This is a genomic window from Brevundimonas diminuta ATCC 11568 (genome assembly GCF_000204035.1).
Taxonomy (GTDB): Bacteria; Pseudomonadota; Alphaproteobacteria; order Caulobacterales; family Caulobacteraceae; genus Brevundimonas; species Brevundimonas diminuta.
In genome coordinates this window covers 842,034-893,948 of sequence record NZ_GL883086.1, presented here as the reverse complement: position 1 = coordinate 893,948, position 51,915 = coordinate 842,034, and the positions used below count along the sequence as shown (strand labels likewise).

At 64.8% G+C, this 51,915-nt stretch carries 66 protein-coding genes (1 of these 66 cut by a window edge); 24 read left to right on the top strand and 42 right to left on the bottom strand.

Annotation, left to right across the window (positions count from 1 at the left end; genetic code table 11):
• The 6 genes from BDIM_RS08130 to BDIM_RS17185 all read right to left on the bottom strand — a co-directional run.
• On the bottom strand, nt 1-176 hold the beginning of the coding sequence (locus BDIM_RS08130) for a hypothetical protein (RefSeq protein WP_003165097.1). 193 nt of this gene lie to the left of the window's left edge; 176 of the gene's 369 nt are visible here — the first part of the coding sequence; the start codon lies at nt 174-176; its stop codon lies off the left edge, out of view.
• Nucleotides 176-457: a nucleoid-associated protein GapR gene (gene gapR, locus BDIM_RS08125; RefSeq protein ID WP_003165096.1), complete on the bottom strand. Its 282-nt coding sequence runs from the start codon at nt 455-457 to the stop codon at nt 176-178. Before gapR ends, BDIM_RS08130 begins: the two co-directional genes overlap by 1 nt.
• Complete coding sequence (locus BDIM_RS08120) at nt 457-642, bottom strand: hypothetical protein (RefSeq protein WP_003165095.1); 186 nt, start codon at nt 640-642, stop codon at nt 457-459. Before BDIM_RS08120 ends, gapR begins: the two co-directional genes overlap by 1 nt.
• Nucleotides 639-941, bottom strand: a complete 303-nt coding sequence (locus BDIM_RS08115; protein ID WP_003165094.1) for a hypothetical protein — start codon at nt 939-941, stop codon at nt 639-641. Before BDIM_RS08115 ends, BDIM_RS08120 begins: the two co-directional genes overlap by 4 nt.
• Complete coding sequence (locus BDIM_RS08110) at nt 938-1,147, bottom strand: hypothetical protein (protein WP_003165093.1); 210 nt, start codon at nt 1,145-1,147, stop codon at nt 938-940. The genes BDIM_RS08115 and BDIM_RS08110 overlap by 4 nt, the downstream gene beginning before the upstream one ends.
• A gap of 188 nt (nt 1,148-1,335) precedes the next feature.
• Nucleotides 1,336-1,659, bottom strand: a complete 324-nt coding sequence (locus BDIM_RS17185; protein ID WP_040345502.1) for a helix-turn-helix domain-containing protein — start codon at nt 1,657-1,659, stop codon at nt 1,336-1,338.
• A gap of 66 nt (nt 1,660-1,725) precedes the next feature.
• On the opposite strand from BDIM_RS17185, the gene BDIM_RS18700 reads away from it, so the two are divergent.
• On the top strand, nt 1,726-1,959 hold the full coding sequence (locus tag BDIM_RS18700; RefSeq protein WP_081461874.1) for a helix-turn-helix domain-containing protein: 234 nt from the start codon (nt 1,726-1,728) through the stop codon (nt 1,957-1,959).
• Between the two features lie 79 nt (nt 1,960-2,038).
• Here BDIM_RS18700 and BDIM_RS08100 read toward each other — a convergent pair whose 3' ends face one another.
• Nucleotides 2,039-2,569, bottom strand: coding sequence for a hypothetical protein (locus BDIM_RS08100; RefSeq protein WP_040345500.1), 531 nt, complete (start codon nt 2,567-2,569; stop codon nt 2,039-2,041).
• Between the two features lie 127 nt (nt 2,570-2,696).
• Between BDIM_RS08100 and BDIM_RS08095 the strand changes: the two genes are divergently transcribed.
• From BDIM_RS08095 to BDIM_RS08070, 5 genes are all read left to right on the top strand, one after another.
• Nucleotides 2,697-2,987 carry a hypothetical protein gene (locus BDIM_RS08095; RefSeq protein WP_169312136.1) on the top strand — a complete coding sequence of 97 codons (291 nt, stop codon included), beginning with the start codon at nt 2,697-2,699 and terminating at the stop codon, nt 2,985-2,987.
• Nucleotides 2,980-3,372: a hypothetical protein gene (locus tag BDIM_RS08090; RefSeq protein WP_040345496.1), complete on the top strand. Its 393-nt coding sequence runs from the start codon at nt 2,980-2,982 to the stop codon at nt 3,370-3,372. The genes BDIM_RS08095 and BDIM_RS08090 overlap by 8 nt, the downstream gene beginning before the upstream one ends.
• A gap of 879 nt (nt 3,373-4,251) precedes the next feature.
• Nucleotides 4,252-4,674: a hypothetical protein gene (locus BDIM_RS08080; protein ID WP_003165087.1), complete on the top strand. Its 423-nt coding sequence runs from the start codon at nt 4,252-4,254 to the stop codon at nt 4,672-4,674.
• On the top strand, nt 4,671-5,372 hold the full coding sequence (locus BDIM_RS08075; RefSeq protein ID WP_003165086.1) for a hypothetical protein: 702 nt from the start codon (nt 4,671-4,673) through the stop codon (nt 5,370-5,372). The genes BDIM_RS08080 and BDIM_RS08075 overlap by 4 nt, the downstream gene beginning before the upstream one ends.
• Nucleotides 5,373-5,698: 326 nt before the next feature.
• A complete protein-coding gene (locus BDIM_RS08070; protein ID WP_003165085.1) occupies nt 5,699-6,004 on the top strand; it encodes a hypothetical protein in 306 nt (101 codons plus the stop codon).
• Nucleotides 6,005-6,030: 26 nt separating this feature from the next.
• Here BDIM_RS08070 and BDIM_RS08065 read toward each other — a convergent pair whose 3' ends face one another.
• Together BDIM_RS08065 and BDIM_RS08060 are read right to left on the bottom strand one after the other, a co-directional pair.
• On the bottom strand, nt 6,031-6,408 hold the full coding sequence (locus BDIM_RS08065) for a helix-turn-helix domain-containing protein (protein WP_003165084.1): 378 nt from the start codon (nt 6,406-6,408) through the stop codon (nt 6,031-6,033).
• A gap of 62 nt (nt 6,409-6,470) precedes the next feature.
• Nucleotides 6,471-6,782, bottom strand: coding sequence for a type II toxin-antitoxin system HigB family toxin (locus BDIM_RS08060; RefSeq protein ID WP_040345492.1), 312 nt, complete (start codon nt 6,780-6,782; stop codon nt 6,471-6,473).
• 150 nt (nt 6,783-6,932) lie between these two features.
• Between BDIM_RS08060 and BDIM_RS08055 the strand changes: the two genes are divergently transcribed.
• Nucleotides 6,933-7,604: a ParA family protein gene (locus BDIM_RS08055; protein WP_003165081.1), complete on the top strand. Its 672-nt coding sequence runs from the start codon at nt 6,933-6,935 to the stop codon at nt 7,602-7,604.
• Nucleotides 7,601-7,924 (top strand): ribbon-helix-helix protein, CopG family, encoded by a 324-nt coding sequence (locus BDIM_RS08050; RefSeq protein ID WP_003165079.1) that lies wholly within the window; start codon nt 7,601-7,603, stop codon nt 7,922-7,924. Before BDIM_RS08055 ends, BDIM_RS08050 begins: the two co-directional genes overlap by 4 nt.
• On the opposite strand, the gene BDIM_RS18695 is transcribed toward BDIM_RS08050, so the two are convergent.
• The gene (locus tag BDIM_RS18695) at nt 7,921-8,229 is read right to left on the bottom strand and encodes an ogr/Delta-like zinc finger family protein (protein ID WP_003165078.1); all 309 of its coding nucleotides are present in this window, start codon (nt 8,227-8,229) and stop codon (nt 7,921-7,923) included. The genes BDIM_RS08050 and BDIM_RS18695 overlap by 4 nt on opposite strands.
• 75 nt (nt 8,230-8,304) lie before the next feature.
• Nucleotides 8,305-9,366, bottom strand: coding sequence for a contractile injection system protein, VgrG/Pvc8 family (locus BDIM_RS08040; protein WP_081461872.1), 1,062 nt, complete (start codon nt 9,364-9,366; stop codon nt 8,305-8,307).
• A gap of 29 nt (nt 9,367-9,395) precedes the next feature.
• Between BDIM_RS08040 and BDIM_RS17525 the strand changes: the two genes are divergently transcribed.
• Complete coding sequence (locus tag BDIM_RS17525) at nt 9,396-10,118, top strand: hypothetical protein (RefSeq protein WP_143276780.1); 723 nt, start codon at nt 9,396-9,398, stop codon at nt 10,116-10,118.
• On the opposite strand, the gene BDIM_RS08035 is transcribed toward BDIM_RS17525, so the two are convergent.
• The 24 genes from BDIM_RS08035 to BDIM_RS07925 all read right to left on the bottom strand — a co-directional run bounded on the left by BDIM_RS08035 (nt 10,115) and on the right by BDIM_RS07925 (nt 27,297).
• On the bottom strand, nt 10,115-10,489 hold the full coding sequence (locus BDIM_RS08035; protein WP_003165076.1) for a phage tail protein: 375 nt from the start codon (nt 10,487-10,489) through the stop codon (nt 10,115-10,117). The two genes, BDIM_RS17525 and BDIM_RS08035, sit on opposite strands and share 4 nt — an antisense overlap.
• 6 nt (nt 10,490-10,495) lie before the next feature.
• Complete coding sequence (locus BDIM_RS16865) at nt 10,496-10,996, bottom strand: hypothetical protein (RefSeq protein WP_003165075.1); 501 nt, start codon at nt 10,994-10,996, stop codon at nt 10,496-10,498.
• A 44-nt stretch (nt 10,997-11,040) separates the two neighbouring features.
• Nucleotides 11,041-13,095: a phage tail tape measure protein gene (locus tag BDIM_RS08030; RefSeq protein ID WP_050796673.1), complete on the bottom strand. Its 2,055-nt coding sequence runs from the start codon at nt 13,093-13,095 to the stop codon at nt 11,041-11,043.
• A 27-nt stretch (nt 13,096-13,122) separates the two neighbouring features.
• On the bottom strand, nt 13,123-13,245 hold the full coding sequence (locus BDIM_RS18690) for a GpE family phage tail protein (RefSeq protein WP_112999858.1): 123 nt from the start codon (nt 13,243-13,245) through the stop codon (nt 13,123-13,125).
• 17 nt (nt 13,246-13,262) lie between these two features.
• Nucleotides 13,263-13,613, bottom strand: a complete 351-nt coding sequence (locus BDIM_RS08025) for a phage tail assembly protein (RefSeq protein WP_003165073.1) — start codon at nt 13,611-13,613, stop codon at nt 13,263-13,265.
• A gap of 43 nt (nt 13,614-13,656) precedes the next feature.
• Entirely contained in the window at nt 13,657-14,163 is a 507-nt protein-coding gene (locus BDIM_RS08020; RefSeq protein WP_003165072.1) for a phage major tail tube protein, read from the bottom strand.
• A gap of 40 nt (nt 14,164-14,203) precedes the next feature.
• The gene (locus BDIM_RS08015; protein ID WP_003165071.1) at nt 14,204-15,355 is read right to left on the bottom strand and encodes a phage tail sheath subtilisin-like domain-containing protein; all 1,152 of its coding nucleotides are present in this window, start codon (nt 15,353-15,355) and stop codon (nt 14,204-14,206) included.
• A 2-nt stretch (nt 15,356-15,357) separates the two neighbouring features.
• Complete coding sequence (locus tag BDIM_RS08010; RefSeq protein ID WP_003165070.1) at nt 15,358-15,729, bottom strand: GPW/gp25 family protein; 372 nt, start codon at nt 15,727-15,729, stop codon at nt 15,358-15,360.
• Nucleotides 15,726-16,280 carry a phage baseplate assembly protein V gene (locus BDIM_RS08005; protein WP_003165069.1) on the bottom strand — a complete coding sequence of 185 codons (555 nt, stop codon included), beginning with the start codon at nt 16,278-16,280 and terminating at the stop codon, nt 15,726-15,728. Before BDIM_RS08005 ends, BDIM_RS08010 begins: the two co-directional genes overlap by 4 nt.
• 74 nt (nt 16,281-16,354) lie before the next feature.
• A complete protein-coding gene (locus BDIM_RS16860; RefSeq protein WP_003165068.1) occupies nt 16,355-16,789 on the bottom strand; it encodes a phage tail assembly chaperone in 435 nt (144 codons plus the stop codon).
• A gap of 2 nt (nt 16,790-16,791) precedes the next feature.
• A complete protein-coding gene (locus BDIM_RS17520; RefSeq protein ID WP_169312135.1) occupies nt 16,792-19,002 on the bottom strand; it encodes a gp53-like domain-containing protein in 2,211 nt (736 codons plus the stop codon).
• A 195-nt stretch (nt 19,003-19,197) separates the two neighbouring features.
• The gene (locus BDIM_RS07990; RefSeq protein ID WP_003165066.1) at nt 19,198-19,764 is read right to left on the bottom strand and encodes a phage tail protein I; all 567 of its coding nucleotides are present in this window, start codon (nt 19,762-19,764) and stop codon (nt 19,198-19,200) included.
• Nucleotides 19,761-20,678: a baseplate assembly protein gene (locus BDIM_RS07985; protein ID WP_003165065.1), complete on the bottom strand. Its 918-nt coding sequence runs from the start codon at nt 20,676-20,678 to the stop codon at nt 19,761-19,763. The genes BDIM_RS07990 and BDIM_RS07985 overlap by 4 nt, the downstream gene beginning before the upstream one ends.
• 97 nt (nt 20,679-20,775) lie before the next feature.
• The gene (locus tag BDIM_RS07980) at nt 20,776-21,468 is read right to left on the bottom strand and encodes a phage virion morphogenesis protein (protein WP_003165064.1); all 693 of its coding nucleotides are present in this window, start codon (nt 21,466-21,468) and stop codon (nt 20,776-20,778) included.
• A gap of 3 nt (nt 21,469-21,471) precedes the next feature.
• On the bottom strand, nt 21,472-21,978 hold the full coding sequence (locus BDIM_RS07975; protein WP_003165063.1) for a phage tail protein: 507 nt from the start codon (nt 21,976-21,978) through the stop codon (nt 21,472-21,474).
• A gap of 177 nt (nt 21,979-22,155) precedes the next feature.
• Nucleotides 22,156-22,620 (bottom strand): hypothetical protein, encoded by a 465-nt coding sequence (locus BDIM_RS07965; protein ID WP_040345489.1) that lies wholly within the window; start codon nt 22,618-22,620, stop codon nt 22,156-22,158.
• Nucleotides 22,620-23,078, bottom strand: coding sequence for an N-acetylmuramoyl-L-alanine amidase (locus BDIM_RS07960; RefSeq protein ID WP_003165060.1), 459 nt, complete (start codon nt 23,076-23,078; stop codon nt 22,620-22,622). The genes BDIM_RS07965 and BDIM_RS07960 overlap by 1 nt, the downstream gene beginning before the upstream one ends.
• Nucleotides 23,078-23,401: a hypothetical protein gene (locus tag BDIM_RS07955; protein WP_003165059.1), complete on the bottom strand. Its 324-nt coding sequence runs from the start codon at nt 23,399-23,401 to the stop codon at nt 23,078-23,080. Before BDIM_RS07955 ends, BDIM_RS07960 begins: the two co-directional genes overlap by 1 nt.
• The gene (locus tag BDIM_RS07950; RefSeq protein WP_003165058.1) at nt 23,398-23,628 is read right to left on the bottom strand and encodes a hypothetical protein; all 231 of its coding nucleotides are present in this window, start codon (nt 23,626-23,628) and stop codon (nt 23,398-23,400) included. Before BDIM_RS07950 ends, BDIM_RS07955 begins: the two co-directional genes overlap by 4 nt.
• 2 nt (nt 23,629-23,630) lie before the next feature.
• Nucleotides 23,631-23,846: a tail protein X gene (locus BDIM_RS07945; protein WP_003165057.1), complete on the bottom strand. Its 216-nt coding sequence runs from the start codon at nt 23,844-23,846 to the stop codon at nt 23,631-23,633.
• Entirely contained in the window at nt 23,846-24,334 is a 489-nt protein-coding gene (locus BDIM_RS07940) for a head completion/stabilization protein (protein ID WP_003165056.1), read from the bottom strand. The genes BDIM_RS07945 and BDIM_RS07940 overlap by 1 nt, the downstream gene beginning before the upstream one ends.
• Before the next feature lie 118 nt (nt 24,335-24,452).
• Nucleotides 24,453-25,274 (bottom strand): phage terminase small subunit, encoded by an 822-nt coding sequence (gpM, locus tag BDIM_RS07935; protein ID WP_003165055.1) that lies wholly within the window; start codon nt 25,272-25,274, stop codon nt 24,453-24,455.
• Between the two features lie 5 nt (nt 25,275-25,279).
• The gene (locus BDIM_RS07930) at nt 25,280-26,344 is read right to left on the bottom strand and encodes a phage major capsid protein, P2 family (RefSeq protein ID WP_003165054.1); all 1,065 of its coding nucleotides are present in this window, start codon (nt 26,342-26,344) and stop codon (nt 25,280-25,282) included.
• A 50-nt stretch (nt 26,345-26,394) separates the two neighbouring features.
• Nucleotides 26,395-27,297, bottom strand: a complete 903-nt coding sequence (locus BDIM_RS07925) for a GPO family capsid scaffolding protein (protein ID WP_003165053.1) — start codon at nt 27,295-27,297, stop codon at nt 26,395-26,397.
• A 168-nt stretch (nt 27,298-27,465) separates the two neighbouring features.
• Between BDIM_RS07925 and BDIM_RS07920 the strand changes: the two genes are divergently transcribed.
• Nucleotides 27,466-29,397: a terminase large subunit domain-containing protein gene (locus tag BDIM_RS07920; protein WP_003165052.1), complete on the top strand. Its 1,932-nt coding sequence runs from the start codon at nt 27,466-27,468 to the stop codon at nt 29,395-29,397.
• Nucleotides 29,387-30,373, top strand: coding sequence for a phage portal protein (locus BDIM_RS07915; protein ID WP_040345486.1), 987 nt, complete (start codon nt 29,387-29,389; stop codon nt 30,371-30,373). The genes BDIM_RS07920 and BDIM_RS07915 overlap by 11 nt, the downstream gene beginning before the upstream one ends.
• Here the strand turns inward: BDIM_RS07915 and BDIM_RS07910 are convergent.
• A complete protein-coding gene (locus BDIM_RS07910) occupies nt 30,359-30,904 on the bottom strand; it encodes a hypothetical protein (RefSeq protein WP_143276779.1) in 546 nt (181 codons plus the stop codon). The genes BDIM_RS07915 and BDIM_RS07910 overlap by 15 nt on opposite strands.
• 141 nt (nt 30,905-31,045) lie before the next feature.
• Between BDIM_RS07910 and BDIM_RS07905 the strand changes: the two genes are divergently transcribed.
• A complete protein-coding gene (locus BDIM_RS07905) occupies nt 31,046-31,417 on the top strand; it encodes a hypothetical protein (RefSeq protein ID WP_040345479.1) in 372 nt (123 codons plus the stop codon).
• Nucleotides 31,418-32,115: 698 nt separating this feature from the next.
• Here BDIM_RS07905 and BDIM_RS17515 read toward each other — a convergent pair.
• A complete protein-coding gene (locus BDIM_RS17515) occupies nt 32,116-32,436 on the bottom strand; it encodes a hypothetical protein (protein ID WP_143276778.1) in 321 nt (106 codons plus the stop codon).
• Between the two features lie 184 nt (nt 32,437-32,620).
• On the opposite strand from BDIM_RS17515, the gene BDIM_RS17510 reads away from it, so the two are divergent.
• From BDIM_RS17510 to BDIM_RS07885, 3 genes are all read left to right on the top strand, one after another.
• Nucleotides 32,621-32,857 (top strand): hypothetical protein, encoded by a 237-nt coding sequence (locus BDIM_RS17510; protein WP_143276777.1) that lies wholly within the window; start codon nt 32,621-32,623, stop codon nt 32,855-32,857.
• Nucleotides 32,858-33,118: 261 nt separating this feature from the next.
• Nucleotides 33,119-33,433, top strand: coding sequence for a hypothetical protein (locus BDIM_RS07890; protein WP_040345475.1), 315 nt, complete (start codon nt 33,119-33,121; stop codon nt 33,431-33,433).
• A 13-nt stretch (nt 33,434-33,446) separates the two neighbouring features.
• Nucleotides 33,447-34,013 carry an SOS response-associated peptidase family protein gene (locus BDIM_RS07885; RefSeq protein ID WP_040345473.1) on the top strand — a complete coding sequence of 189 codons (567 nt, stop codon included), beginning with the start codon at nt 33,447-33,449 and terminating at the stop codon, nt 34,011-34,013.
• A gap of 317 nt (nt 34,014-34,330) precedes the next feature.
• Here the strand turns inward: BDIM_RS07885 and BDIM_RS17505 are convergent, their stop codons facing one another.
• The gene (locus tag BDIM_RS17505; RefSeq protein WP_143276776.1) at nt 34,331-35,098 is read right to left on the bottom strand and encodes a hypothetical protein; all 768 of its coding nucleotides are present in this window, start codon (nt 35,096-35,098) and stop codon (nt 34,331-34,333) included.
• A gap of 84 nt (nt 35,099-35,182) precedes the next feature.
• Nucleotides 35,183-36,106 (bottom strand): DUF6602 domain-containing protein, encoded by a 924-nt coding sequence (locus BDIM_RS17170; protein WP_211205974.1) that lies wholly within the window; start codon nt 36,104-36,106, stop codon nt 35,183-35,185.
• A 571-nt stretch (nt 36,107-36,677) separates the two neighbouring features.
• On the opposite strand from BDIM_RS17170, the gene BDIM_RS07880 reads away from it, so the two are divergent.
• From BDIM_RS07880 to BDIM_RS07870, 3 genes are all read left to right on the top strand, one after another.
• The gene (locus BDIM_RS07880; protein WP_040345466.1) at nt 36,678-38,024 is read left to right on the top strand and encodes a metal-dependent hydrolase family protein; all 1,347 of its coding nucleotides are present in this window, start codon (nt 36,678-36,680) and stop codon (nt 38,022-38,024) included.
• Nucleotides 38,025-38,266: 242 nt separating this feature from the next.
• On the top strand, nt 38,267-40,510 hold the full coding sequence (locus BDIM_RS07875) for a TonB-dependent receptor (protein WP_040345463.1): 2,244 nt from the start codon (nt 38,267-38,269) through the stop codon (nt 40,508-40,510).
• Between the two features lie 98 nt (nt 40,511-40,608).
• On the top strand, nt 40,609-41,343 hold the full coding sequence (locus BDIM_RS07870) for a TetR/AcrR family transcriptional regulator (protein WP_003165040.1): 735 nt from the start codon (nt 40,609-40,611) through the stop codon (nt 41,341-41,343).
• Here BDIM_RS07870 and BDIM_RS07865 read toward each other — a convergent pair.
• From BDIM_RS07865 to BDIM_RS07855, 3 genes are read right to left on the bottom strand one after another with little or no spacing between them, the layout of a single operon-like run.
• Nucleotides 41,340-42,710: an MFS transporter gene (locus BDIM_RS07865; RefSeq protein WP_003165039.1), complete on the bottom strand. Its 1,371-nt coding sequence runs from the start codon at nt 42,708-42,710 to the stop codon at nt 41,340-41,342. The two genes, BDIM_RS07870 and BDIM_RS07865, sit on opposite strands and share 4 nt — an antisense overlap.
• A complete protein-coding gene (locus BDIM_RS07860; RefSeq protein WP_003165038.1) occupies nt 42,710-44,344 on the bottom strand; it encodes a class I adenylate-forming enzyme family protein in 1,635 nt (544 codons plus the stop codon). Before BDIM_RS07860 ends, BDIM_RS07865 begins: the two co-directional genes overlap by 1 nt.
• A complete protein-coding gene (locus BDIM_RS07855; protein WP_003165035.1) occupies nt 44,344-44,817 on the bottom strand; it encodes a MaoC/PaaZ C-terminal domain-containing protein in 474 nt (157 codons plus the stop codon). Before BDIM_RS07855 ends, BDIM_RS07860 begins: the two co-directional genes overlap by 1 nt.
• A gap of 309 nt (nt 44,818-45,126) precedes the next feature.
• Here BDIM_RS07855 and BDIM_RS17925 point away from each other — a divergent pair, with 309 nt between their 5' ends.
• The 6 genes from BDIM_RS17925 to BDIM_RS07830 all read left to right on the top strand — a co-directional run.
• On the top strand, nt 45,127-45,219 hold the full coding sequence (locus BDIM_RS17925) for a potassium-transporting ATPase subunit F (protein WP_157677928.1): 93 nt from the start codon (nt 45,127-45,129) through the stop codon (nt 45,217-45,219).
• Between the two features lie 16 nt (nt 45,220-45,235).
• Nucleotides 45,236-46,948 (top strand): potassium-transporting ATPase subunit KdpA, encoded by a 1,713-nt coding sequence (gene kdpA, locus BDIM_RS07850; protein WP_003165034.1) that lies wholly within the window; start codon nt 45,236-45,238, stop codon nt 46,946-46,948.
• Nucleotides 46,949-46,961: 13 nt separating this feature from the next.
• Nucleotides 46,962-49,028 carry a potassium-transporting ATPase subunit KdpB gene (gene kdpB / locus BDIM_RS07845; RefSeq protein WP_040345460.1) on the top strand — a complete coding sequence of 689 codons (2,067 nt, stop codon included), beginning with the start codon at nt 46,962-46,964 and terminating at the stop codon, nt 49,026-49,028.
• A gap of 30 nt (nt 49,029-49,058) precedes the next feature.
• Nucleotides 49,059-49,817 (top strand): TorF family putative porin, encoded by a 759-nt coding sequence (locus tag BDIM_RS07840; RefSeq protein ID WP_003165033.1) that lies wholly within the window; start codon nt 49,059-49,061, stop codon nt 49,815-49,817.
• Nucleotides 49,817-50,407, top strand: coding sequence for a potassium-transporting ATPase subunit KdpC (kdpC, locus tag BDIM_RS07835; protein WP_003165032.1), 591 nt, complete (start codon nt 49,817-49,819; stop codon nt 50,405-50,407). Before BDIM_RS07840 ends, kdpC begins: the two co-directional genes overlap by 1 nt.
• Nucleotides 50,404-51,915: DUF4118 domain-containing protein (locus tag BDIM_RS07830; protein WP_155818683.1), on the top strand; the 1,512-nt coding region annotated here is incomplete at its 3' end. The genes kdpC and BDIM_RS07830, both read left to right, overlap by 4 nt.

The following is a 51,915-nucleotide window of genomic DNA, read 5'->3' as shown; positions in this document are numbered from 1 at the left end:
GAAGGGAAGTGATCTCCGGCGATGACGGCCTGAACGGCGAGCGCCAGCACCTGCTTTGTGGACTCTGTCCCGGCTCTGTAGTTCGGGCTCGCCGTGACGACTTCGCGGGCGGTGTCGAGAAGCAAGGTCGCGGCGTCGGCCAGGCGGGCGGCGGTGGCGTGGTCGAGGACGGACATCAGACCTCCCCCAGCGCCGAGAGGTAGAGGTCCAGAATGGCCTCTTCTTCCTGGCGCTTCGCCTTGTCCTGCTTCCGGATCCGGATGACCTTGCGCAGGATCTTGACGTCGTAGCCCTCGCCTTTGGCCTCGGCGAAGACCTCCTTGATGTCGGACATGAGGTCCTGCTTGTCGCGCTCGAGGTTCTCGATACGCTCGACCAGGGAGCGCAGGCGGCCCTGGGCGGTGGCGGTCAGTGCGTCGGGGTCAAGATCGTTCGGCAGGTGGTGGCGATCGGTCATCAGAACCCGCCTTCCGTGACGATGGGTTCTTCCGTCAGGATCAGGCCGACCCAGCCAGCGCTGGGTTCGGTGTCCAACAGGCCCCCGCCGATCGCGCGGAGCCCGCCGCTCTCGTCGCTGAAGAAGACGTCGGCCTGGGGACAGGCCAGGGCCTCCATGGCGTTGATCAGTTCGAAGACCTTCATGCCGCGGCCTTTCGGCGGACGGCCGCGATCCAGTTGCGCAGGGCGCCCTCGACGCCCGTTGTGCTGCTGGCGGCCAGGCCGCCGATGCGCACGCGGCAGGCGTCATGTCGCGGATCGATGCGCGCCTGCAGGCGGTCCTGCAGTTCGGTGATCAGGGCGGCGTGGATCTGGTTCCGCCGCTCCCAATAGTCGGCCCTTGCGTGGTGCCCGATCGCCGCGTCGGCGATCCTGAGGGCCTCGGCGACCTGATCTGCGATCGCGGCCAGCTCGGCGAGCGTTTTCGCGGCAGCGCGGCTCACGAGGCGAGCGTCCACTTCGCGCCGTCGCCCAGGGTGAAGCCGGGGAGGGGGCGCGCGCCGAAACTGGCGGTGCGCCCGCCGTGGACGATGCTGACGTTGGTGAACTTACGCTGTCGGCCCTGGGCGTCCTTGCCGGTGACGACCAGGCCGCCGCCTGAACGACGGATCGACCAGTCCGTCAGGGTATTTGTTTCGGATACGGGCATTCGCTCCCCCTTCAATGTGGGAGCGAATGTGTCTGACAGACACGCGATTGGCAATGACAAAAAGTGCCTGTGTGGCACTTTTGCATTTCAGGGAGTTCGCTCCGGTCGAATCGGCGGGAGCTGCTTGGGAGGGTTCTGTTAGGCCGCTACGGCACCAATGCGGGTTCTTTTAGTCTGTGGGTCGCAGCTTAGGTGACTGGCGTCTCGGGTGTCGCCACGTCGCGCAGCGCTCGAGCTATTTCGGTTATCCGAACCAGATCGTCGGGGGATAGATCCCTAAGGATCGAGTTTAAATCTAACGTAAGAGCCGGATCGCGCGAGAGTAAATCTGCAGGACTGCAGCCGTGTTCTGCTGCCAGTTTTTCCAGGATCGCTTGATCGTAGCCACGCTTTCCGTTCTCGACGCGCGAGTAGTAGGAGCGCTCATAGCCAATGGCGTCCGCCATCTGCGCCTGGGTCAGTTTGGCGTGTTCACGCCATTTCCTGATGAGGTGTCTGGGCTCCGAGCTCATGGAGCATTGTCCCTGAGCGACTGAGGCGTCGGGAGGTCTGTGCAGACACAAATCGTTTGACTCGCAATGTGTCTGTCAGGCACATCACGGGTCGTGACGTTAGGTGAATTCATGCGAGCGGAAGGGCTCACCGACCTGCAGGCCGCTGATGCAGTCGGGGTGTCGCGTCCGTACCTAACCCGGCTACGTCTGGGTGAGCGCCGCCCATCCCTGCACGTAGCTCTTCGCATCCAGAGTTGGAGCAAAGGTCGGGTTCCGGCGTCAGCTCTCGGCAAGGCCCTGTTGGAGGACCGGCCGTGAGCGCTTGCACAGCATTCGCTGTCCTTGGGGCGGTGTGCGGAGTCCTCGCGCTGATCATTCAGGCATGGAGGCTGCGCGATTAATGGCGTGCCGGAGCCGCAATGCTGATGGTGTCGCGAAACACCCTGAACCGGCGACCTGTTTCGTAGATGGTCGCTCGTATTTTTACGACCTCGTGCGGGTCGATACCCATCAGGAGCAAGGTCGCTGCGCCGTCCGCATCCTCTTCCGCAAAGTAGGTGCTGGCGGTAGCGCCCGTCATCGTGCCCGGCACTTCGAATGGAAACCCTCGGCCGGAGACGGTGCTGGAGCAGAGATCCGTCGTGACGAAATAGATTCCTTCGGGCTCCGTCACTGTCGCCAGAAGCAGGTAGTTGGCGTGTTTGCGCCGCGCTGCGAATTGGAACCGGATTTCCAGAAGGCCGCCACCGTCCCAGCTGCGGGACACCTGAAGGCGAGCCAGTCGGGCCTGTCGTCCGACCCACAGGTCGCGCAGAACGGTGAAAGTCGCCGTCCCGATACCGATCAGCCCACCGACCGGGCCCAGCCATGTTTCGTCCAGCAATGCGCGGCCGACCGTCCCAGCCATGGCCGCCAAGCCCTCGATCATGTGAGTGTCTCGTGTTGAGCTGTTCCCCAACCACGGTAGGGGCATCAGCCTCTACGGCCAAGCTGCGCCCCGACCTCAACGACGTTCGCGTCATCCAGCCGGAGGCGCGGCCGTGAGCTATCTCCAGATGGCCGTCATCGCGCTGTGTGTGTGCAACGTCCTGCAGTTCGGCATCAACGTCCGCGTCCGCGCTCGGCTGAACCAGCTCGAAACGAAGGTGCCAACGCCGCAACAGCTGGCGCAGCGCGTGACCGAACAACTTTCTCGCAAAGCCGATGACACGCCCGAGACCGTCAATGGTCGCGCGGCCAAATACCTCTTCTCTGCGGGCTGGTCGGTGGACGATGTGGCCAAGGCGTTCGAAGTCGATCCGGCCGAGGTCGAGACCTGGCAGAACGAGGGCCGCGCCGATGCGTAGAGCTCTAGTCCACCGGCGTGATGAGGCTCTCCAGCTGGCCAAGAAGTCGCGCCAGAGCGATGGCGTAGGGGTCATCTTTGTCCGGCGCAGGCATCCGATTGGCCGCCATCTGAGGAAGGGCCGCTCGGAACAGGCCGACGCCAGCCGGAAGTTGAAAGCCCACGATGCTGAGGAGATCCATCGTGAAGTCGCGCAGGGCGCGATGTTCGGCATCGAGCAGAGCGAGTTTGGTCTCAAGCTCGATGAGACGGGACGTATCAGACAATCGAATCTCTCCTTCGGGTTTTTGACAGAAGCGAAGGTAGAGGCGCCCGCTGTTGCGGCCAAGCTTGGTCGCAGCGGCGGGATGCGCCTGACCGTCAACAACTTCCCGATGGCGACATAGCCATGGCTCCGGGGGAATCCAGCAACTGCCGAGACTGTGACGACTGTGGCTATCAGGAGTGCCTGAAGCTTGGCGTCTGCCTGAATGCTCATGCTCACTTGCTGGGCGTAGAAGCGGCCGACCTGGCTAACGCCGGTCCAATCTTCCTGGTCAGGCTCATATCGAGCGACGACCAGGACAACCGATCCGAGGGGGCGCGGCATGAGTAGCGCGCCCTTCTCGGCCCTTCCCCGCGTTGCACGGCGCGGCGGAAGTCCAGGACGCGCGGCGGCTATCCCGCCCCCAGCAGCGCCGTCGCGCGTCCGCCCAATTATCCACAGGCCGGGCGGACGCCCCCTGTCCAGTTCACCGACGCGCCGCATCTGCGTCGGTGTTTCCCGTCGGCGCGGCGGCTCCTCCTTGCTGACACGCCGCGTCGACGGGCTCTCATTCTCAGGGACCTGGTTCTGAGCCCCCTGTACGCCACTCCTGCTGACAGTCTGACTCCGTCCGCCGTCGTGCGCTTCTGCGCCCGGGGCCGGTTGTCCCTGTTGCTGCGCCAGCTCTTGGCGCGTCTCGCCCTGGACCGCGAGCGCGGGGAGGGCGCCAAGCGCGGGATGCGCCCCAACCACATCGGCAAGCCTAGCGTGAGCCTCGCCTGAAGGCGTCATCGCGCCCCGCCCGAGCAAAGCCGGGGACGGAATTCTGCGGTGCGGAGCGACGACGCCAGCGGCGGCGCGCGCGGCCCCCTTGCCCTCAATCAAGCCAACCATGGCCGCCTTACGAACGGTCATCGGGACGCCTTTTGCCAACGCCCGGCCCTGAACCGCCGGAGCGAATGCATGTCTGCGTCCTGCAACCGGCTTCGTCAGGCGGATTCGCAAAGGACGAATCCACCCCATGAACGCGACCCAGCACACCTTGCTGGCGCGGGCGCTTATCGACGCCAATGGCGGCGTCGACGCCTGCTGCTCGCCTGTTACGCGCGTTGAGCGCTCACAGCTCTACGCCTATCGCCAGTTCGACTCCGGCGTCTTCATGCCCGCCGATGTGATCGACGCTCTGGAAACCCGCTGCGGGAATCCGGTCTATTCATCGTTCCTGTTCAGCCAGGTGAAGGCCGAACCGCAGACCGCCTGCCTGGTCCAGGAGGCGGCCGACGTCGATGAAGCCGGGAATGACGTGTGGCGTTTCCTGCGCCGGGCGGCCGATCAAGGCCCGCTGACCGAGTCGCAGCGGCGAGAGGCGGAGCGCCTGCTTCAGCGCGTCGATCGGGAGACGGCCGAGCTGCGCGCCGTCATCCACGGGACGGACCAGACATGAGCGCGCTGGCGGTCCCGAAGCCAGGGAGCGGCTACAAGAACGAACGACGCGGCGACCCGGTGCGGCATAGCAGCCGAGAGAGCCAGCCGGTTTCAGAGCGGGGCAGTTGGGAGCGCGACTATCAGAAGGTCTGGTCGTTCGCGGAGGGGCGGCTGCTCGAGGAAGAGGCCAAGATCTACGACGACCGTACGCGGATCCAGGGCAGTCGCAACGGCGCTCTCGGCTTCAGAGGCCGCGATCTGCTGGAGTTCATGATCCGCGAGACGCGCCGGATGAACGGCTACCTCAAGGAGATGTCGATCCGGGGCTATGCGACCATGCTGAAGTGCTCGGTCCAGACCGTCGTCAATGCGATGAAGGCGCTGATCGAGGCCGGGTTCCTAGAGAAGCAGCGCCGAAAGATTGTGCTGAACGAGCGGGGGCCCAGAGGTCACCGTAAGTGCGTCCAGGACAAGAACATCTATCGGCTGAAGCGACCGGCCAAGGCTGCGGCGCTGCGACGGTATGTGCTGGGCCTCCGGAAGCAGAAGCAGGAGAGCCAGGCCGAGATGGCCGCCCGCTTGCGGGCTGAAGCCAACGCCCAAGAGATAGCCAAGGCGCTCATGCAAAATCGCCCGCCGAGGCTGAAGTCTGAACCGCCTCACTACGCCACGTTGGCCAAATACGCGCACATCGGTCGTTCCGATTCTAGCAGCTAGGAAGGAACGGTAGTGCGATCATAATTCTATACAGGTGAAGTATGCGGCGTCGCCCTAGTCGGGCGACAACATGATCAAGATTCAGGTTTGAGGCGCTGTCAGCGACAGCGGGATCAGTCAGCCGAGGGGCGGGCGCGCTCTCGCGCGCCCTTTATCGTGCCCGGCTGCCGCAGCGTGGCGAGGCCACGGCGGCGACTGTGGTCAGCGTCGCTGGCTCTGCGAAGGGCGAGGGGTTGGGGTTTTCGCGCGGGCGGCGGACTGGAAACACGCCGCAGGCGTTTCATGTATTGGTAAGAGCGTCAGCAAGCCAGATCGGAGGCAAGACCATGGTCCAGATGACTGAGACGCGCGCGCGCCGCCTGGAAGAGGCTGAGGCCGCAGAAGATGCGGCCGACGCGCGCATGTTCGATGAGCGCGTGGCCGAACTGGCGGCGGATGATGCGCCCGAGCTGGGCGATCCTGAGAATCCAGAATGGAGCGAGGCCGACTTTGCGCGCGCCCGTCCTGCGTCAGAGGTACTGAACATAGTTCCGGCCGCGATCGACATCGGCGATGAAGACTACAATCGCGTCATGGCGGGCCTGGATGAGGCCAAGGTCATCATCGAGCGCGAGGCGGGCGCGGATAGCTGACGGATAGCTGCCAGCTATCCGTCAGATCAGGCGGCCAGGTCGCCCACTAGCGCCCCGGCCGGGATGCGCCAGGCCCGGCTGAGCTTGCGGATCTGGTCTAGGTTGATCTCGCGGCGGCCGTTCAACAGGTCTGCGGCGCGCGCCTTGGAACCCAGGACGTCGATCAGGTCCGCGCGGGTGTAGTGGTTCGTCTCCATCACGAACTTGACCACGGCCACCGGCGAGGCGCGGGGGATCGGGTAGTGACGGCGCTCATAGTCCTCGATCAGTAGGACCAAGGCGTCATAGTGGGCGGCCGCCTCGGATCCTTCCGCAGGCTCGTTCTCGAAGTAGGGCCGGACCGCCTTCAGGGCGGCTTCGTATTCGGTCTCGTCCGTCAGGGTGCGGATCGCGTTCATATCCATCGTCATCATCCTCTTCGTCGTCTTCGTCGTCGTCATCATCATCTTCTTCGTCATCTGAACGCTCAGAGGTCTTTGACCTCGATCCTGTCGTATTCGGCGTGGGTGCCGACGAAGAGGACGAAAATCCGCTTCGCCCGAAAGCCGACCAGACCCACGATCCGGTATTTGTTGCCGCCGACGTCGAACACGACCTTGCCGTCGACCACGTAATCGGCGCTGTTGAAGGTGGCCTTCAGCTCGGCGAAGTTGCTCCACTGGGCGTCTGAGGCGGCGGTATGCCACTCGATCATGGCCGCCTTGGCCGTCTCCTGGGCCTTGCCCCTGGGCTGGCGCTCCCAGAACTTCACCAAGGCTGATTTCGCGATCACGTTCATGCGCCCTTATTGCAGGTTTCCAATGTGGGAACAAGCAAAAGTTTCCAATATGGGAACGGCTATCTAAGAGCTATCCGATAGCGATTAGCTATCGACTAGCTGTTAGCTATCCGCTACCTATCAGCTATCTACTAGCCGATAGGTAGCCCTATGCCCGTTATCGTTGTTTCGTCGCCGAAAGGCGGCGTCGGCAAATCGACCACCCTCGTCAATCTGGCCTGCCAGCTGGCGCGGACCAGCACGGTCACGATCATCGACGCGGATCCGAACCAGCCCATCGTCGCCTGGGCCGCGCGCCCTGGGAAGCCAGACTCGGTCGTCGTTATCGGCGGCGCTACCCAGGACACGATCCTGGATCTGGTCGAGGCCGCTGCTGAGGCGTCCGTCTTCGTTCTGGTCGACCTGGAAGGGACCGCCTCGCTGACAGTGGCCAATGCGATCGGCGTGGCCGATCTGGTCATTATTCCGATGCAGGCCTCGCACCTGGACGCGAGCCAGGCGGCCAAGGCTTTGAACCTGGTGCGGAACCAAGAGCGCCTGGCGCGGCGAAAGATCCCGCATCGGATCCTGTTCACCCGATCAAACCCTGCGATCCGGACGAAGGCCCTGGCGCACGTCCAGGAAGATCTGCGCGCGGGCGGCGTGCCGATGTTCGAAACCCATATGCATGAGCGCGAGGCGTTCCGCGCCGTGTTTTCGTTCGGCGGCCCTCTTGAAGACCTGGATAGCCGACAGGTATCCAATCCGCACAAGGCCATCGCCAACGCCCGCGCCTTCGCGGCCGAGGTGCTGGCCGTGCTGAAGGAAGGCCAGAGCGGATGACGAAGGAACGGCAAAGCGTGTTCGGCCACCAGGCCGAGGACGTCGACGCATCGGAGTTCGCCCCTCGGCCGATCAAGCGGCCGGATCAGGCCGCCGTCGAGCAGGCGGCGGCGGCGTCAGGCTTCACCAGCCGGGAGCCGACGCTGCGCCCGGGAGACACGCAGCGCCGGTATCGCACAGGCCGTACCGCGCAGTTGAACCTCAAGGTCACGCCCGAGCTGAAGCGAGAGTTCGGCCAGATGGCCGATGAGGCGGGCGTCAGCCAGAACGAACTGTTCGAACGGGCTGTCGCCGCGCTGAAGCGAGAGGTCGAGGACTAGGGAACAGCGACGGCGGGCGGCGCGGGCGGGGCGTCGTCGTTGGCGGGCAGGGGGCGGCCTGAGCGATCGCGACGGACCATTCGGGGCGGCGCCACCGCCAACTGGATCGCCGGGTTCGGCATGGCGCTCTGAACCGTCGTCCGCTCGATGATGAGAGAGGCGACGCCTTTCCAGCCGCAGTCGTCATTCGAACAGGCCAGGCGGGTTTCGCGGAAGGTCGGCGAGATCTGCCGGGATGTGCGGAAGGTAGTCGGCGAGCAGCAATGCGGGCAGGGCGCGCGACCGCCGAGACGTTGTTCTTTCACTGAAATGACCCCGAAGGAGCCCCCGCCGAGGTCTTAACATATGACGCCGTTCGAGGGCGAAGAATCTGCATGACGTCAGCTGTCGGCCAGCTCCATCTGGAGCGAGGTCCGCAGGCCGTTGTCCAAGCTGTGCCGCACCTCGCTGATCAGCCAGGCCGTGCTGTCGATCTCTGCCTTGAAACCGGAGACCGTTACCGTCCGCTCCGGGTATAGGTCGGGGCGGCCGACGGCCAGGTTGATGCTGAACTCGGCCTTGCCGCGCTCAAGCCGGGCGAACTCGGAGTCGACAGCCTTCTGCGCTGACTTCTCGGTCGCGTAGATGCGGCCGAGGCGGCGCGCGTTCTCCCTGGACCCGGCCACGACTTCGCGCCGTCGACCGCCTTGGCGGTCCTGCCATTCGGCCGTGACGCCGGAATAGGTTCCCCGTTCAGCCGTCTTCCAGGAATGGCCGTCGCCGCTGCGCCGCGTGATCGTGGCGGACGGGATTTCGAGGCCGCCCGGCGTCGTCCCAGCGCCGATCGGGTTGAAGACCAAGCGACCGGCCTTCACCGTCGCCACCGCGTCGTGCTCGCGGCCCAGGCGCGTCACCAGGGCGGCGTCGCTTTCGCGCCCCTGAGAGAGGTGCTGAAGGACGACGGCCGCCAAGGCTGGCGCGAGGGCCAGCTGCAGGCCGTTCCGCCCGGCCAGCTCCGACAGGACCGCGCCCAGGCTGACGTTCGACCAGCTGGTTTCCCGCCTGGTCCGGAAGGCGCGCGTCAGGTCGGCCGACTTGGCGCGAATTGTCAGGCGATCGGGCGCGCCGGTGTGACAGGTCTCGTCCACGGTGAAGACACCCTTGTCGATCAAGGCTGGCGCCAGGCCGCTGCCCGGTTCGCGCCATCCGAGCGCAACCGTAATGCGCGCGCCCTTCGGCGGGATCTGCAGCTGGCCGTCCGTGTCATCGAGCACGAGATCAAGCTCGTCCGCGTCCGTGCCGCGCTTCTCGGTCAGGTTCAGACTGATCAGGCGAGGTCTCACCGCGCTTGAAATGTCGCGTCCTTCAACGGTGAGGCGAAAGGCCGCCTGCCGGTGACGGTATTCCCTAACGGGAGCCGAGGCGTCCAATGCAGCAGGCAAATCGACCTCCGAGAGACTCATGTTATTTCGCGCGAATGAAGAGAGAATGGGTGCAGATCGTTATCGCCGTGGCCGTGATCATGACGGCGGGAGCGGTCTTCAGGGTTGCTGAAAACCCTACCGCGATTGGCAGTCTGGGGGAGTGGGTATCAGGCTTAGGGGCGATCCTGGCGGCCATGGTTGCTCTTTGGATAGCGGATGATCAACGGCGCCAGGCGAACGCTCAGTTTGCTGAAGAGCGTCGCCATGCGACCGAGATGGCGAACGACGAGCGCCGGTACCGCGAGGCCTTGGCGAGGGCTGAACGGGAAAGAATAGAAGAAGAGCGAAGATTGAGTGATTACAAAGGGGGTATGTGGTTGATCAGGACCGTGGCTCCAGGAATTCGATACTTGAACACGTATTCGGCGACGATTGTGGAGCAGAAAAATCTCCACAAGGAATTTTGCGAACAAATACTAAGTTCTGTTCATATTCGTCATGTGAGGAGTGCGCTGGTATCATTGGGCCCATCGTTTTTTCATGATCCTAAACTTCAGGCGCTGTTAAATGTATATGTAAGTTCGTGGAACTCTCATATGCAAGGGATAGAGCAACTTAAACGAGATCTAGATTGGGATGATGACTCTATAGTTGATATGGTAGAAGTTGGATCTCTCAAAGACACTACGAATGCACTGGTGCGAGAGATTATTTCCTTGAGTCCGTATTCGGGGGAACGAGAGTTTAAAGTAGGGAAAGATGGCTGGGCGGAGCATATCGCGCCATTTTAATCCATGCGCTTTAGCGTCAGGTTGAAGTCCGACAGGATGGCGACGCCGTCGGCGAACATGGCGCGCTGCGAGGTGTCGAGGTCGGTGATGACGAAGGAGCCGTAGACATAGCCTGCGCCGTCGACCAGCGGCCAGGCCTCGCCCTGGTCAGCCAGCTCGCGAAGCTCGTTGAGGGCTTCGGCGCGACCGATCACGCCGGGCGCCAGGATGCCGGACATGGTGACGATGTCATCGCCGGGTCCGGCGTATTGACCGGCCGCGCGCGCCCCGACCCTGTCGTTGGTCGGATGGCGCCAACTGCTGCGCCGCTGCAGCTGGGAATAGCTGAGGTCGTCATTGGAGAAGATGAAGGGGCCGAGGCTCATCAGCATGGGGGATCAGCTCCAGGACTCGTCAGTGTCGTCCAGGGCGGCCAGGTTGGTCTGACGCTGGGCCTCGGCCATCTTCTCGGCGACAAGACGGGCCAGCGCTTCGAGGTCCATGCCCGGGGCCGCGTGGATGTGAAATTCGTTATGGACGGTCGGTGCAGATCGAGCGGATCCGCGCGCGCCGCCGCCCGGCCCGGCCGTCCCGGCTCCAGGGGCGAAACGCGGCGCTGCGTCGAAGCTGGGCGGCTCGGCAAAGGCTAGGCCCGCCGAGGCCGTGACGGATCCCGCCGCCGCTATGGCGGCCGCCGTCCGACTGATGGCTGCGACGGGCGAGGCGGACGATCGATCCAGGCCGCGCGTCAGGCCCGCCATGGTGTCGTCGCCGAAGCCCGCGAACACGCGCGAGGGCGAGCGGATCCCCAGCCGGTTCTTGAAGCCGGTGACCATGGCCGCGCCCGCGCCCACGATGGCGCGCACAATGGCGGGAATACCGCCTTTGATGCCGTTCACTAGACCCTGGAGGATCTCGCCGCCGAACGACAGGAAGCGCGCGCCTATCGAGGAAAGGACCGGCCAGACAGCCGCGAACGCCCGAATGAGCCACCCCGCTGGGTGAATTGCATGAAGGCCTGGGCGACGTTTGACAGGAAGTCGGAAACGCCTTCGGTGACCTTCGACCATAGGCCGGAGAAGAAAGCCGAGATCGCACCCCAGTTTTTGTAGATCAGGTAGGCGGCGCCGGCGACGAGAGCGATGGCTGCAACGATGCCCAGGACGATCCAGGTGATCGGATTGGCCAGCATGGCCACGCCCCAAGCGGCGAACGCACGGGCGGCGCCTGCAACACCGACAATGAGCGGTTTGAACAGGGGCGTCGTCATCACCATGGCCATCCGCATAAGCGCGAAGGGGCCGAGGACGGCGGCGATGATCATGGCCAGGGCGCCGAAGACCAGCAGGGCGGCGGCGACGATGCCGACGACGGTTCCGACGGCCTTGACGACGTTCGGGTGCGCCTGGGCGAAGTCTCGAAAGCCAGTCGATACCTTGTTGATCGTGTCCGAGACCGCCTTGATTTGGGGCAGGAAGGCGCTGCCGAACTCGACGCCCAGCGCCTTGACGCTGTTCTTGGCGGTCTCGATCGCCGTTTTGGTCCCCGACATCCGGTTCTGGAATTCCTTGTCCATCGACCCGGCGTAGCGGCTGGCGTCGCCCACGGCGTTCAGGTTTTCTTGCAGCACGTCGAGATTGGTCAGCATCGGGGCGATGGCCGATACGCTTTCGCTGCCGAAGAGTTGGGTCAGGATGGCGGCCTGACGGTGAGCGTCGAGCCCTTGGATCTTCCGCATCACATCCATGATCGCGCCGCCCGCGTCAGTCTGCATCGCCTTGGCGACAGCGGTCGCCTCCAGCCCAAGCGCGGCGAAGGCCTCCTTCTGGGACTTGGTGGCGGCTTCACCCTTGGTCAGGGCCAGCATGGTGTTCTTGATGCCGGTGGCGGCGATCTCTTCGCCCACGCCCATGCCGACCATGGTCGAACCCAGGGCAGCGACCTGAGCGGCGGCCAGGCCCGCGACCTTGCCGAGCGGGCCGACGCGGGTGACGACGTTGGAGATCTGCAGGGCGGTCGCGTTGCCGTTATCGCCCAGATAGTTGATCTGGTCGGCCAAGCCCCGCACTTGGGGCTGGGTGAGAACGAAGGCGGTGCGCCAGGTGGCCATCATCTTCCCGGCTTCGTCGGCCGTGGAATCGAAGGCGACCCCCATCTTACCCGCGTCCTCGGCGAACCCGATCAGCTCGGCACGCGGGATCTTGGCCTGGCCAGCGGCGGCGACGATGGCGGCGAAGCCCTCGGCAGCGATCGGGACGCGGGTGGTCAGCGTCAGAATGTCGTCGGACATCTGAGCGAACTGCTGGGGGGTCTCGAAGTCGACCACCTTCTTGACGTCGAGCATCGCGTCTTCGAAGTTCACGGCCAGGCCGCCCGACGCCACCAGGGGCGCGGCCGCGACCATGCCCGCACCGATGGCCGACATGCCTGCGCCCTGCATGGATCCGGCGAAGGCCTGGGTCTTGTCGTATTGGGTGCGAGCCGCCTTCAGCCGGGCTTCAGCCTGCGCGAGTTGGTGCACACGGTCCTTCTGCAGGGCGAGCTGGAAATTGCCGTCGGCGAGTTCGGCCTTCAGGCGCGCCTCATGGGCGGCCAGATTCTTGGTCGAGATCCCCGCCGCGTCCAGTTTGGAGCGCATCTGATCGAGTTGGGCGGTCCGACTGCTTTCTTCGGCCTGCAGGCCCTCGACCTGCTTTTCCGCGCGGCCCAAGGCGGCGGTCATTTTCTTGGTCGGATTCTCGGCCGCAGCATGGGCGCGCGCGAGTTCATCGGCCTTGATCTTTGCCGCCTGCAGGGCGCCGCTCGTCTGGCCGAGCTGGGTGGTCATGCCCTTGAAGCTGGCGATGTCGCGTTGCGCCGCCTCGAGCTCCTTCACCTTGGCCTTGGTCTGTTGCAGCACCTGGTTCGCAGCGGCCGCTTCGCGGTTGGCCGCCCGCAGCGGCCGGGTCAGTTTGTCGACCGCGTCCAGGATCAGCCGGAGCTCAAGCTTCTTTTCCATGGGGCAGGGCGGGCTCGGGAGACGGCGTCAGGTTTCAGGCGGCGCGTGCATGGCGTTCCAGCGAGCGACCGCGAGGTCGCGCCAGCGCATCAGATCGGAAAGCGGGAGGTCGGACATCGCCGAGAGCGGCCAGTGAAAGACAGCGGCGATGTCCGCGAAGGCGTCGTCTACGCTTCGAGTCCAGCGTCCGCCTTCTGACGCTTCGTCAGCAAAAAATTGACCACCTTGCCCGACAGGGCGGCGATGTCCTCGCCGTCCATGGCCATGAATTCCGGCCCGTGGATGATCGGATCCGAGATGCGGGGGATGACGACCGACATGGCGCGGACGTTCATGTTGTAGAGGTCGCCCAGGTTCGTGCCGCTCAGGTCGCCGCCCATGGGTTTTCGCAGGGTGACTTTCTCGATCACCAGGTCGCCGCGCTTCAGCGGGTTGTCGAGCTCCACAACGGCGAAGCGTTTTTTCTCAGCGGCGGCGTCGATGGCGGCGCGGGCGGCGGCGGGCAGGGCCTTGGACATGTTCGTGCTTTCGGAAGACTAAGGGGGAGAAGACGGCGCGGGATCAGCGCGTGATGCGGCGCAGCTCGGCCCAGCGATCGACGCCGCCGACCAGGAAGATCCGCGCAAGGAAGTCGATCTCCAGCTCGACCACGCCGTTGATCGTCTCGCGGTAGTAGGTGCAGGCCGTCTTCACCTTCCAGTCCTTCTGCGAACCCAGCTCGTCAGAGCCCTGGTCGATCTCTTCGTGGCGGCCGCGCAGGGTGATCTGGACGTCGTCGTAGGCGCCGGTGGCCTGGTTCTCGTAGGCCAGGGCGAAGCGCAGGCCGACGCCGTTGACGCGGGTCTCGCCGAAGCGGCGGGTGATGGCCGGGATGGCGGCGCCATAGGTGTGTTCGGCCTCCATCTCCTGCAGGCCGGTGGCGATCTTGATCGGGCCGCCCAAGCCGCCGCCTCTCCAGGGTTCGGTCGCCAGCGCCAGCTTGGGTCGGGTGAAGGCCTTGCAAAGGCCGACGAAGCTCGCGCCTTCCTGGAAGGCGTTCATTTCCATCAACTGAGAGGGCAGGTTCATGGTCTAAGGTCCGGAAAAGTCAGGGAGAGGGCGCGCGAGATCAGCCCGCCGCGACGGTGGCGGCGAAGTCGAAGAAGTATTCGTCGGTGATCACCTGGATCAGCTGCAGGTGTTCCAGCGGCGGGACGGGGGTGAAGTCGTAGACGACCTTCAGCGCGCCGCCGCCGAGGCTGGTGGTGGTGTTGTCATCCGCCAGGCGGGCCTTGCCGCCGATCAGCTTGCCGCCGTCGCGAAGCTCATCCAGCTTCGTGTTGATGGTCTCGATCAGGTCGATGGCTAGCGAGGGATAGAGCTCCTTGTCGATCGCCCATTTCAGGCCGTAGGAGATCGTATCGCGCAGCACCTGAGCGGTGCGGACGGCGCTTTCGAACTCGAACTTGGGTTCAGGCGAGCAGGTGCGGTTGCCCCAGAACTTCAGGCCCTCGTCCTCGATCAGGACGGTGATGCGCGCCCCGTTGAGCAGGCCCGCCTCGGTGTCGCTACGCTGCTGATCCCAGGTGACGGGCGAGGCGACGCCAGTCACGCCTTTGACGGGCACGTTCGACAGGGTCTTATGGAAGCCGACGGTCTGATCGAGCAGGGCGCGGTGACCGGCCGCTACGGCTGTGGCGTAGACGATTTCGTCGCCGTCCAGGAAGTCGCCATAGATCAGGCAGATCTCACGGCCGCTGACGCCGTCGCGCAGTGCGATCGCTTCTTCGATCGTCGCCGCGTCGCCGCAGGAGCAATAGGCCATGGCGTTCAGCTTGGCCGCCACGGCGCCCAGGGCGACCGTGACCGATTGGGAATCCAGGCCCGGCGCGACCAGGATGCGCGGCCGCACCTTGCAGATCTGTTCGGCCAGCAGAAGCTTGTCGACGCCAGCGATGACGTTGGCGCGGGTCTCGAGCTCGATCTCTTCCGGCGTTTCGCCCAGGCCTTCGGCGACTCGGACCACCACGACGATCGTATTGGCCTGTTTGTCGATCGCTGAGAGCGCCTTGGCCAAGGTGCCGCCGTTGCCCGCCTTAGTGATCGCGGCGGGCAGGTCCGTCAGACGCGCCGGAGTGTTGAGCGGAAAGATCGTCTCGTCCGCATCGTCGGCCACAGCGACCATGCCGATGATGCTGGTCGCCACGGTGCGAAGGACGCGCGGTCCTTCGACCAGCTCGATGACGGTGACGCCGTGATCCAGGGGCGTGATGGCGGCCATGTTCAAGATCCGAATGAATGGAGGGGATAGGAAAGGGTGACGTCCGCCCGGCGCGGTAGATCGAGCCGCTGCAGGTCCAGCTGGAGTACGGCGCGCCCGTCCTCCGAAGCGGTCAGCTGGATGCGGCGCAGGCGGACACGTCTTTCCCAGCGCTGAAGCGCAATCGCGGTGGCGGCGTAGATCCGCAGGGGCAGGGAGCCGTTCAGCGGCTGGTCTATGAGGCGGGGCAGTTCGGACCCGTAATCGCGGCGCATGACGCGCGAGCCGATCGGCGTCGTGAGGATGTGTGCGATCGACTGGCGCAGATGCTCCAGGCTGTTCGCCGCGATGCCGCGACCCGAGGTGCGCGCCAGGCCGATGGATGCGCCGGTCATTGCTGGGGCGCTCCCGAAAGGGCTTGGCCAGCCGTGACCTTGGTGTGGAAGTGACCCTTGCCGGAGACGCCAGCGGCGACGACGTCGACATCGGCCGCGATCGTTCCGCTAGACTGGAGGTCGCCGGTCAGGTCGACGTCGGCGGCGATCTTCAGGCCGCCCGGCGCGGTGATGGTCATGGAGCCGGGTAGGGCGAAGGCCAGGTCGCTGGCTTCCGGGTCATAGGAGACCTGGGCGCCGTCCTTGAAGCGGACCGCGTTCTTCAGCCCGAGGAATAGGGCTGCGAAAGCGCGCGAAGGCAGGCCGTTGATGATGAAGCCGCGCTCAATGTCGCCTTCGGGGCAGATGACGACGGCGGACGCGCCCGGCGTCGGCGGGGACCAGATGGTGGTGTCCCCCACAGCCATGATCCAGTCGAGCGGCGGGGTGAGGGTCGCGCCAATCCGGACGCGAGCGAGGCCCGCGTCCAGATCGACGGAATCGATGACGCCCTCGTGCACGACTTGGGCGAGCTGGCGCAGGGTTTCGTTGTTCGTGGCGCGGGCGGTCATCGGGGCGGACGATGGCGCAGCCCTTTCGGCTTATCGCGCGCCCGCTGTTGTCAGATGGACTCTGACAACAACAGCTATGATCCGGTGGCGAGCAGGGCGGGGTCGAGGACAGGCCACTTGATTGCGTGAGGAAAGCCGTCCTGCTCAGGCACATCGCGCAGGGCCTGAACGTGCTCCTGAACGAGGCGATAGTCCTCGGCCGTCAGGGACGGTGAGATCTGCAGGGCCTGTTCATCGCGGTGGCGCTCGACCAGCCAGCGAACGGCGGCGATCTCGGTATCACGACGGCGGCGGGCCTCAGCGGCCATGGCCTGGGCTGACAGCGTCGGCGGATCGAGCGTGATGGGTCGGCCTGATTCGTCGGCCGCGAGGACACGGCCGGTCGAAAGCTCGGCCAGGATGCGGGTATGATCCTCAGCCGACAACAGCGCCGGAAAGTCCGGCAGGTCATGGGGCCAAGTGTTCAGGTCGTAGAAGGCGAGCGTCGTCGCGCTGAAGGCGATGGTCATGATCAGACCTCCGGTCGGATAAACGGGTCTTCGCCGCCGCCGCCACCGCCACCGGGTGGATAGCCGCTGCTGTAAACGGGGTCGGGATTGCCGCGCGCAAGGCCGATGGCCATCCATTCGTAGCCCGACATGTTGCCGGAGCTGCTGTTGGCGCGGTTGGCGTAGAAGACGATGCGGTCAAGGTAGCGGCCGACGATCTGCATCACGAAGTCCATGCCGTAGGCCTGACCCGCGTTGCGAGGCGTGGCGCAGGCGAACAGGCAGCCGCCGCCGAAGGCGACCGGCAGGGCGGCGTGGACTGCGCCCTCAGGGTGGCTGCCGCTGGAGACGCCCCACTGGATGATCAGATCGGTGCCGGGGATTTGCTGATAGCCGTTCGGTCCGATGGATTTGGCGAAGGACCAGAGCGCCGATGGCGTGATGAAGCGGTCGTGCGCCACGCCTGCGGCCGCCTCAGCAGGGTTGGCCTGACGCAGGTTGCGTTCCGACCAGATGCGATAGGAGACCTCCCCGAGCGACCAGCCGCCGAACTTGAGTTCGCCGTCGGTATCAACGCCGAAAAAGGCCGCAAACTGACCCGGCCGGTGAAAGGTCAAGTAGGCCGCGCCGTCGCCGGTCTTCGCGCGGACTTCCAGCGCGCCGCGTCCAAAATCGAGATTGCCTCGCGCAATCGTGTTGTCGACGGGGCAGGCGAAGGTTTTGTTGCCGGTGACGGTCGCATCGCCGTCGGGGTTCGTCCAGCCGTTCAGATCGGCCTTTGACGCCGGGTTGAAATTGCCGGTGTGAAATAGGTCGCGCAGCGCACCGCCAATCTGAGCGCGAAGGCTAGTCAGATTCTGGCCGAACAAGCCGCTGAGGATCATGTTGCCGTTGTTGCCGGTGGCCGTTCCTGCCTGAAGGAACAGGCTGTCGCCGTCCCCGATGGCGCGGAAACGGGCGGGGCCGCTTTCGAGATTAATCTGACCGTAGAAGTCCGGGTATTGGACGTTGGCCTTTGTGGCCGGATTGAAGTTCGCCCATGTCCAGGCACGGGTCCAAACAGGCAGTTCGGAGCCTACCATTGCGGAGCCGACGTACAGTTCAGGAGCATCTCCCGGCGCGGCGGTGTGGTTGATCCAGAGACCCGTCCAGCCGTGACCGCTGTCCCTGCGCGCCATTTTGAACAGATAGCCATAGCCGCCCGGCGTCCCGACCGAGTCAGGCGTCACCATGGAAGTGAAGCCCGAAGGCAGGGCGGCAAATTGCGCCGCTGAAGACAACTTCGTCAGCGGCACGTCCCATGTCGCACCAAGATTGGTGGCGGCGACTGAGACGCGGCTGTCGGGGTTAAAGTTGGCGCTGGTCCAGGGATAGGAGCCAGCACCAGCCGCCAAACCGGCGAGAGGGATTGTGAGCCCTCTATAGGGTTCTGCATCTTCGTAGATGCGAACGTTGTCGCCGGTCACATCCATGACGACGTGACCGGCCAGACGGGTGCCGGTATCAGGCTTCTCGAGCCTGAGTTGCCCGCCCTCGGACGTGTTCGGCAGTTCTTTCTTGAACAGGGTGACCGCAGGCAGGCGCGCCCATCCCGTTATGTCGGGGCTGTCGAGATTGGCTTTCAGAGCCAAGGCGCCGATCAGGCCCGACACCTGCGCCATGGTGTGGCTATGGAGCGCCGAGGCCTTGTCGGACAGGGTTTCGGTCAGGTTGTTGATCCACCCGATCGAGAGCTTCGGAATGCGGTCGACCTGGAAGACGCCCGTTTTCGTCTCGGACGCGTCGTGGTCGTGGACCTTGCCTGCTTTTCCAGCCAGGGCGAGCCCCAGACCTTCGATGTCGCCCATAGCGTGGTTGTGGATCTTGGCTGCGAAGTTCGATGCCCAGGACATCAGTGCGCGGCCGAGCCCGTAAGGCGTGACGGCGCGCACGGTGTCGAGCCCGGCGACTGCTTCTTCTGCCGTGGCCAGTTCGACCACGCCCATGCGTTCAGTCGTCGCGGGCGGGTTGGTGAAGCCGGTTCCGCCGAAGGAGATGCTGGCGGTGTCCAGGGTGGTCAGGGTGATGTCGACCGCCTGCAGGAGCATGGCGGCGGCCGCCTTCTCCATAATCGGCTCGACCGAGGTGCAGACGGCGAAGAGGGTTCCGGACGCGAAATAGAGCCCGAAGGCGCGCAGGGTGTAGGTGTCGGCTGTGGTGTCGTTGATTGTCACATGGATGACGTCGTCCGCCACGACTTCACCCCCGATGGTCGTCAGCCGTTTGCGTTCGTTCGGCAGGGCGGTGAGCAGCTTCAGATCGCCAGCGGCATGAACCGAGCTGACGCCGATCTTGTCGATGACGGCGGCGTTCGTGCCGGTGTTCTGGGCGTTGATGAGTTCAGCGCGTCCGGCATTGGTGATGGTGACAGTAAGGGCCATGGTCGTCCGTCAGGCGGCTTCGGCGAGGGAGAGGCGGCGGTAGGCGGCGACGCGCGCCGCACCGACGATGGCGAGGGCGCCCGTCGCCTGGAAGCCTTGGGTGAAGTTGAAATGGTCGCGGGCGCTCTTGGTCCGGCTGACTTCGGCGATGACGTCATCGACCAGACGCGCGGTGGCGGCGGCGCCGCCTTCGCCGTTGACCGTCAGCACCAGGTCAAAGGTGTAGGGCTGTCCGGGCGGATCCTGTTGGAACCAGGGGCGGACGTTGATCTGAGCCCCGAAGGCTTTCACCACGCGCTCGATCGCGGCCGCCGTGCCCTTCTGACGTTGTACGGCGATAGCGTCCTTGACGAAGGCGCGCTTGGTCCGTTCCGGCCAGTCAGAGTTCCAGGCGTCGATCGACAGGGCGAAAGCGAGCCAGGGGAGGAAGGGCGCCGGGCAGGCATCGGCGTTCCAGAGGTCGCGGAAGGGAACGTCGATCCCGTCGATGCGAAGCGTCAGCACATCGAGGGCGCGCTCGACGGGCCAGGCGTTGGGAACGGCCAGGGGAGACAGCGGGCGGGTGGCGGCCGTCATTCGTCCAGGCCCGCATGGGTGACGGCGATCGAGGTGCAGCGGGCGGCCTCGATTGCCGAGATGACGACGTCGGCGGCGGGCGCGGTCAGACGGACGTTCTGAACCCCGTCGGTGTGCAGGGCGGCGATGATACCGGAGCGGGTCACATCGCGGCCGAGTCTGTAGGAGCGATCGAGGTAGTCGTTCAGGCGGCGGCGGGCCTCGTCCATGACGACGGCCGAGTCCGGCCCGGCGAAGGTCGAGACAGCGGCCTTGATATCGAAGGGGACGATCTGCGCCGCCTGGATCTGAACATGGTCAGTAAGAGGGCGGACGTCGTCGGCCGCCACGACGGCGAAGACCTTGTCCAGCAGCTCGGCCGAGGGGACGCCATCGTTCTGGCGCGACAGGACCGTGACCAGGACGACGCCGGGCGATGGCGTGGTCGCTGAGGCGTCCAGGACGTCGCCGTCAGCGCCGAGGGCGTGGGAGACGTAGGCCCCGGCCGGACCGGCGACGGAATAGGCTTCGGGCGCCAGAAGGGCGCGACGACGCAAGGAATCGTCGCTTTCCATGACGGCCGGGGTGTTGGTCTCGGGACGTGCGGCCTCGATCACCAGGCGCTTGACGCCCAACAGGGCGACCAGGTGATCGAGCATGGCGCCGGTTGCGTAGGCAAGGGTCACGTCGCGCGCCGCATCGTTCACCCGGGCGCGCAGCAAGGTCTCGCGATAGGCGAAGATCTCGATCACCAGGACCAGAGGTTCGCTGGGGATGGCCAGCACCGGCTCCAGCTCCGGCATGAGTTCGATCAGCCTGGCCTTGCAGGCGGCCACGATCGTTTCGAACGACAGCACTTCGATGACCGCCGGGAAGGGCAGTTTCGAAAGATCGACAGCGGTCGAGCCGGTAGACTGGCCAGTGAAGGTGGACATGGCGCCATGTCGCCGCCGCGCCGTAGGGGGCGCGACGGGGCGCTGTTGTCAGAGACCGTCTCACAACATCGAGCGCGACGTTCGCCGGTGCGTCACGTCAGCGGGCTTGTGCGACGTGCCGAAGGAGCATGTCCAGCAGGGCTTCCTTATCTGCCTGGCTGTAGCCGAGCAGCTGGCGCTGAGGATAATCGACTTCCGGGCCGTTCTTGGCGACTCGATCGCGAAGGCCGTAATGGTGCACGGCGGCAAGGCGCTGGGCGCGGCTGGTGAATGAGACCCAGGCGGCGCTTGTGTCAGCGCCAGCGGTCAGGTTCCGGCCGGTCTTCAGCTTCAGGAACATCTTGCGGCCGACGGCCTTCAGCTTCCCGCGCTCGTTCCAGAGCGAGCCGTCCAGGGCGCCCGGATCCACGGATCCGCCTTCAGGGGGAATATGCCGCGCGATCCGGTCGCGCCGGAAGGTGCGGATGCCGCCCGCCTCCTTGTCGTAGCCGATGACCATGGGGCCGTCGCGCCGCCAGCTGCGCATCTCGGCCACGCGGGTCTGGCCGCCCTTGTTGTAAAGGAAGCGGATCGGCCGGGTGACAGGCTGGCGTTCCTTACGGGGTTTCCGCTTCGGCCAGGGTGCGCCGTCGGGATCCGTCTGGGCGGTCATGCGCCGCACCTGAGAGCGGCGAAGGGCGTGGACCATGCGCCGGAGCAACTGCTGGCGCTCGCGCGGCTCAAGGCTCTGAAGGATGGCGCCCGCAGACTCCTCGAACAGGATCAGGGCGTCTTCACGCGCGGCCGCCATGGATCAGCCCGTCACCGGGTGGACGCCGCATTCGGCCACCAGTTCGTCGTTGGCGTAGATGCGATGCAGTAGGGAGGCACGGCCGGTGTCGGCCATGGGCGGATCCTTGCGATGAACAGCGTTGAAGCCGCCGTCTTCGCGCTGTTCGAAAGAAACCGCCTCTGTCAGCTGAAGGGCGAACATGATGTTTGCGGCCTCGGCGTCGAGAAGCTGGCGCTCGAATTTCACGCCCCGGGCGGCCTTGGAGTGGTCCAGAAGCTGCGATTTCTCCCAGCGCTGGAGCCAGATGAGCAGGGGGATCATGATCTCGTCCAGCGTCCCGGTGTAGTCCAGGACGCCGACGGCGATCTCATACTGGTAGCGGAAGCCCAGGCCGGGCGTGGCCAGGGCGTGAACCGAGCCTTCGATCACCTCGATCTGCAGGCGATCGGGGTTGTCTGCGATGTGATGGGCAGGGTCGAGCGCCTTGGTCAGGGCCTCTTTCAGGCTGTCGGGCTTCCAGAAACTCATGGGAGAACCTTTCGCCACCAGGGCAGGCGGCGATCCGCGGAGTCATGCAGCCAGGCCTCCTGGTCCAGGCGCTGGCCGGTATGGACGGCGACAGCGAGCTGACGCGCGGCGTCGCAGGCGACCAGGGCGACGCCGCGCGCGGTGAAGGCGCTCTCGAGGTCGGCGGCCGTGGCCTGATCAGGAAGGAGGGGCAGGGCGCAGGCTCGCTGCGCCAGATCCGGCATAACGCGCTGGGGCGGCGGCGTCGGAGCAGAGGGCGGGCCGTAGCTCGCACAGCTGACGATCAGCAAGCTGCAGACGGTCAAGGCGAGCAGGGTCAACAGGGGAGTTCGCATCGGGGGCTTCCTGGGCGGCGATGGCGGATTGATGGGCGATGGCGTCGGCAGCGCGGATCTGGACGGTGATGCGGTCAATCCGCTGAACGGTGTCGGCGGCCCCGGCCGCCTCGATCCGGCGCGCGCCAGCGTCGTCCGCCGAGGCCTGGGCGGCGGCTTCGGCCCGGTCCGCTCGCTTCGCCTTCAGGTGGAACGGGTCGAAGCGCAGGCCGACCGCGTTGAGGCCGAGGAAGAGGACCAGGGCGGCCAGACCCACGAGAAGGGCCACGCCGAAGGGACTGCTGAAGTTGAACGTGCGGCGGAACATCAGGCTGCTTGCTCCCGAGCCCACCAGGTGCGGACGTCGAAACAGGGGCAGGCCTTTAGCCATTCGTTCGGCGTGATCTTGCCGTCGCCGTTCTTGTCCGGAGACAGGTCGCGATGGCCCAGGATCTGGGCGGCCGGATAGGAGGCCTTCAGCTGTCGCAGCAGTTGGGCCAGGGCGGCGTATTGGGCGGACGTGAAGTTGTCCTCGGGCTTGCCTTTGGCGTCCACGCCGCCGACCAGGCAGACGCCCAGGGAGATGCTGTTGAAGCCGCTGACGTGGGCGCCGGCGACGTTGTCGGGTCGGCCCTTCTCGATCCGCCCGTCGCGGCGGATGACGTAGTGATAGCCGACATCGCGGAACCCGCGTTGCAGATGCATGGCGCGAATCTCTTTCACGCCGATGTCGCGATCGGGAGGCGTGGCCGCACAGTGGACGACCAGGTAGCGAATGGCTTTCATTAGGAAACTCCGTCTTCAGGACTGTCGAAATCGAGGTCGACGGCCACATCGCCGACGGCGACCTTGGCCTTGCCGAGCTGGCCGAAGGCCAGGGCAATCATGACGATGGCGATGATGGCCAGGCCGCCGAGACCGAGCCATTGCAGGGCCGTGATGCGGGCGATGGCCGTCGCCTCGGTCGCGGGCCATCGACCATGGCCGATCAAGGCCTGGATCCAGGCGACCAGAGCGGTGGCGACTATGCCGCCGCCGAGCATGAGCGCGAAACGGATCATCGGCAGGGACTGCAGGATCCGGAAGACCTGACGGCGGGTGACGGTCATTGGCCGCGTTCCTGTTCCAGGCGTTGGCGGATCCAAGCCACGTCGGTCTGGACGCGGATCAGGTCGCCGCTTGCGAGTGGCGCGGTGCGTTCCTCGAGAACCTGGACGCGCTGGACGGTCTGGGCTCCGAAGACGACCCACGTTGCGATCGTGACGGCCGCGCCGAACAAGAAGGAGACCTTGGCCCAATTCACGCTGGGCGCGGGCTGCAGATGAGGAAAGGTCATGGTCAGTCCCAGAGTTGAACTTGCGGCTTGGCCGAGGCGGCGCGCGCCCCGACCGGAATGATGACGGCGGTGCCGACTGGCAGGATCGTGCCGAGATCAGCCAGGCCCGGGTTGGCTTCCAGAACACGCTCGACGGCGGCCGGGCCTTGGCGAATCTCGCGCCAAACCAGGCGGTCGACGGTGTCGCCGGGTTCAGAGATGGCCTGATACGCGGCCATCAGATCAGCTCGGCCACGACGCGGGTCTTGCCCAGGAATAGGCGGACGGCGTGGACGACATTGCGTCTGTGAAGGTCAGCTTCGGGCAGGAGCTCGGCGGCGCGATCATGACCGGCCGCTGTCGAGGACTGGCCGAGCAAACGCTCGCCAAGATCGGCCGCCACGCAGGCGGTGACGGCCCTACGCCAGCGAATGACCAGGGCGCTTTCGCCGTCGATCTGCATGGCTGGGACGGCGGCCAGATCGGCAAAGGCCGCGTGGTCGGCGCGCCAGACGGACAGCTCGTCCGCGATGTCGAGAATGGCGACCTGGACGGCCTCGCGGAGGCGGGCGGCCGGGATCTTGGTCTGGTTCAGGCGAACGGTGTCGCGGAGGTGGGCCAGGTCGATGTCCGGCCACCAGCCGTCGGCCTTGACCTGTCCTTCAGGCGAGGGAGCGGGCGGCGCCGGATCAAGCGAGGGGTCATTCGGCCAGATCGGATCGGCCATGGTCAGCTCCGTCAGGAAATGCCCCCCAGGCTACGGGGTGGGGGGACGGAACGACCTTCGGGCGGCGAGCCGCCGTCGGACTTTCCGTCCCCGCCCCGAGCGCCGGGGGGGCAGGCCGTCAGCCCTCGGCGGCGGCCGCGTCCGACGACGCGTCCGCCGAACCGGAAGGCGGTTCTTTGTTCAGGCTGCGCTGCAGGCGAGCAATGTCGCCCTTCACGCCGGAGCGGGGGTCGAGGTCCAGGGCGAACTGGTAGCGTTTCAACGCCTGGCTTTCGCGCAGGCGGCGATCCGGACCGTCTTCCTCGCCGCCCGCCAGAATGGCCATGGCGATGGCCTTATGCTGGGTGGCGCGGACTTCATCCGGCATGTCGCAGTCGTGCGTCAGGCGCTCGATCCCGGCCAGGGCCTCGGTCGTGGCCTTGACCAGATCAGCCGTCGGACGCTCGGCAGATGGGGCCAGGGCGCGGACGGCGGCCTCGGCGATCTCTTCCACGGCGAAGGCGGCCAGGGTCCGCTTGAAGTGGCCCGGCAGCTGCAGGCCCCACTTCAGGCAGTAGGCGATGAGAGGCAGGGCGGCGGCGTAGTCGCCGACGTCGATCCGCCAGATCATCATGGTGACCAGGATGTCGTCCTGAACGCCCGGCTGGCCGTTTTCCGTGGCCTCCAAGACGCCCTCGATCCAGGCGTCATAGGCCGGGATCAGTTCACGTTTCAGCTCGATCTTGGTCTGGCGGGACTGGATTTGCTTCAGGCGCTGACGGTCGTGAAGCAGCTGGGCCAGCTGACGCCTGTATTCGGTTCCCGCCGCGCTGGGCGGACCGGCGTCATTGGCGGCCAGGCGCGCGCCCGCAACGGAGTAGCCGATCGATGCGGCTACGCCCGATGCGGTGGCGGCCAGGACGCGCTGGCGGTGCCGCTGGAAGGGGTCGACATGGCGCATGGCTATCAGCCGTTGCCTTCCGGCGTATCCGGTTGGCTCCAATCGCCGAACTCGATGTTCTCGATCAGAGCGGCTGCACCGATGCGTTCGACCACATAGGCGTCGTTCGACGACTCGTAGTTCTCGACCTGATCCATCTCAGGATTGTCCTTGAGATGGCGACGACGGCCGCCCTTCTGCCAATAGATCGACAGGTTGTCAGGGCGGGTGATCAGGGTCGATCGCGCCGGGAAGAAGGGTTGGGTGTTGGCCGGGAGATTGCCCATACGCTTCTGCGCCACCACGGTCTGGGCGGCCAGGGTCTCGCTGGGCTTGTGCTCCTGGTTCACGACGGGGAAGTACTTGTCGTGCAGCAGCTCGCGGCCACAGATCGCCTCCAGCCCGGTGTCTTCGCGATACTGAGGCTCCATCAGCATAATGGCGGCCATGACCAAGGCGTCCATGTTGGCGAAGTCGCCGCCCGGGCCGACGCGGACAGGGCGGTAGACCGGCGGCTGGCCTTCCGGCGCGGTGTTGATGCCCGGGATGACCTGGTGCGGCGCCTCTTCGCGCAGGATCTGCAGCCAGCCGATGTTCATGTCCTGGAGCAGCGGAAACTGATCGATGTCGGATTCTTCGGCGGCGTGGGTGCCGTTCCAGCCGATGATCAGGCGGTCCAGGCCCTGCTGCTGGGTCCAGTGGTCGCGGACGCGGGTTTCGAAGTCCGGGAACTCCGACCAACTGTCCAGCGTCTCGTAGCGCAGGTGCGTATCAAAGTTCGTCTTGTGGCACTTATAGCCGCGCTTATCGAGCGTGTGGGTCGCGCGCGTCTTGCGCTTGTTGCCTGCCGCCGTGTTGGTGCGGCTGGCGATCGGGCCGGTGTTGCCCAGGCCCAGCTTGGCGCCTTCCATGTCGCGGACCGGGACCACGTTGATCCGCTTCATGAAGGCCGAGGATTCCAGAAGCTTGGATTCCAGCTTCTGCTGCACAGTCGGCGCGACCGTGAAGGCCGCCGAGGTCGTAGCGACGCCGTTCAGGAGGCCGACGCGGGCGGCGTAGGCGTTGTATTTGACGCGGGTATCGTTCTGCATGGGAGTTCCAGAAGGTCAGGGGCAGGTGGGGCGCAGGCGAACCGGCGTGGTCAGAAGTCGGTCTGGATGGCGGTCTCGCCGCCCGTGGCGGGCGGGCGGGCCGTGTAGTTGGAGCCGGGGGTGTTCGAGAGATCGGACGTCAGCTTCGCCAGGTCGGTCTCCACCCGGCGGAAGCGTTCATCGCTGGCGCGCATGGCGGTCTGAAGCGTGTCGCTGATGTCCTTGGAAAACTGCGTCATCGCGGCGGTCAGCGCAGCGAACTGATCTGCTGGATCAGCCTGAGACACGGACGGTGTCTGAACTGGAGCGGGCGTTGGCGTTTGCGGTTGGCCCATACGGGCGAGGGCCGCAAAGAATTTATCGACCGCTGAAACGCTAGATGAGGGAGCTTCGTCGGCAAGCAGTTCGAACTTGGTTTCGTAGGCCGAAGAGAAGAAGCTGTCGGGCGAGCGTTTGCGACGGTCCAGGTCAGCCTTCAGCTCCACGGCGGCCGGATCGTCGGTGCGGGTGCTGAACTTCAGCATGTTGGTGCCGAGCGATGCCGGGCTATCAGTGACGGCCAGGCCGACCAGGCCGAACATGCCGGTGCCGCCGAAGTTCGGCTGAGGCTCGATCGACGTGTAGATTTTCTGGCGCTTGCGGTTCAGCTCGACCAGTTCAGGGGTCGGGTCCAGCTGGGCGTAGAGGGCCAGGCGTTTTTCAGTCTGTTCGCCGATCTGGATGTCGTCTTCCTGATGACGCAGTTCCAGAACATCGCCGTACATGCCGAAGGGGCCATTCGGGTCGAAGCCCCGCAAGTGCTCCATGTTGATGCGGACGCCATAGGTGTCGCGGTTGAAGGTCTTGACGCATTCCTCAATGATTTGCCGCGTGATCTCGCGCCCGTCGGTGGCGGTCTGGCCTTCCACGGCGATGCGGAAGAATTCGGTCTTCTGAGGAGTCTTGTCGGCCATGGGGCTGGGTCGCTCGCCTGATCTTGGGAAGGCCCGGGCCGGGCCGATTGAACAGGCGCCAGATCAGTCCCGAGGGGCGGGTTCGCTCAAGGCGCTGCTGTTGTCAGAGAGGATCTGACAACACGGCGGGCGCGAGGGCAGGCGGGGCCGTGAGTAGCGTCCGCGCCGATGACCCGACGCCGCCCCAGAACCGATACGGCCCTGCCGCCAGACACCGACGCGCCCGCCACCGATCTGGGCGCGATGATGCTGGAATCCGGCGTCGTCGGCTTTCCGGTCAGCAAGAACCTGGACCCGCGCCGAGCGGCGAAGTTCCTATACTGGTCATTCTGGCGGCTGACGGACATCAGCGAGTGGCTGGGCGTGCCGGAAGGTACGCTGGCCAGCTGGAAAAGCCGCGACGGCTGGGAGGTGGCGTCGTCCATCGCCCGGGTCGAGGGCGTGCTGGAAGCGCGCCTGATCACCCTGATCCTGAAGGAGTTGAAGGACGGGCGGGACTTCAAGGAGATCGACCTGCTGGGCCGCCAGCTGGTTACGATCGCCCGCGTCCGGAAGTTCGAGAGCGAGGGCGGCCACACCGGCCACCTGAACGACAACGTCGCCAACCGAAACAGCAAGGGCAAGGACCGCAAGAAGGTCCGGCAGAACCTGATCACGGCCGACCAGGTCGAGATCCTGCGTCAGCGGTTCCAGGACGAGCTCTTCGACTATCAGCGCATCTGGTACGGCGCGCGGACCCACAAGGCCCGGATGATCCTGAAGTCGCGCCAGATCGGCGCGACCTGGTATTTCGCCCGCGAAGCGCTGATGGAAGCGCTGGACACCGGCGACAACCAGATCTTCCTGTCGGCCTCGAAAAAGCAGGCCTGCCAGTTCAAGTCCTACATCATCGAATTCGTGCGTCTGACGATCGGCGTCGAGCTGAAGGGCGAAGACCTCGTCATCGACCGGGGCGACCACCCGGAAACCGGCCTGCCGCAGACCCAGCCGACCCTATACTTCCTGGGGACCAACAGCCGGACGGCGCAGAGCTATCACGGTTCGCTCTACTTCGATGAATTCATGTGGGTGCATGGGTTCACCCGCCTGGAAGACGTCGCCTCAGGCATGGCGTCGCACAAGCAGTATCGGATCACCTACATCTCGACGCCGACGTCGGTGAACGACGAGGCCTATCCGTTCTGGACCGGCGCGGCCTGGAACAAGGAGCGGGCCAAAAGGGACCGGGTCGAGTTCGACGTCAGCTGGAAGGCACTGAAAGACGGCCGCCTGTGCGAGGACGGAATCTGGCGTCAGATCGTCACGATCGAGGACGCGGCGGCCTGTGGCTGCACCCTGTTCGACCTAGCCGACCTGAAACGGCGAAAGAGTGCGGCTGCGTGGGCCAACCTCTACATGTGCGCCTTCGTCGACGATTCCATGTCGATCTTCCCGATGGCGTCGCTTCGGCCGTGTCAGGTGGACGAGCTGGAATGGAGCGACATCGACTTCGAGATGCAGCTGCTGGGTTTCGGGCGGCCGTATGAGGGCGAGGTCTGGCTGAGTTACGACCCGAACGGGGACGGCGAGAACGCGGATAACGCGGCCCTGGTCCTGGTCGCGCCGCCTGAGACGCCCGGCAAGGGTAAGTTCAGGGTGATCTGGAAGGAACAGTTCCGGGGATCCGACTTCACCGAACAGGCCCTGATCATCGAGGCGATGGCGCTTCGTTACAACGTCACCAAGATCGACATTGATCGCACCGGCCTGGGCAATGCGGTCCTGCAGCTGGTGTCCAAGTTTTTCCCCATGGCGCGGGGCCACCTCTATGACCCGATGGTCAAGACGCGCCTGGTGCACAAGGCGCTGAACGTCATCAGCCGCAAGCGGCTGGAGTATCCGGCCAACTGGCAGGATCTGACCAACGCCCTGATGTCGATCCGGCGCACCCTGACCAGCAAGGGCCGCCACCTGACCTATGAGGCGCCCCGCACCAAGGCCAGCGGCCACGGCGACCTGGCATGGGCGCTGATGCAGGCCCTCGATAACGAACCGCTGGAAGCCGCGATCGGCGTGACCAGCCAATCCAGCGTGGAGATTTTCGGTGACGATGACGACTGAGGCGGCCGCGCCCATGGTCTTCAGCTTTGGGGATCCGGAGCCGGTCCTGGGCGGCCGGGCTGGGCTGGCCGATCACCTGGCCTGCTGGAGCAACGGCAAATGGTATGAGCCGCCGATCCCCATGGAGGGACTGAGCCGGGCGGCCAAGGTGGCCAGCCATCACGGCTCGGCCATGTTCTACAAAGTCAATCAGTTGGTGCGCGACTTCATCCCGCATCCGCTGTTGTCGCTGGAGACGTTCGAAGGGCTGGCGCTGGATGACCAGGTGCTGGCGAACTTCTACGTCGAGCGGGTGAATAATCGCCTGGGTCGGCCGATGCCGCTGCGTCGATCGCTGGCGAAATACACCCGGCGCGGTCTGGTCGACGGGGAGTTCTTCTTCACGCCGAGCTGGGCGGTCGAACATGCGTTCGAGCCCGGCCAGGTGTTCCATGGGCGCCGGACGGGGATCGACCAGGAAATCTATGGCGAGCCGGAGTATCTGGCGGCGCTGCAGTCGGCGCTGCTGAGCGAGGCGGCGACGCTGTATCGCCGGCGCTATTACCTGAACGGCTCGCACTCTGGCTTCATCATGTATGTGACGGACCCGTTGAGCGACAAGGACGCCGACGCGATCCGCGCCTCGCTGCGCGGGGCGAAGGGGCCGGGCAATTTCAAGAACCTGTTCGTTCACAGCGCCGGGGGCAAGGAGAAGGGAATCCAGCTGCTGCACCCGTCAGAAGCGGCGGCGAAGGACAACTTCTCCGACATCAAGAACGTCACGCGCGATGACATTCTGGCGGTTCACCGCGTGCCGCCTGTGCTGCTGGGCGTCGTGCCTCAGAACGCTGCCGGATTTGGGTCTGTCAGAGACGCCAGCGAAATCTTCTATGAGAATGAAGTGGTGCCGCTGCAGCGCCGGTTCCTGGCCCTGAACGAGTGGGTCGGCGAAGAGGTCGTGCGGTTCAGAGAACGGGCGATATCAACTGCCCGATGATCCGTAGCGCCGACGAAGGGGGCCGCCCAGATCGGGCTTAGGGGGCGGGACCGGCGTGCCGTGGAATTTGCGGGCCTCGTCGACAGCATGGGAAACCGCTTCCCATGATTCCGAGACTTCCACGCTCCGGCCGTCGACCAGATGGACGATTGAGCTCGCGTCGCCCATTGCAATGGCTGAGACGGCGTCGGGGTGAACCCATTGATCACCGAACTGAAGGTAGAAGCCGAGCTGCGCCGCAAGACGTTCAGGTTCTTCCCAAAGCTTGAAAGATCGCCCACCTCCAACGGTGACACGAGAATACACGTAGTCCGTCTCGATCGTAATGATCTGGTCCAAATCCAACACGACCAAACCTCCCGGCTCCTGAAGCCGGAATGTCTTAAGACGGCTGCGCTCTTCCTTGGGACCGGCAAGTAGCTCGATCACCCGGCGAATGAACTCTGGTCGGCTTGGCGCGCCTGGATCGGTCCCGATCAATTTATCCAGTGCGGATAGCTGTTCGGGCGGAAACCTCACGTTGACCGGCACGGCATCAACGCGGGGACGGCCTCTTTTACTGGCGCTAGATATTGACATGGTAACTATTCTAGCGCTGGATAAGGCGGACCGGAAGAGTGTTTGCCGCGCTCTCCCGGCCCTAACCCGAACTCTCGATCAATGGAGGATCGAATGGCCCAGGCTGAGCCGAGGTCTATCACACGTCGCGCCCTCGTGGGGGCTTTCGTGGCCGTGGGAATTACGGCGCCGATCATCGCAGTTGCGTCCGAACCTGACGGCGCAGACAACCAGTTCCTTCACTGGGAAGCCGAAATCAACCGGCTGGAAGCGGAGGCTCAGTTGATCGACGACACCGACATAACGGATAGGATCTTCGACCATGTCGGCGACCTGGAACATCTCATCCTTGAGACCTCCAGTAGCAGTCGGACGGCGGCCGAAGTGAAGCTGAGAGCGCTGCTTCGCTATTTCGGAACCTATGATGCCCGATGTGTCGCGCCGATTCGCGACGTCATGACTTACGTGGCCAACGTTCCTCTATGACGGCACCGTTGGACGTGAAGGGGAGACGATTCAATCGTTTGGTCGCTGTAGAGCGCAGGGGCAGTACGCGGGACGGGCGGGCGCTCTGGCTTTTTCGGTGTGACTGCGGTGCTGATGTCTTAAGCGGCGTCACCAAGCCCCTACGTGGTGAAAAGAAGAGCTGTGGCAAATGTCATCGTGGCGTGGACCTGACCGGTCGCAGGTTCGGCCTTCTTCAGGTAATTGATCGCGAAGGTCGCGGATCTCGCCATCAAACGCACTGGCGCGTTAGGTGTGATTGCGGAAGAGAGCTGATCGCCCGTGTTGACGGGCTTCTGTCGGCACAATCGACCCATTGTGGGTGCCTGAAAGCTATTGCCTTGTCGGAAGCCCATACCCGCCATGGACATACTCAAGGCGCAGCGGCCACACGAACCTACAACACTTGGAAGGCGATGAAGAAGAGGTGCTTTAATCCGCGCCAAGCCAAATACGAATACTACGGCGGTCGCGGCATTACGGTTTGCGAGCGCTGGCTTCTATTCGATAATTTTCTCGCCGACATGGGCGAGAGGCCAGAAGGTACCACCATTGACCGCATAGACCCCGACGGCGACTATGAACCTAGGAACTGTCGCTGGGCGACGCCGCAACAGCAAGCCCGAAATCAGCGATCTAGAAGATAGCTACCCGCTGGACGTGCCAGCGGGCTTTCGCCATCAAGCTGTGATTGTGTAGTGGACGATATTGAACGTCTGTCCGTCGTTCGAAACAGAATCGCTTGCGAACGCAAAACCGAAAGCTTCAGCCCCCAGAACGACATTTCCAGTGATCGCTGACGTTTTGCCTGTGCTCCCATTTGGAAGAAGCAGGGTGACGGTCGGTCCGTCCGTTGATCCGCTGGGGTTCGCTGGAGAATTCACTAATTGGACGATTATACGGCCCTGTCCAATTTGGATTTCCGCGCGATCGTCGTCCCTTTGAAATACGATCGTTCCGGTCTCGACCACACGTCGACCGCCAACAGAAGATACAGGCATCTCTTTCTCCTATGATGATGCTGAGAGAACATGGTTCGTTATCATCTTAACGCAAGGCCTATTGATTGGACTTTCCACAGCCTGTGTTCGATGTCGCGAACAAAGGGCGAACATTTAGCTTGAGGCAGGCAGGCTCGGCGCCGTAGAGCGGCGTCGGGTCGGGCGCTTGGTCTGGAGCTGAACCATGCAAACGAAAGAAGGAAGGCCATGGACGCCGCCTGAGCTGTCGCAGGAAGACGTCGCGCTCGGGTCGCTCATGGCGATCTGGCAACATGGAGAGGCCGCGCGGGCTGATCCGGTTCTGCTGAACATGCAGGCGCGGATCGCCGCCGAGCTGGCGCGGATCTCGCCCGAGGCGGCCGCGAAGGGCAGGGCGCAATTTGAACGCCTGGTGCTGTCGGCCGGAGCTCCGGCGCACTGACGATGCGCGAATACGGCGACGACACGACCGTCGATGACATCGAGTCAGGCAACCAGCTCACTCTGGAGTGCCCCTGCGGCTACAAGGTCGGCCCGGCGTCTCGGCGCTGGCCAGCCTCCGCGCGGTCCATTCCGTTGGCGCAGCTGAGGACGCGGTTGAAATGCGAGCAATGCGGGAAGCGGTCGCCGACCGTGGTCATCAGCGGCTTTCGGTTCATGAGCGGCGAGGTGGTCGAGCGGTGGCGCTGGCCAAGGGCCTGAGATGGGCTTTCGGAAATATGAGAACCGGCCGCTCTCCTACCACTTGGCCACGCCGCTCTCGATCGGGGAGATGCGGCGGCGGGGGTGGGTCGTCATGGCCAGGTGCCGCACCTGCGAGCTCGACATACGGATCGACCTGGACCTGATGATCCGGCTCAACGGTCATGACCTGATGATCTTCGGCAAGACCTGCCGCTGCAGGCGGCTGGGCTGTGGCGGACGGATGATGTTCATGGGGACGCCGCCAGGCGCGCAGCATGGAGTTTTCTACCCGCTGAAGGCGCCAGCCCCGCTTGGCTCGGCCTGGACCGAGTGAGAGGGTGAACGGCATGTGCAACAACTATCGCCTGCACGTCCCGACGAACCAGATCGCGGAGCCGTTCAGCGCCGCGAAGCGATCGCTCGTCTTTCCGGGCGGCCAGCCGAACCTAGAGCCGGGCGAGTATCGGATCGGTGACCGAGCGCCCATCATCGTCCAGGGCAACACCGCGCCGGAACTGATCATGACGACCTGGTCGTGGCGCGGGCCAGGCGGCAAGCCGGTGTTCAACTTCCGATCAGACGGGCGAGACTTCAGTCGGTCGACCAGGTGCTTGATCCCGAGCGACGGCTTCTTCGAGTTCACCGAACCGAAGGTCGGCGGCCGCAAGACCAAGTGGCTGTTCACGATGCGAGATCAGCCGTGGTTCTGGATCCTCGGCCTGGTGAAGGACGGCGCCTTCTCCATGCTGACGACCGAGCCGGGCGAGGACGTCGCGCCTTACCATGATCGCCAGGTCGTGCTGCTGCCGCCAGGTGCTGGCGTTCACTGGCTGGATTTGTCGGCCGCCCAAGATCTGATGCTTCGGCCGAGCTCGCCCGGGACGCTGGACGTGCGCCGGGTCTGGCCTGAGTAGCTCGGCCGAGCCGTCGACCCTCAAAAGGATAGCCTCATAGCCGCCTGTGGGCGGCCCTGTCGCCGTGGGCCGCCTCCCTGGTGTCGCCGCGCCATGCATTGCCCTGTGCGGGCCTCCCAGGGCGGCCAGGGGCCGTCTCGGCCCTGCCGCCCCAAGGAACGCGCTGAGTCCCCCGCCTCGCCCGCACACTTAATTTATCGCTATCCTTGCACTTCCGAACGTAGAGTGAATGGCCCCAGCTGTGGGCTGAACAGATCAGTGGCGGTCGCGATAAACCTTGCGGTTCCTTGCACTCAGTGCGTTGCGCCGGTGCAAGGTTACTTGGCAGCGGGAGCGGGGAGTGAACTCAAAATTTTGGATAAAGCCGAATCGCGTGCCGAGTTTAATGCGTCGCAATCGGCGCGCTGAATGAGACCTCTCACCAGTCGACGGTCGATCATCGCGCTTTCTCCACTAGCCGCATGGTGAAGGTACACAGCGTTTTGCCCGGAAAATATGATGTTGGCGCAGAAGCTTTGGCCATTCTCAAGCTGAACAATGTGCCGAGGATCGGCATGCCTTATTCGGGCGCCAAGCGCATCTATGATAACGAATATTGCAACTGCTAAAGTTATCCAAGTCCGCCGGTGATAGGTGGCATAGTCGTCTATAGAATAAGAAAGCAGAGTTACGCTAATAAAAGCAAATGCTACTGTTACCCATAGGGCGATCATCATGTACACGATCGACCAACTCTCAGTGATGTCGCGAGCGAAAGGATTTAAGAAGGCGACAAGCCCTGTGGTGAGAATGAGAAATCCGCTGATGTGGCGACTGATGACCCACATCCGCCGCCATTTTGAAGGCGAGGGCTTTGAAAGCGTTCTTTTCTCACTCTGACGCTGGTGCTGACTTATAGCTACACCGATAAGCAAGCCCGGCGTGAGGGACCAGCCAATCGAGAAAACATCGCCGGGCGTCAAGGTGCGCACCCATTCGCCGTCGAAATTACGAAACAGTGCCCAGCAATAACCAAAGACAGCGGCCACAGCTACTACGGCGATCAAAGGAAGAGCCGCTGTTAGGGAGCGAACTAATTCCCGCAAGTTAAACCTCCCAAGCTTTCAGTCATTGGCGCATAGACCTCTAGGTCGCGCCTAGAGGCTATCTTGAGCCGCGTACCTGACGATCTAGGTTCCTGCCAATGACCAATCATCCCAAAAGCCTCCGTTCTTTAAGCTGCCTTTTGCGATTTCGGAAGCGACTTCAGGCGAGTAAGTCGTCAGGGGCCAAGGCCTCATATTTCCCATACCGCTGCCGCCCATGTGCGTGAGACGAAAATAGTCGGCAAGATCTCGTGCGCTGGGGTCTTCCCAAGCCAACCCCTTTGTTAACTTCTCAATAAGAGCCCCTACAGGCTGGAAGGTGGTTGTTTGGTTGTCCGATCCGAGTGAGCTACAATTCATAGATGTTATCGGGCCATAGGGTGCTCCGAATGCCTTATTCAAAGCTATGGACTGAGGTGACCAGGATGCTTCGTAGCGCGTCATGATCATGCCGCGCCATGTGGCTAAGTCAGCGACGCACAATACATCCATCTCAAGTCGTGGATGGGAGACGCTGGGAGCGGCGTTATCTAGCGCACGTTGAACGTTACCAACAGGATCGGAATTTGGCCCTTTCCAGCTGTGAGAATGCGCGAGCAATCCGTAGATAAGTGGAGATCGAAGTTCCGTTCGCGGCGTGCCAGAACGGGGCGCAAAAAGCTCTTTGAAAGCCGCGCAGCGCCTTACTGATTCGGTCACGTGAGCAGCAGTAAGCGTTGTTTTGCATTCAAAAGCTGCAGCCACCCCTCCAGCTAACCAGGTCTTCTTCTCTAGCAGTTTCTTTGGGTAGTTTGGTTTCAATACTACTACATCAACTTGTGGAGACATGCGGCCGTCATGACTGATTAGTCGACCTTTGGTCTGCACGTGATAGGTGGCTGGAAGCCAATCTCTGAACAATGTCGCCCAGTTTTCCTCGCCTTGGTCACCAGCTGTTCCAGGATCTTCTGCAGCACGCGCGTAGATACGCTCATATTCGGATGCCATGTCGCTGGTGATCTGCGACATGAAAGTATGAAGATCGTGTTCTGGCATTTTTGTTACCCTGGACGCCCTAAGCATTAGGCATAGCAGGGTTCGGCTATGGGCGCAGCCGGTACACATATCGTGCCGGGGTGAGCCTCATCGAGTTTACATTGCCGAAAAAGCGCCTAGGCAGCACGGGCGGTAAAGTAATACAGTTTACAAATAAGTTATTGATATTTCTGCAAAAGACGGCGATTTTGGTACCGTCATTCTAGGTTCGAGTCCTAGTTCCCCAGCCATCGGTTTTTGCTGAAGAAATCGCCCTTCGGGGCGTTTCTCCGAACATCACCATCGCAAGCTCCGCCGCGAAGGACGCACGCCTTCATCTGCGAATTGTCGCGACCGATGAAATGCCCCCGATCGTTTGCGGAATCGAAATAGCGTAGCCGTTCCTATCGCGTTGGCATGCGGCCATGGCCGCTCGATTGGTGAGGATGCGCTCTTGAAGACTTGGTTCGGCGGAATCGCACAGCAACGGCCTCTGCAACATGGCGCGACCTGCGCCTGTCATTCTCCCCAGGCGCAGAAGCTGCTGGCCCGTATGGAATTAAGTATGTCGCGACGCTCCATTTTGGCCGGCGCGGCGGCGGGCTTCGCCACAGCCGGGCTTGGCGTCGCTTCGCCGGCGTTCGCCCAGGCGTCGACCAAGCCGCGCCTGCTCGCCAATGTGCGGATCTTTGATGGGGCGAGCGCCCGTCTGATCGAGGGCCGCAACGTCCTCATCGTCGGCGACGTGATCCAGGCGCTGGTTCCGGCGGGCGAGATTGTCGCGGACGCCGATGTGGTGGATTGCGGCGGACGAATTCTGATGCCGGGCATGATCGACGCTCACTGGCACGCCATGCTGGCCGGCATTTCACAGATGGCCGCAATGACCGCCGATATTCCCTATCTGCACCTCGTGGCGGCTCAGGAGGCCGAGCGCACTGTGATGCGGGGCTTCACGACCGTTCGCGACATGGGCGGCCCCAGCTTCGCGTTGAAGCGCGCCATTGATGAAGGCCGTTTCGCCGGGCCGCGCATCTATCCGTCGGGTTCGATGATCTCTCAGACCTCGGGGCATGGCGACTTCCGGATGCGGGCTGACTTGCCCCGAACGGCCCAAAGCACGCTCAGCGTTGCAGAGCAGGCGGGCATCGCCGCCATCGCCGACGGCGAGGCCGAGGTGCTGCGTCGCGTGCGCGAACAGCTGATGCTCGGCGCTAGCCAGATCAAGATCCACGCAGGCGGCGGCGTCGCCTCGACCTACGATCCGGTCGACGCCCTGCAATATACGGAAGCCGAGATGAAGGCGGCGGTGACCGCCGCTACCGACTGGGGCGTCTATGTCTGCGCCCACACCTATACTCCGGCAGGCATCCAACGAGCGGTCGCCTGCGGAGTGAAGTCCATCGAGCATGGGCAGATGGCGGACGAGGAGACCGTGCGGCGCATGGCGGACGCCGGCGCCTGGTGGAGCATCCAACCCTTCCTGGCGGACGAGGACGCCAATGTTTACCCCTCGCCTGAGCAGCGCGCCCAACAGCAGATCATCGCTGAAGGCACGGCTCGCGCGGTTGAATGGGGACGCAAGCACAAGGTGAATATGGCCCTCGGCACCGATATCCTGTTCAGCCCGAAGGGCACGACGACGCAGGGCAAGCAGTTGGCCAAGTTCGCGCGCTGGTACGGCGCCGCCGAAGTGCTGCGGATGCTGACGGGCGGCAACGCAGAGATCCTGAAACTATCAGGTCCGCGCAATCCCTATCCGGCGAAGCTGGGACGCATCGAGGCCGGCGCCTATGCGGACCTGCTGGTGGTCGAAGGCGATCCGCTGGCGGACATCTCGGTGATCGCTGACCCGGACCGGACGATGAAGCTGATCATGAAGGCCGGGCGCATTCACAAGAACACGCTTTGAGGCGACGCCTGATCGAGTCGGCGGGCGTGCAGCGCCTTTCGCGAACTGAAGGGGAGGGCGTGCGCGCCCTTTTCCTTTCCCGCGGTCAAAGCCGCAGCCATGCCCGGTATGCTCTGCCTACAAGTTTATGGGACTATTTCGGGAGCGCGCGAACGCATTGACAGCGGTCGTTGAATGCGTCGTATATGAATATGGCCTCATATTTAATTTTAACGACACATAGAGGCGAAGGGGAAGATAGCGTGAAGAAGAGCAATCTATTCGGAGCGGTATGCACTGTGGCGCTCGCCGTGGCGGCGAACGCCCAAGCCCAGTCGGAACCTGCTTCGGACATCGCAACTGTCGAAGAAATCGTGGTGACGGCGCGTCACCGCGCCCAGAACCTGCAGGATGTGCCGATCTCCATCACCGCCTATTCGGGCGAAAATCTGGACCGGATGAACGTCAACAACGTGCTGGAGCTGAGCGGCCTGGCGCCGGGCCTTCAGGTGCACGGCGGGGACTCCTCAGTGGCGCCTAAGGTCTATATCCGCGGTGTCGGCTCGAACGACTTCAACCCGACCAACCCCAGCCCGACCGCCGTCTATGTGGATGGCGTGATCCGCGGCTCGTCGATCATGCAGTTGGATTCCTTCTTCGACCTGTCGCAGGTCGAGGTGCTGCGCGGACCGCAGGGCACGCTGTTCGGCCGCAACACCACGGGCGGCGCCCTGAACATCACCAGCCGTCGTCCGACTGATTACTACACGGCGGACCTGACCGCCCGTTACGGCTCACGCGAGCGGATGGAGCTGGAAGGCGGCGTCGGCGGCCCGGTGATCGAGGATGTCCTGGCCTTCCGCGCGGCGGCCAACTACGTCCGCGACGACGGCTATACGAAGAACCGTCTGACCGGGAACAACGTCAACGACACCGACCGTTGGGCTGCGCGGATGTCGCTGCTCTACACGCCCAACGATCGCGTCGAAGTGCTGGCTCACATCGGCGGCGGCAACAGCCGCAACGGCGCCCTGCAGGGGCAGGCGAGGGGGCTGATCCCCAACACTGCAGCCGCCACAGGGCCGGACGGTTGGTGCCTGCCCAGCTTCTACGGCACTTCGGCCTGCACCGACGCGCTGGGCTATGTCGACACCGATAGCGATCCCTACGCCGGCGACTATTCGATGGAGGGGCGCGACCGGCTGAAGCTGTTCAACGCCGACGTCACCACCACGGTCGATCTGGGCGAGCTGTCGCTGGTGTCGGTGACCGGCTTCGTCAACGCTCGCCATCGCGACGACGAGAACACGGATTCCGGCCCGAACAATCTCATCAAGGGCTTCTATCGCGTCGATCAGGACCAGTTCACCCAGGAGTTCCGTCTGCAGTCCAATAGCGGCGGTCGCTTCGACTGGGTCGCGGGCGTCTTCTACATGAATGACAGCCTGAAGTCGGACAGCGCCTTCGAGATCGGCCTGGACCTGCTGGAGATGCTGCCGGACCCGATGGACGGCGTCGCCATGGGCGTGGGCACCGTCTCCTATCCGCACAGCCTGAAAACCGAGAGCTACGCCGTCTTCGGCGAGGTCGACTACAAGCTGACCGAGCGTCTGTCGCTGGTTGCAGGCCTGCGTTGGTCGCGTGACGACAAGACCATGGACTACAACAGCCGCTTCACCGAGGCGGGCGTGACCCTGGTCGACTTCCATGGCTCCAAGTCGTTCGAGAGCATCTCGGGCCGCGCCGTGCTGAACTATGACATCAGCGACAACTCGCGCGCCTATATCAGCTACAACCGCGGCTATAAGAGCGGCGGCTTTGCGGGAGGCATGATTACGGACGTGCAGGATCTGGGTCCGTATGACGACGAAGTGCTGAACGCCTATGAGGTCGGCTTCAAGAGCGAGCTGTTCGGACGTCGCGCGCGCCTGAACGCGGCGGCCTTCTACTACGACTATCAGGATCTGCAGGTTTACAGCTACGTCGTGCGCGGCCCGACCAGCGTGCCGATCCTCGACAACGCCTCCGACGCCGTCATCAAGGGCGCGGAAATCGAGCTGACCGTCGCGCCGATGAAGGGGCTGGATATCTCGCTGGGCGCTGCGGTGCTGGACAGCGAATACAAGAACTATATCTCGGTCGGCGAGGACTTCTCGGGCAACCGCCTGCCGACCGCGCCTGAGTTCACCTTCAATGGGGCTGTGTCCTATCAGCACAGCCTGGCGGACAAGGGTGATCTGCTGATGACCCTGTCGGGCTCCTATCGCTCGAAGTTCTACTTCAGCTCGGGCAATGTCGAGCGGCTCAGCCAGGACGGATATTGGACCGTCAACGGCGAACTGGGCTGGGCTTTGCCGGACGGCAAGACCGAGGTCGGCCTGTGGGCGCGCAACCTGACGGACGAAGTCTATCAGCGCGGCATCGTCAACCTGGAGGCCCTGGGCATGGACCGGGTGTCGATGGGCGAGCCTCGCTCGGCTGGCGTCTATCTGCGTTTGCGTTACTAAGGGACGCTTGGCGGCGTTCGGCCTGGTCGGACGCCGCCGGTTCTTGATCGAAACGGCGGGCTGGGGCGTGATCCGACCTCGTCGCAGACGAGGCGTTGATGCAACTGCAGAGCTATTCCTCCTATCTGGCCGCCGAACTGCGGGACAATCCGCCGCGTCAGAAGGGCCAGCGCACGCGCGCACGGCTTTTGCTGGCCGCAGCCCAGGTGCTGGAGGAGCGTGGTTTTCACGCCATGCGCGTCGGCGACATCACAGCCCAGGCCGAAGTCGCCGAAGGCTCCTTCTACGTCTACTTCAAGGACAAGACCGAGATTTCCGTCGAGGCGTTGGCCCGCTTCTTCGATGACTATGTCGCCAAGGCGATGACGCCGGCGTCAGGCGATACGCCATTCGCCCGAATCCGTTCGACCAACCGTCTGTGGTTCCGGGTCTGTCGGGCGAATCCCGGCCTTATGAAGTGCGTCTTCCAGGTCGGCGACTATGTTCCCGAATTCCTGCAGATCAGCCAGAAGATCAACCGCCGCTGGGCCGAGGTCGTGGCCGAGAGCATCCAGCGTCGCCGCGCCGAGGACGACCCGGACGCCGTGCGCCTGGCCGGCTACATGCTGGTCGCCATGGCGGACGAAATCGCTCGCAAGATGATCGTTCTGCCGGATGAATCGTTCATCGAGGTCTTGGCGCGCATGGGAGCCGACGCGGACGACACCCTGTCGGACGCCGTCAGCGTGGTCTGGCACCAGTTGGCCTATGGCGACGCGCCTGCCAGCGACGACCTGCCGGAAGCGGCCGTCAGACTGGCCGGCTTCCTGTCGCGGTCGAGGCCCGCCGTCTAGAGCGGTTGGCCCTGACGGCGACGCAGGCGATCCAGCTTGAACAGCAGCGGCGCGCTGCACGCCAGCATGAGCGCCGGACCTGTCGCGAACAGGAGGGGAATAGCGGCTAGAGCCGAAGTCGGCTGCGCCTGCCCCCCTGAGACATAGCCCGCTAGGCCCAACAGCACCCCCGCGGCTGCGCCGCCCAGGGCCAGACCCAGCTTTTCACCCGAGACCCAGACGGCCGTCAGCAGACCGAGGTTGGCTTCAGCCTCTTTCTGATCGCGGGCCGCGACCACGCTCGGCATTAGGGCGAACGGCAGGACATAACATCCTGCCTGACCCAGGCCCGCGAGGGCGGCGACGGCGGTGGCGAGGGCCACATCGCCCGGTCCGCACCAGACATAGCCCAAAGTGGCCAGGGCATAGGCGGCGGCGGCGCCGATCGCCGCGCGTGTCGCGCCCCAACGGTCGGCGATCTTGACCCACAAGGGCATGGCCGCGACCTGAACGACGGCTCCGGCCAGGAACAGTTGCGCCAGCACGCCCGACGATGCCTGGATCTGATAGGTGACGGCATAGGGCATCATCGCCGACTGGGCGCCCATGGCGACCGTCTGGAAGGCGTAGCCGATCCACAGGAAGCGATAGGCCGGATTGCCCAGGGTGGCGCGCACACCAGCCGCCAGCGCCTTGACCGGCTTCAGCGGTGCGTCGAAGTCGCGGCTGCGGTCCTGCAGCTTCCAGACCGCGCGCAACGACCCCAGCAGGGCGCCGCCCGCCATCAGCGCCAGCAACAGACCCATGACCGCATAGCCGGGACGGCCGCCGCCCGCCATTTCGACCAACATGGGCGACATGCCGCCCGCGACCATCAGGCCGAACGCCAGGAAGCCGACGCGCCAGGCCACGACGCGGGTCCGGTCCTGCTGACGTCGCGAAATCTCTCCCGGCATGGCGGCGTAGGGGATCGAGAACAGGGCGTAGGCCGTCGTCGCCGCCATATAGGCCGCCATGACCCAGATCACGGCGCCGAAGCCGGTCAGGTGCGTCGGCGGGGCGAACATGGCCGCGAAACCTAATGGAAACAGGGCCGCGCCCGCCGCCATCAAGGGCCAGCGTCGCCCCATCCGCCCGCGCAGTCGGTCTGACCACAGGCCCACGACAGGGTCGAACACGACTTCCCAGATCTTCGGCAGCAGAAGGACCACGCCCGCCGTCGCCGCCGGCACCGCCAGGGTGTCGGTCAGGAAATAGAGCAGCAGCAGTTGCGGCGTGATCAGGAAACAGGCCAGGCCGATATTGGCCAGGCCATATCCGGCCAGCAGGCGAGGGCGCAAAGGCGTCGCTTGCTCCACGGCGTTCGGCGTCTTGACGGCGGCGTCCATTAGTCCTCCACGGCCAGACGGCGCAGCGCCATCTTGTCCACCTTGCCGACCGGCAGACGCGGAAGGTCCGGCTCGATCACGAAACGCTTGGGAATCTTGTAGTTGGCCAGCCGCTCGCGGCAATGAGCCTGAAGCTGAGCGGCGTCGACGCCGGCGCGGGCGATCACGAAGGCGACGCCCACCTCGCCCCAGACGGGATCGGGAATCCCCACGACAGCGGCCTCGGTGATGGCGGGGTGGCCTTCCAGCGCGATCTCGATCTCGCGCGGATAGACGTTGTAGCCGCCGGATTTGTACATTTCCTTCAGCCGCCCGGTGATGCGCAGACGGCCGTCGTCAAGCCAGGCGCCGACATCGCCGGTGCGGAACCATCTGTCCTTGGTGAAGGCGTCGGCCGTGGCGTCAGGCCGGTTCCAGTAGCCGAGGAACAGGGGCGCGCCCTTGGCCTCGATCTCGCCGTCGACGCCGGCGTTTTCGACCAGCGAACCGTCTTCGGCGCGCAGGCGGACTTCATAATGACGGGTCGGCCGTCCGACCGAGGCCGTGGCGAAGGCGACGTCCTCGTCACCCTGAACCGTCATGTCGCCGGTGGCGGCGATGGGGCCGCAGGACTCCGTCAGGCCGTAGTTGGTGCCCATGCAGGTCGCGACGGGGATCAGAGCCTTGATCGTCGGCGCAGGCATGGCCGCCCCGCCCCAGAAGACGCGCCGCACAGCCGACAGGTTGGTCTGGGCGAAGGCGGAATGAGCCACCGTCATCTCGAACACGGACGGAACCGTGCCCCACAGGGTGACGCCCTCCAACGCCATCGTGTCCAGCCCCGTTTCGACGTCGAACTGTTCCAGAAAGGCCAGCTTGCCGCCGTTGACCAGAACCATTGCGGTGATGTCGCCGACGCAGCCGATGTGATTGATCGGCAGGTAGTTCAACATGCACAGCGGTTCGCCACGCAAGGGTTCGCCCTGCTCCAGGGCGGGCAGGATCAGTCCTTCATGATGCAGCACCGCACCCTTCGGCTTGCCCGTGCTGCCTGAGGTGTAGACGATCAGGCAGGGATCGCGGGTCGCGACGGACCGCTTGCGCTCCGCCAGGGCCTCGTCGGACACGGCCTCGCCCTGGGCGACATAGACGCTCAACGGCAGATGGGCGCGGGCATCCAAGTCGTCTTCGCCGATCAGGACCAGATCAGCCGACACTTCCGCCGCCAGGGCTTCCAGATCCTCGACGTAATCTCGTCCAGCCACACGGCGACGCCCGATGATCAGGCGCGGCGCGCAGTCGCTGACGACATAGGCCAGTTCTTCATAGCGGTAGCGGGGGTTCAATCCGACCCAGATAGCCCCGACCGCAGCCGTGGCCAGGAAGACGGTCAGAAAGTCAGGGGAGGGCGGGGCCAGCATGGCGACGCGATCGCCCTTGCCGACGCCGGCGGCGATCATGGCGCGGGCGAGGGCGTCCACGCCGTGCGCCAGCTCCGCATAGGTCTGAACCTGACCGTCCAGCGTCGCCGCCGGCGCATCAGACGTCTGCTCGCCATACCAGGCGGCGTAGTCGGAAATCAGCGTCAGCAGCGGCGAATCTCCTACCGCCGACGCCGTGCTGGAAGGCATCAACCGCTGCTGAGCGCTGGACATCAGGCCCTCGTTTCGACGCTGTCAGGCACCCAGACGCTGAGCCAGGTCGCCACCAGGGCAGGGCGCTCGCCGCCTTCGATCTCGATCACGGCGTCCATGGAGCGGCGCACTCGTCCAGCCTCATCCGTATGCTCCGGTCCCTTGACGAAACGGCCCCGCACGCGGCTGCCCGTCGGCACCGGCGCGACCAGACGCATACGATCGAATCCATAGTTCAGGAAGTAGCCGCCTTCAGGCTTGAAGTCGCCGCCGGCGCCTTCGATCGCTTTCGCGGCGAGGTGGGTCAGCAGGGACACCGTCAGGAAGCCAAAGGCGATCGTGCCGCCGTAAGGCGTGTTGTCCTTGGCCCATTCGGGGTCGTTGTGAAAGGGATCGCTGTCCAGGGTGGCGCGACCGAAATCGTCAATCATGGCCTGCGTCACCTCGACCCACTCCGAGACCATCTCCGAAGCGTGTTCAACCGCTTGAACCATCACCGAACCCTAAAATTGAAGATGACCTCATATTCACAGTTTTGGAGGGTGGTGCAAGGGGTTTAGTCGCGGCCGCCGATGACGGAGCGGATCAGGGCAAGTCGCCTGTTCTGAAACCCTTTCGGCCTTGATGCTTTATGCGCGCCTTATGCGGGGGGCGGCTTTCCGAATGGCCTGCTTACGCCCTGAAAGCGTCTCTTCCGGCCCTAACTGAGCTGGAGGTATCGGCATGGCCGATGTGATTTTCGTGGCGATCGGCGTTGGAGCCTTCGTGGCCTTCGCCGCCCTCGCCATTGTGTTGAGGAGGTTGTGACCGTGTGGCTGAACGTCCTTTGGGGCGTCGGCGCCCTGGTCATCGCCGGCTATATGGTCGCGGCCCTGCTGCGGCCCGAGCGGTTCTGAACGGAGCCGCCTTCTCATGAACATTCAAGGATGGGCGGAGATCGCCCTGACCCTCGGTCTGGCCGTCGTGCTCGGCTGGCCGATCGGGATCTATATGTCGCGTGTCTGGAACGGAGAGCGGACCTGGCTGGATCCGGTGCTGAAGCCGGTCGAGGGCCTGTTTTATCGCGCCGCCGGGGTTGATCCGACGCGCAGTCAGGGCTGGCTGGGCTATGCCGGCGCCTTGCTGGCGTTCAACCTGGCGGGCTTCCTGCTGCTTTACGCCATGTTGCGCCTGCAGGGCGTCCTGCCGATGAACCCGCAGGGGTTCGACGGCGTCAGCCCGCATCTGGCCTTCAACACCGCCGTCAGCTTCGTCACCAACACCAACTGGCAGAGCTATAGCGGTGAAACCACCGTCTCGACCTTCAGCCAGATGGTCGGACTGACGGTGCAGAACTTCGTCTCGGCCGCCACCGGCGCGACCATCGCGGCGGCGTTGGCGCGCGCCTTCATCGCCAGTCGCGGCGAGGGCGTCGGCAACTTCTGGGCCGATCTGACGCGCACCAGCCTCTATGTCCTGCTGCCCATCGCCTTCATCGTGGCCGTGGCTCTGGCTGGTTTGGGCGTGGTGCAGTCGCTGGCGGCCTCGGCACAGGCGACGACGCTGGAGGGCGGATCGCAGACGATCAGCCTGTTCCCGACCGCCAGCCAACTGGCCATCAAGCAGTTGGGCATCAACGGCGGCGGCGTGTTCGGCGTCAACTCGGCGCACCCGCTGGAGAATCCGACCCCGCTGACCAATCTGATCACGGCGATCAGCGTGAACGTCCTGGGCTGGGCGGCCTTCTTCGCCTTCGGCCGCAGCGTCCTGGCCAAGAAGGACGTGCGCGCCCTGGTGGTCGCGGCGATCCTGTTGCTGGGGGCGGCGGGTTCGGCCCTCTATGTCATCGAAAGCCAACCTGCGCCCGCTCTGGTCGCGGCCGGCGTCGATACCTCCGCCGGAAACATGGAAGGCAAGGAGGTCCGCTTCGGCGTGCCGTCGTCCGTCGCCTGGGCGGCCCAGACGACAGGCGCCTCGAACGGGTCGGTCAACTCCATGCACGCCAGCTATATGCCGCTGGGCGGGGCGGTGACGATGTTCCTGATGCAGTTGGGCGAGATCCTGCCCGGCGGGATCGGCTCGGGCGTCGCGGTCATGGTGCTGATGGCCATGCTGGCGGTTTTCGTGGCGGGCCTGATGGTCGGCCGCACGCCGGAATACCTGGGCAAGAAGATCGAGGCGCGCGAGATCCAGTTCGCCATGCTGGTGGTGCTGGTCGTGCCTTTGTCGGTGCTGGGCTTCTCGGCTGCCGCAGCGGTCCTGCCCGAGGCGTTGGCCAGCCTTTTGAACAAGGGACCGCATGGCCTGTCCGAAATCCTCTACGCCTATACCTCGGCGACGGGGAACAACGGTTCGGCTTTCGGCGGATTGAGCGCCAATACGCCGTGGTGGAACACCACCCTGGGTCTGGCCATGCTGCTGGGGCGGTTCGTGCCCGCCGTAGCGGTTCTGGCCGTGGCTGGGGCGCTGGTCGCCAAGCCCCGCCTGGCGCCGTCGGTCGGCACCCTGCCCACGCATGGCCCGCTGTTCATCGGCCTGTTGATCGGGGTGATCCTGATCCTCGGCGGCCTGCAGTTCTTCCCCGCACTCTCCCTGGGACCGATCGTGGAGCATTTCGACATGCTCCAGGTCACGGCCCGGTTCTGATCGGATATCCGTCATGACCCAAGTCACGCTCGATCCGTCGAGCTCCCGATCTGCTGCGCCCATCGCGGGCGGGCTGAACGGGGCCATGCTCGGCCGGGCGCTCGGCGACGCTGTCGTCAAGCTGAACCCGACCAAGCTTCTCAACAACCCGGTGATCTTCGCCACCTGGATCGTCGCGGCCCTGGCCACCGTTTCGGCGGTCGCCGCTGTGGCGACGGGGCAGGCGGCGGGCTTCGCCGTCCAACTGGCCCTGTGGCTATGGGCCACGGTGCTGTTCGCCAACGTGGCGGAAAGCATCGCCGAGGGGCGCGGCAAGGCGGCGGCCGACAGCCTTCGCGCCTCACGCGTCACCACCAAGGCCAAGCTGATCGTCGATCCCACGACGGGCACGGTCGTCCCGACCCCGGCGCATGAGCTGGAGATCGGCGCGATCGTCCTGGTCGAGGCGGGCGACGTCATCCCCTCGGACGGCGAGATCATCGAAGGCGTCGCCTCGGTCAACGAGGCCGCCATCACCGGCGAAAGCGCCCCCGTCATCCGCGAAAGCGGCGGCGACCGCTCGGCCGTCACCGGCGGCACCACGGTCGTCTCCGACTGGATCAAGGTGCGCATCACCTCGGCCCCCGGCGCGACCTTCCTCGACCGCATGATCGCCATGGTCGAGGGGGCGGACCGTCGCAAGACGCCGAACGAACTGGCCCTGTCGGTCCTGCTGGCCGGTCTGAGCCTGATCTTCCTGATCGCGGTCGCGGCCCTGTTGGGTCTGGGCGCCTATTCGGGCATCAAGCTGGACCCCATCGTCCTGGGCGCGCTCTTCATCACTCTGATCCCCACGACCATCGGGGGGCTGCTGTCCGCCGTCGGCATCGCCGGCATGGACCGGTTGCTGAAGGTGAATGTTCTGGCCACCTCGGGCCGCGCGGTGGAGGCGGCAGGCGACGTCGACACCCTGCTGCTCGACAAGACCGGCACCATCACCTTCGGCAACCGCATGGCGACCGAGGTCATCCCCGCGCCGGGCGTCCGTCCCGAAGCGGCGATGCGCGCGGCGGTCATGGCTTCCCTCGCCGATGAGACGCCTGAGGGCCGCTCCATCGTCGAGCTGGGCCGCAACGCCGGGGTGACGGGCGACATGCCTGCCGGGGCCAAGACCATTCCGTTCACCGCCGTGACCCGCCAGTCGGGCCTCGAAGCGGACGGGCGCTCGTGGCGCAAGGGGGCGGTGGACGCCGTGCTCAAGGCCCTGGGGCTGGCCGAGGCTGAGGCCCCCGCCGAGTTCCGCGCCGCCGTGGACCGCATCGCCCGCTCGGGCGGCACGCCTCTGGCCGTGGTGGAGAACGAGGCCCTGGTCGGCGTCATCCACCTGAAAGACGTGGTCAAGCCGGGGGTCAAGGCGCGTTTCGCCGACCTGCGCCGCATGGGCCTGCGCACCGTCATGATCACCGGCGACAACCCGGTGACGGCGGCCGCCATCGCCTCCGAAGCCGGGGTCGACGACTTCCTGTCCGAGGCTACGCCCGAGGACAAGATGCGCCTGATCAAGGCTGAGCAGTCAAAGGGGCGTCTGGTCGCCATGTGCGGCGATGGAGCCAACGACGCGCCCGCCCTGGCTCAGGCCGACGTCGGCGTGGCCATGCAGACCGGCGCCCAGGCCGCGCGCGAGGCCGGGAACATGGTCGACCTCGACAGCGATCCGACCAAGGTCATCGAGATCGTCGAGGTCGGCAAGCAACTGCTGATCACGCGCGGCGCCCTGACCACCTTCTCCATCGCCAACGACGTGGCCAAGTATTTCGCCATCATCCCCGCAATGTTCGTGGTCGGCCTGCCGTCGCTGGCGGCGCTGAACGTGATGAAGCTGTCCAGCCCGGAAAGCGCCATCCTGTCGGCAGTCATCTTCAACGCCCTTGTCATCGTCGCCCTGATCCCGCTGGCGCTGCGCGGGGTGAAATACCGCGCCGTGGGGGCGGGCAAGCTGCTGGGCCGCAACCTGCTGATCTACGGCCTGGGCGGTCTGATCGCGCCCTTCGTCGGCATCAAGCTCATCGACATCGTCATCTCCGCCCTCGGCCTGGCCTGAAGCCGACCCTGAGGCGCAAGGAAAACTATCATGCGTAAACGTAAGAAACTCGACGGTTCGGACCTCAACAACGCTCTGGTGGGCGGGGCCTGCCTGATCGCCGTCATCACCCTGGGTCTGTGCACGGCGCCCACGGACGCCAAGGCCCAGGACGTTGTGAGGGGCGCCCGCCCCGAGGTCGCCTTCAACGCCGCCATTGGATCTGACTACGTCTTCCGGGGCGTCAGCCAGAATGAAGGCGACCCGGCGATCTCGGCCGGAGTGGATGTGACGCAAGGCGTCTTCTACGCCGGGGCCTGGGCCGGAAACGTCTCCTTCGCCGGAGACGCCAACACCGACGCCGAGATCGACCTCTACGCAGGCGCCCGGCCCGCATTCGGCGGCTTCGACTGGGACTTCGGCGTGGTCGGTTATGTCTACGCCGGCCAGCCGGACGGCGCAGATTATGACTATGTCGAGCTGAAGGCCGCTGCTTCGCGCGCGGTCGGCCCGGCGACGCTGGGCGCCGCGATCTACTATTCGCCGGACTTCTTCGGCGCGTCCGAGGACGAGGCGACCTATGCCGAGATCAATGCGGCGATCAGCACGGCCGACAAATGGATGCTCTCGGCGGCGTTGGGGCGCCAGTGGGTGTCGTCGGACTTCGACTACACGACCTGGAACCTGGGCGCGGCCTATCAACTGACGGAGCGGCTGGGCCTGGACGTCCGCTATTTCGACACCGACGAGCACGGCTTCGGCTCCGCCTATGACAGCCGCGTCGTCGCCAGCCTGAAGGCGAACTTCTGATGCTGAACCATATTCGCCCGGCGATCGTCATGATCGCCCTGTTCACCGGCGTTCTGGGCGTCGGCTATCCGTTGGCCGTGACGGGGGTGGCCCAGGCGGCTTTTTCGGATCAGGCGAACGGCAGCCTGGTTCGCAACAAAGCGGGGCGAGTGGTCGGCTCGGCCCTGGTCGGCCAAACGTTCGCCGCGCCGGAGTATCTGCACCCCCGGCCGTCGGCGGCGGGGGACGGCTATGACGCCGCCGCCTCGTCCGGCTCCAACCTCGGCCCGTTGAATCCCGATCTGATCGCACGAGTGAAGACAGACGCCGACGCCTTGCAAAGCGAGGCGGGCGCAAAGGCCATCCCCGCCGACGCCGTAACGGCCTCTGCGTCGGGTCTCGACCCGCATATCTCTCCGGCCTACGCTGAGCTTCAGGCCGCCCGCATCGCCAAGGCGCGCGGCGTAGGGGAGGCGCAGGTGCGCGAAGTGATCCGACAGCATGTCGAAGGCCGGACGTTCGGCGTGCTGGGCCAACCGCGCGTCAATGTGCTGCTGACCAATCAGGCGCTGGACGCTCGCCTCGGTCTTCTGACGACCGAGGGCGGATGACGTCGCCGATTCTCTCTACGGATCAGGCCCCGGCCGCCCCGCGCAAGCGTGGGCGGCTGAAGGTCTTTCTGGGCATGTCGCCAGGCGTCGGCAAGACCTATGAGATGCTGCGCGCCGCCCGGAGACGAAAGGCCGAGGGCGAGGACATCGTCGTTGGCGTGGTCGAGACCCACGGCCGCAAGGAGACGATGAGCCTGCTGCGCGGGCTGGAAGTGATGGCCCGCAGGCCCATCGCCTATCGCGAACGGACCCTGCTGGAGTTCGACATTGACGCGGCCATAGCGCGCCGCCCGGACCTGCTGCTGGTCGACGAATACGCCCATTCCAATGCGCCCGGTTCGCGCCATCCGAAGCGGTGGCAGGACGTGGAGGAGATTCTGGAGGCCGGGATCGACGTCTGGACCACATTGAACGTCCAGCATCTGGAAAGCCTGTCGGACGTGGTGCTGCGCATCACGGGCGTCCGCCAACGCGAGAGCGTGCCCGACAGCGCCCTGTCGCGCGCCGACGACATCGAGCTGGTGGACATCACCCCCGAGGAGCTGCGCAAGCGTCTGGCCGAGGGCAAGGTCTATGTGCCCGAGACGGCGCGGCTGGCCTCGGACAACTTCTTCAAGGTCGAGAATCTGACGGCGCTGCGCGAACTGGCGCTGCGCCGCGCAGCCCAGACAGTGGACGATCAGCTGACCGCCCGTCTGCGCGAACAGGGCGCGGCCGGGCCGTGGGCTGCGGGCGAGCGCATCCTGGTCCTGGTGGCGGGCGACGCCATGGCCGGCCCTCTGGTGCGGACAGGGCGGCGCATGTCCGACATGATGATGGACGCGCCCTGGACCGTGGCTCATGTCGATCGGCCGTCTGGCGCGCGCCACGGCGTCGGCTCGGCGGGCAAGTTGTCCGATGCGTTGAAACTGGCCGAGCAACTGGGCGGGCGCACCGTGGTTCTCAGCGGTGACGACGTGGTGCGCGCCATCATGGATCACGCTCACAACAACCATGTCACCCAGATCGTTCTGGCCAAGGGACGCGACAGCCGCCTGTCGGAGTGGCTGGGCCGGTCTCTGGCCGCCGAACTGCTGCGTCAGGCGCGAGGCGTGGCCGTTCACGTCGTCACCGACGAGGTCGAGCCGGAACCTAAAGCGCCGAAAGACGTGCGCCTGAACCTGGCCGGAGGGTGGCGCGGCTACGCCGTCGGCGTCACCTGCGTGATTGCGGCGACGGGACTGGCCCTCTTGCTGGACCGGACCTTTGAACGTGTGGACCTGGGCGTCATCTATCTGACGGCGGTTCTGGCGGCGGGCGCCCTCTATGGACTGCGGCCCGCGCTGGCGGCGGCGACTGTCGCCTTCCTGACCTACAACTTCCTGTTCCTGCAACCGAAGTTCAGCTTCGCCATCGGGTCGCCGACGGACGTGCTGACCCTGATCGTCTTCTGGGGCGTCGCCCTGACGACGGGCGCCTTGGCGGGCCGGGTGCGCGAGCAAGCCAGGGCGGCCCAGCGCCGCGCCTCG

Excerpts from the sequence above, each read along its gene's own strand:
- BDIM_RS07870 (WP_003165040.1), top strand. The coding sequence starts at position 40,609 with ATGCAACTGCAGAGCTATTCCTCCTATCTGGCCGCCGAACTGCGGGAC.
- BDIM_RS08040 (WP_081461872.1), bottom strand. The coding sequence starts at position 9,366 with ATGAGTCTCTCGGAGGTCGATTTGCCTGCTGCATTGGACGCCTCGGCT.
- BDIM_RS07840 (WP_003165033.1), top strand. The coding sequence starts at position 49,059 with ATGCGTAAACGTAAGAAACTCGACGGTTCGGACCTCAACAACGCTCTG.
- BDIM_RS08015 (WP_003165071.1), bottom strand. The coding sequence starts at position 15,355 with ATGGCCGCCATCACGCCCCTGGATCACGGCGTCACCGTCATCGAGCTG.
- BDIM_RS08070 (WP_003165085.1), top strand. The coding sequence starts at position 5,699 with ATGGTCCAGATGACTGAGACGCGCGCGCGCCGCCTGGAAGAGGCTGAG.
- BDIM_RS07925 (WP_003165053.1), bottom strand. The coding sequence starts at position 27,297 with ATGGCCGACAAGACTCCTCAGAAGACCGAATTCTTCCGCATCGCCGTG.
- BDIM_RS08110 (WP_003165093.1), bottom strand. The coding sequence starts at position 1,147 with ATGCCCGTATCCGAAACAAATACCCTGACGGACTGGTCGATCCGTCGT.
- BDIM_RS08095 (WP_169312136.1), top strand. The coding sequence starts at position 2,697 with ATGGCCGTCATCGCGCTGTGTGTGTGCAACGTCCTGCAGTTCGGCATC.
- BDIM_RS08050 (WP_003165079.1), top strand. The coding sequence starts at position 7,601 with ATGACGAAGGAACGGCAAAGCGTGTTCGGCCACCAGGCCGAGGACGTC.
- BDIM_RS07940 (WP_003165056.1), bottom strand. The coding sequence starts at position 24,334 with ATGGCCGATCCGATCTGGCCGAATGACCCCTCGCTTGATCCGGCGCCG.
- BDIM_RS07855 (WP_003165035.1), bottom strand. The coding sequence starts at position 44,817 with ATGGTTCAAGCGGTTGAACACGCTTCGGAGATGGTCTCGGAGTGGGTC.
- BDIM_RS08035 (WP_003165076.1), bottom strand. The coding sequence starts at position 10,489 with ATGCTGATGAGCCTCGGCCCCTTCATCTTCTCCAATGACGACCTCAGC.
- BDIM_RS07950 (WP_003165058.1), bottom strand. The coding sequence starts at position 23,628 with ATGACCTTTCCTCATCTGCAGCCCGCGCCCAGCGTGAATTGGGCCAAG.
- BDIM_RS07965 (WP_040345489.1), bottom strand. The coding sequence starts at position 22,620 with ATGTTCCGCCGCACGTTCAACTTCAGCAGTCCCTTCGGCGTGGCCCTT.
- BDIM_RS08090 (WP_040345496.1), top strand. The coding sequence starts at position 2,980 with ATGCGTAGAGCTCTAGTCCACCGGCGTGATGAGGCTCTCCAGCTGGCC.
- BDIM_RS17185 (WP_040345502.1), bottom strand. The coding sequence starts at position 1,659 with ATGAGCTCGGAGCCCAGACACCTCATCAGGAAATGGCGTGAACACGCC.
- BDIM_RS07885 (WP_040345473.1), top strand. The coding sequence starts at position 33,447 with ATGTGCAACAACTATCGCCTGCACGTCCCGACGAACCAGATCGCGGAG.
- BDIM_RS08030 (WP_050796673.1), bottom strand. The coding sequence starts at position 13,095 with ATGGAAAAGAAGCTTGAGCTCCGGCTGATCCTGGACGCGGTCGACAAA.
- BDIM_RS07915 (WP_040345486.1), top strand. The coding sequence starts at position 29,387 with ATGACGACTGAGGCGGCCGCGCCCATGGTCTTCAGCTTTGGGGATCCG.
- kdpA (WP_003165034.1), top strand. The coding sequence starts at position 45,236 with ATGAACATTCAAGGATGGGCGGAGATCGCCCTGACCCTCGGTCTGGCC.
- BDIM_RS16860 (WP_003165068.1), bottom strand. The coding sequence starts at position 16,789 with ATGACCATCGCCTTCAGCGCGACGACGCTCGCCTTCTACGACCTGAAC.
- BDIM_RS08060 (WP_040345492.1), bottom strand. The coding sequence starts at position 6,782 with ATGAACGTGATCGCGAAATCAGCCTTGGTGAAGTTCTGGGAGCGCCAG.
- BDIM_RS08055 (WP_003165081.1), top strand. The coding sequence starts at position 6,933 with ATGCCCGTTATCGTTGTTTCGTCGCCGAAAGGCGGCGTCGGCAAATCG.
- BDIM_RS08020 (WP_003165072.1), bottom strand. The coding sequence starts at position 14,163 with ATGAACCTGCCCTCTCAGTTGATGGAAATGAACGCCTTCCAGGAAGGC.
- BDIM_RS18700 (WP_081461874.1), top strand. The coding sequence starts at position 1,726 with ATGTGTCTGTCAGGCACATCACGGGTCGTGACGTTAGGTGAATTCATG.
- BDIM_RS08120 (WP_003165095.1), bottom strand. The coding sequence starts at position 642 with ATGAAGGTCTTCGAACTGATCAACGCCATGGAGGCCCTGGCCTGTCCC.
- BDIM_RS07890 (WP_040345475.1), top strand. The coding sequence starts at position 33,119 with ATGGGCTTTCGGAAATATGAGAACCGGCCGCTCTCCTACCACTTGGCC.
- BDIM_RS08025 (WP_003165073.1), bottom strand. The coding sequence starts at position 13,613 with ATGTCCAAGGCCCTGCCCGCCGCCGCCCGCGCCGCCATCGACGCCGCC.
- gpM (WP_003165055.1), bottom strand. The coding sequence starts at position 25,274 with ATGCGCCATGTCGACCCCTTCCAGCGGCACCGCCAGCGCGTCCTGGCC.
- BDIM_RS07975 (WP_003165063.1), bottom strand. The coding sequence starts at position 21,978 with ATGAGTTTCTGGAAGCCCGACAGCCTGAAAGAGGCCCTGACCAAGGCG.
- BDIM_RS07920 (WP_003165052.1), top strand. The coding sequence starts at position 27,466 with ATGACCCGACGCCGCCCCAGAACCGATACGGCCCTGCCGCCAGACACC.
- BDIM_RS07990 (WP_003165066.1), bottom strand. The coding sequence starts at position 19,764 with ATGACGGCCGCCACCCGCCCGCTGTCTCCCCTGGCCGTTCCCAACGCC.
- BDIM_RS08080 (WP_003165087.1), top strand. The coding sequence starts at position 4,252 with ATGAACGCGACCCAGCACACCTTGCTGGCGCGGGCGCTTATCGACGCC.
- BDIM_RS17515 (WP_143276778.1), bottom strand. The coding sequence starts at position 32,436 with ATGCCTGTATCTTCTGTTGGCGGTCGACGTGTGGTCGAGACCGGAACG.
- BDIM_RS07880 (WP_040345466.1), top strand. The coding sequence starts at position 36,678 with ATGTCGCGACGCTCCATTTTGGCCGGCGCGGCGGCGGGCTTCGCCACA.
- BDIM_RS07985 (WP_003165065.1), bottom strand. The coding sequence starts at position 20,678 with ATGTCCACCTTCACTGGCCAGTCTACCGGCTCGACCGCTGTCGATCTT.
- BDIM_RS17510 (WP_143276777.1), top strand. The coding sequence starts at position 32,621 with ATGCAAACGAAAGAAGGAAGGCCATGGACGCCGCCTGAGCTGTCGCAG.
- BDIM_RS07945 (WP_003165057.1), bottom strand. The coding sequence starts at position 23,846 with ATGGCCGCGTATCAGGCCATCTCTGAACCCGGCGACACCGTCGACCGC.
- gapR (WP_003165096.1), bottom strand. The coding sequence starts at position 457 with ATGACCGATCGCCACCACCTGCCGAACGATCTTGACCCCGACGCACTG.
- BDIM_RS07860 (WP_003165038.1), bottom strand. The coding sequence starts at position 44,344 with ATGTCCAGCGCTCAGCAGCGGTTGATGCCTTCCAGCACGGCGTCGGCG.
- BDIM_RS08005 (WP_003165069.1), bottom strand. The coding sequence starts at position 16,280 with ATGACCGCCCGCGCCACGAACAACGAAACCCTGCGCCAGCTCGCCCAA.
- BDIM_RS07905 (WP_040345479.1), top strand. The coding sequence starts at position 31,046 with ATGGCCCAGGCTGAGCCGAGGTCTATCACACGTCGCGCCCTCGTGGGG.
- kdpC (WP_003165032.1), top strand. The coding sequence starts at position 49,817 with ATGCTGAACCATATTCGCCCGGCGATCGTCATGATCGCCCTGTTCACC.
- BDIM_RS07980 (WP_003165064.1), bottom strand. The coding sequence starts at position 21,468 with ATGGCGGCCGCGCGTGAAGACGCCCTGATCCTGTTCGAGGAGTCTGCG.
- BDIM_RS07955 (WP_003165059.1), bottom strand. The coding sequence starts at position 23,401 with ATGACCGTCACCCGCCGTCAGGTCTTCCGGATCCTGCAGTCCCTGCCG.
- BDIM_RS07960 (WP_003165060.1), bottom strand. The coding sequence starts at position 23,078 with ATGAAAGCCATTCGCTACCTGGTCGTCCACTGTGCGGCCACGCCTCCC.
- BDIM_RS08010 (WP_003165070.1), bottom strand. The coding sequence starts at position 15,729 with ATGACCGGCGCATCCATCGGCCTGGCGCGCACCTCGGGTCGCGGCATC.
- BDIM_RS17170 (WP_211205974.1), bottom strand. The coding sequence starts at position 36,106 with ATGTCGCAGATCACCAGCGACATGGCATCCGAATATGAGCGTATCTAC.
- BDIM_RS07865 (WP_003165039.1), bottom strand. The coding sequence starts at position 42,710 with ATGGACGCCGCCGTCAAGACGCCGAACGCCGTGGAGCAAGCGACGCCT.
- kdpB (WP_040345460.1), top strand. The coding sequence starts at position 46,962 with ATGACCCAAGTCACGCTCGATCCGTCGAGCTCCCGATCTGCTGCGCCC.
- BDIM_RS08075 (WP_003165086.1), top strand. The coding sequence starts at position 4,671 with ATGAGCGCGCTGGCGGTCCCGAAGCCAGGGAGCGGCTACAAGAACGAA.
- BDIM_RS07930 (WP_003165054.1), bottom strand. The coding sequence starts at position 26,344 with ATGCAGAACGATACCCGCGTCAAATACAACGCCTACGCCGCCCGCGTC.
- BDIM_RS08100 (WP_040345500.1), bottom strand. The coding sequence starts at position 2,569 with ATGATCGAGGGCTTGGCGGCCATGGCTGGGACGGTCGGCCGCGCATTG.
- BDIM_RS08065 (WP_003165084.1), bottom strand. The coding sequence starts at position 6,408 with ATGGATATGAACGCGATCCGCACCCTGACGGACGAGACCGAATACGAA.